This window comes from Anaerostipes sp. 992a (assembly GCF_001940245.1).
In the GTDB taxonomy this organism is placed as follows: Bacteria; Bacillota; Clostridia; order Lachnospirales; family Lachnospiraceae; genus Fimousia.
Map to the genome: position 1 here is coordinate 692,059 of NZ_MJIG01000004.1, position 56,709 is coordinate 748,767.

Below are 56,709 nucleotides of genomic sequence, written 5' to 3' on the forward strand. Positions count from 1 at the left end.
CCACAAGCTTCTGCCTGTTCCTCCGCCTGTGCTTCCTGGCTATCCTTTTCTTCTTTTGCCTTTATCTGTGCTTTTAAAGCTTCCAGCTGCTCTGGTGTCATCTGATCCACCATCTCCATCAATTCTTCTGGTGTAGAAGCCTTCCAGGACACATTCACGTTCTCCTTCACTGTCTTCTTAATGTTATGCTTTAATTCCTGATTCAATACTTTGCCCTGCTCTACTGTAAGCTCGCCTTTTTTCACCATCTCATCCAGAATTTCTTTGGATTTTTCCGTAGTTGCGGCAACTGTACCAATTCCTGCTAATAAAAACTTCTTCATGTTTTCTCCGAATTTTTCCATAACAAAATCTCCTTTCCAATCCTGATCCGTTCCTATATTCTACTACTTCTATTGTAACAAAAACACAAGGGAATAACCAGTTTTTCATATGGATTCCTCATATTTACATTAAAAATCTCAGCCAATTAAAAGCCTTTAATAACCGTACTCTCTTCTCACGCTTTGGGGAAATCTTCTGCCTTTCCATTCCCTCTGGCATTTCCACCCTATATTTATCCAGCACTTTCCCTGCCTGCTCCTCATAGGAGTCCATATAGTCATTCAACTGCGCTGTAACTTCTCTGCTATGGACGACCAACATGATCTCTGTATCCAGATATGCACTTCTCATGTCCATATTGAAGGATCCGACAATGGCCAGATCATCATCGATGGTAACACTCTTTCCATGATAGGAGACCCCTCCTTCATATTCATATATCTGTATTCCTGTCTGAATCAACTCTTCTTTGTGAATCGCATAATCCGATGCCCCAAATGGATTCCCATTGTTGGCAACCGAATTGGTCATCATAGACACTTTGGCTGTTCCGTTACAGATCTGCCGGAATCCATCATACATATACGAATTGCAGATCACATATGGCGTATGAATTCTGACTTCGCTTCTGGCCCCCTCCATTAACTGTATCAATGAATAAAATATTTCCGGCTTCTTTCCATAGACATGTGAAGGATTGACGAGAATGGAAATCTGATTCACCGGATAGGTTATATCCTCATAGGAATAAGCTTCTTCCAGCTTTGGATATCTTTTGCAAAAGCCCTGATATCTTTCTTCCAGCTCTTTTTTCGCCTTTCTTACCTCTTTCCGCTCTCCATCTTGATCACGAAATCTCACGCATTCTTTTTGTTGCCACACTTTCTCAAAATACTGGTACAACTCATAAATAGAGGTATTTTTATTCTCCGGCTCCATCTCATATACAAGTACATCCCTGTCATAATTCTGATATCCTTTTCCTCCCAGAAAATAATCATACGTATTACGTCCTCCAAGCATATAAAACTTGTGATCGATCATAAGATATTTGTCATGCATCCTTCCCATTGTTTTCCATGGAAGTAACGGATTCGGCAAATTATATGCCCGAAATTCTACATGATCCGAACTGGAAAGTGCAGAAAAATAGTCATCTCTCATATGGGTAATTGCAGAAAAACCGTCTACGATAATCCTCACCTGAACCCCTCTTTGTGCTGCATGTAAAAGCGCCGCCTGCACATCCTTCCCACTTTCATCCGATTTAAAATCAAAGGTGGATAAAATGATCTCCTGTTCAGCTTCTTCTATCAGTCTCAGCCGATGCTCCAAAGCTTCTTTATTATCCTCGATGATAACTGCACGTTCGCTAGATTCTTCTTTTCCATAAAATTTCTCTGTCTGAAAGGACTGTTTGTAGGCATCGGATACCTCTGGATGCCTTCCATAAGAAATAAAAATACCAACTGCTTCATATAATACTAATAAAATTACCAATCCGATGAAAATCCAGATTTTTTCTCTCATTCTTTTCATAAGCTCCCCCATATATTAACATCCATTTCTTATTTCTCATTATACACGATAAAAGGAAAAGCTTTCTAACATTACTCTTAGCTTTTCTGAATTTTTTATAAAGACTCCTTTCTTGTAATTGAATAATTTGTAAAATCTTTTATAATGAACAATGGAGGTAACGACAATGAATCCATATATAAGCATTATTGTACCTGTCTACAATGCACAGGAATATATAAACCGCTGTATTGACAGCATTTTAAATCAGGAATATCAAAACTTTGAAGTCCTTTTAATCGATGATGGAAGTACCGACCGTTCACCAGAGATTCTGGATACTTATGCACACAATGATTCCCGTGTCCAGGTCTTTCATCGTGCCAATTCCGGTGTCTCAGCCAGTCGAAATTATGCCCTTTCTATTGCGAAAGGTGCTTATGTCCAATTTTTAGACAGCGATGACTGGATAACACCCGATGCTACGAAATTGTTTGTACGAACTGTCGAAGAAACTTCCTGCGATATGGTCATTGCTGATTTCTACCGTGTCACTGGAAATCGTCTTTCGCAAAAGGGAGATATTGAGACAGATGAGGTTATGGACCGACAGGAATTCGCATCCCATATGATCGAAAATCCGGCAGATTTTTATTATGGAGTTTTATGGAATAAGTTTTACAGACGGTCGATCATTGAAGAACACCATATTCGCATGGATACGTCCATCAGCTGGTGTGAAGACTTTCTCTTCAATCTGGAATATATCCGCCACGCCCATACCTTCTGTGCACTTCAGGCTCCAGTCTATTATTATGTAAAACGAAAAGGAAGCCTTGTCAGCCAGAATTTTGGCATTTCCAGTACGATCAAAATGAAGATCAATGTATTTGACTATTATAATCAGTTTTATAAAGATGTATACGAAGAAGAAGATTATGAAGAAATCCGCCTGCAGGTATACCGTTTTCTCGTAAGCAGTGCCAAGGATGGTACGGTCCCACCAATGCTTCTCCCCGGAAGTACAAAACTTGGCCAGGAACGAAAAGCCCTTCCTATCCCAACTGCCCTTACAGTAGAGGGAGAAATTATGGAAAACTATCGCTTTCGTAAGCTGTTGGAATATTATCTGGAAACTGCGGCTACCACTAACCACCTGACCTTCGAAGAGATGTATCTGATCTTCCTGATTCACCGCTCTGGAACAATCAGCAACGTAAAGGAATTGTCAGATTTATCAGGGATTCCTCAATTCAGAGTCTCCAAGGCCCTTCAGAGACTGGAAAAGAAAAAATTAATTGAGATAAGAGCTAAAAAACGCAATATGTTAAATTTGACTTTATTATCTGATGCAGATGCCATCTTAAATGATCTGGAGACTGCACATACTGATTTTAATGCAACCCGTTTCAAAGATTTTACAAAAGAAGAACAGGAACTCTATCTTTCACTTTCCAATCGAATGGATGAGAACATTCAGGAAGCTCTGTGGAAATTATATTAACCATAAAAATATAAGTTTCCTGGATTATGGGATAGAAAGTGAGAACGAAACCATCTCAGTAAAGCAATCCGCGTAGGAGCTTGATCACTGACTGAAATGATTTCGTTCTCATGCATTGTCACATCTGCTTTTTCACAACTGCATATTCATTGCCATCTCTCCAGTAGGGACATTGATATTCTTTATCCGACATCAAACGGCTATACTCATCTTCATCCATACTTACATCACAAACATAACATTCGTACTCTTCATCATACATATAATAGGTGCAGCTTTCACAGCTCCCATATCTTCTTTTTGCTTTCCTCATCTCTTTCTTCCTTTTTCTTCCTTTTTGGGATACTATTTTTATCCAAGAATCATTCCTTTAGAATCCTGTCCATGTCCAATTTCCATAGTTCTTCCTATAGGAATTTCTCTATGCTCCAATACTTTCCACACCATCTGCTCGATGGCATTTGGACCTTCTTCCCGATCCAATTGACTGAAGGTTCCCAGAATCATACCTGAAATCTCATCAAAGATTCCCATCTGTTCCATTTGATCAAGAAACGCCTGTATTCTCTCTCGTCCTCCACTTTGGCTTTCTAATAACAGAACCTTTTGTCTGAAATCCGGCCAAAATGGCGTTCCTGCAAGCTTTAACAGACATCGGATATTACCACCTAAAACTTTTTCTCCCCTTGGAAAATCTCCTTTTAGCATGGTAACTTCCGGCTGACACAGGCTTTTGTTCTTTTCCTTTAAATAATCGATAAATGCCTGACTCTGTCGCTCTCGATCACTTCCTGCCACATTCAGAATCTGATACAGCATTCCCTGATTCCCTGTTTTGGCATAAATACCGTTGATGAGTGCTGTCAGGTCACTATAACCAGCCAATGGCTTAGGGTTTTTTCGTATCTTATCATAATCCAGATATGAAAGAACTCCATTGCATAAATCTCCTCCAGAAATATCAAAAATCATCTGAACCTGACGATCCATATAACACTCCATTAAGGCCGCACCTCGTTCTTCTGGTTCGGAAGGTCCTGTGATCAAATAGCTTTTTTTTACTATAATTCCCTGTTTTTCTAAAATCCAAATCAGTTGCTCAAGTTCTCTTTGCTTTTTCTCTGATAATGGATTGGAGCATGCTACCAATGCAATTTTTGAAATCATTTCCTTTTCCTCAATTCTTTTCACAGTAAAAGCTCCTTCTATTCCAATAAGAAATAAAAGAAGCTTGTTCCTACGTTCTTCATCCTATACATAACGCACAAGGGTTCCGACAAACATTACCGTTCCTATGATAAAGAAGGTTAATCCTTTCTTCAAATCTCCATGATGCATCACTCCTGCCCCCAGACTTCCAACTGCAACCGGCAGAATGATCATCCATGGCTTAATCCGATAATAATGCTTCAACCCATCTGCTCCTAATCTTAATCCAACTCCGTCGGGGAGAAAGATAAACTGACACACCGCTAAAATAAAAATAGTAATGAACATAAGAATCGACCACATCTCATATCTTTTCATAACACCACCTCACTTTCTAACCTTCCTACTCCATATTGACGAACCTGCTCTACCATATGTCCGATATTTCCTTCTCCTGCAAATCGGTTCTGGTCAAAAAAGTCCTCTTTTAACGAGAGCCACTCAAGGGGATGATATTCTGCGTGCAGTAAAACCTCTTCCTGCAAATATCCCACATAGACTTCCACATAGCATTTCTGGTTATAATAAGTAAAATCCATCATATGGCTAAGCTGAATCTGTTCTCTGCTAATCCCGGTTTCTTCATAAAGCTCCCGATAGGCTGCTGTAAATCCATCTTCTCCAGGCTCAATCTTTCCACCCACCAGATTATAAAGCCCTTTATATGGATCCTTGCGCCTTTTGCAGAACAGGATCTGATTGCCATCTCTGTGATACACCATAATGCAATTATATCCCTGCATATTCCATCTCCTTCTATCTTCTCTTATTACTATTCTACCATAAGTTTATATTCCTGCAAGAATCCATCTTTGAAAATTATGTGAATTTTTCCAATTAGTTTTGCATTAGGGTATCTTGAAAAGCTGGACAGGCACCAAAACTGTCCAACTTTTATATTATATAGAATAGGAAAATATAATAGAAGGTGATGATTCTGAATAAGCCAACGTATTATCTCTGGAGAAATGATTTTTCCTCCCAAGAAGAATTTGAAGCTAAACGGGATAGATTTCTTAGAATTGGTTTCCGGGTTGTCACATATCTGGACGGAAAGCCAGATACTGATATTCATACCGGTATAAAATCTCTTGTGAAAAATCACTGGCCCTATTAAAATTTGTACTCTCCTACTTAATGTTCATTTTTTCTGATGCCTCCAGTAATTACACTGATTCCATTACATAAAAAGAAAGGTATCTATTATGAATGCAGGCTATGTCCGTCTCTCCAGAGACGATGATAAAAGAAATTATGTTTCCATAGAAAACCAAAAACTGATCATCAATCAATATGCAGGCGACCATGGTGTTGTCATCGACCGCTGGTATGAGGATGATGGCATTTCCGGCTATATCTTTGACCGACCGGGATTTCAGCAGATGATGGCTGATCTGGATAAAAATATTGATACCGTATATGTCAAAGACTTTTCACGCCTTGGCAGGCATAATGCAAAGGTTCTTTTGCTTCTGGATGAATTTCAGGAGCGTGGAAAGCATCTGATCGTGATTGATGATAATTATGATTCTATGGATTCCAGTGACGATACCATTGGTATTAAGACCTGGTTTAATGAACGATACGTAAAAGACACCAGTAAAAAGATCAAACGTGCACTTGGAGCCCGACAGAAAGAAGGTACTTTGATTACCAGAGCACCATTTGGTTACCGGCGTAATCCGAAAGATAAAACCATTCTGGAGATTGTACCGAAAGAAGCAGACTATATTAAAAAGATTTATGACTTGTATCTTTCTGGTTCTGGATATCGCAAGATTGCTACTTATCTGACGGAACAGAGGGCTCCTACTCCTTCTATGATTCAGCGGGAACGTGAAATCGAAGAAGGTCGTTTGTCCAAAAGAAAAGTTGCTTCCAGATGGTCGGATGCTATGATAAAAGAGATTTTGGATAATGATTTTTATATCGGTACATTTCGTTTGAAAAAACGTGCAAGGAATACAGTTCATGGCAAAGATAAACGTGTGCCAAAGGAAGAACAGTGCATTTTTGAAAATCATCATCCAGCCATTATCGACAAAGCTACTTTTTCACTGGTGCAGGAATTAAAGGAAAAGCGAAACCGGACAAATTATCGTGGAAGCAGAGGACAATGGTTCGGTTCGGAGATTCCCAATCCATTTGGATGTTGTCTGTTCTGCAAGGATTGTGGCAGCCGTCTCACACCGATCAAACGTCAAACATCCAGCAAAGAACGGAAATATTATATCTGTACTACTTACAATACAAAAGGCAGACGGTATTGTTCCAAGGCACATTTGATTGAGGAAAATGATCTGATGGAAGATGTTCTGACCTATATTAAAATGTGCCGAAATGCCTTGTGTGAGGTAATTGCCACCTATGATTTAAAGGATTTCGAAGCAGAAAAAAAATCCATAGAAGAAAAACGACAGGAACTGCATACAGCAATCAACGAACGGAAGAACCATCTGAAAGTGCTTCTTACGCAGAAAGTAAAGGATCTTGCAGTCGCTGCCGGGAATGAAGAACTGATCAATGAGACTTACGATTCTATGCAGAAAGATTTATTTGCTCAGATTCACGGTTTGGAAATGCGAGTAAAGGAACTGGATGAAACAGCTATTGAAACACCGGATGTGAAGGATAAATTGAAAAATCCTCTGGATGTGGTAGATAAGATCATTGCAGGAGAAACGCTTGACCGGAGAGATATTGATCTTCTGATCGACCGAATTGATGTATACGAAAACGGAATGCCAGAAATCACTTTAAAATATGGATTATCCAATTTGATTAATTACAGTCCTGCCGATGAGATGAACCGCAGAGAAAATACGATTATTGCCATCGTTATGAAATTGATTACGGAGGCTGAGCGTAGCTATACCTCTGCAAAATACTTGTCAGAGCATATCACTGATCTGGGATTTAAGAAGACAAAGCAGCGTATTCTTCCATATATTGAACTGATGAAAGAAATGGAAATCCTTGAAGACACAGAAAATTCATTGAAACCATACAAAATCGTAAAAAGCAACGAAGAAATTCTGGCACTTGCCCGTAGATTTCTGCCGGACCTGTCTGCTGAGATTACAGCAAAGCAGTTATCGGATGATTATTTACATGGTTCTTATGGAAACAGGTGGCATGCCACAGATGATCTTTGAATATGTTCTTAAGAAAAATGGCATTGATCCAAAAAAAGATATAAACCTGATCCAAAACATTGACTTTGCAAATACCGCAGGTGCCTTTACCGGCGGAACTGGCGACTTTACGATTGAATTCGAGCCAAATGCTACCTCTCTTGAAAATCAGAAGGAAGGCTATGTGACTGCTTCCCTTGGTGTGGAAAGTGGTTATGTGCCTTATACCACCTATTGTGCAAAGAAGAGTTACCTAAAGAACAATGGCAAAACCATTGAAGGATTCACCAGAGCCATTGCAAAAGGACAGAACTATGTAAATAGCCATACTCCGGAAGAAATCGCAGAGGTGATCGCACCTCAATTTAAAGAAACCAGCAAAGCGGATCTTATAAAAATCATCACCCGTTATGCCGAACAGGATACGTTTAAAGAAACACCAATATTTGACGAAAACGGTTATGAGCTTTTACAGGACATTCTGGAGCAGGCTGGAGAATTAAAAGAAAGAGTTCCTTTCGAAACTCTTGTCGATAACACATATGCAAAAAAATCCATAAAATAATGAAGCATCGCCTGGTTCTACATGGGTGTAATCATAAGAACCAGGCATTTTTTCTATCCCAAAGCCACATCCAGAATCATCATCAGAAGAAATCCTCCCACAATCCCAAGAGCCTCCACCAGATGGTCCGCATCGGAATGGGCCTCCGGAATCAATTCTACCGTAGCTACATAGATCATGGCCCCTGCTGCATAGGAAAGCAGCCATGGCATGACTTTTTCCACATTGGAAACCATGAACAACGTAAAAATCCCAAAGATCGGCTCCACCAGTCCGGATAACGCTCCTAATAGAAAGGATTTCCATACACTACTTCCGTCCTTTCTAAGAGGCAGAGATACTGCTGCCCCCTCCGGTATGTTCTGAATTCCAATTCCAAAGGCAAGGGCAAATGCTGCCGACATGGCAATCTGATGCCTTCCTGCTCCTGCAAAGCTAAGTCCCACTGCCATTCCCTCCGGGACATTATGCAATACCACAGCCGTGATCAATACCGTGGATTGTCTTTTCGACCTATGCCCCTTTTTCATACTGACAGCAGGCAATCGTGTGAGTACACGATCAAAATACAACAGGAACATACCACCCAGGAAAAATCCAGTGCCCACCGGCATCCAGGAAGGCAGTGCCCCTTCTTTGGCCTGTTCAATGGCCGGTGACAAAAGCGACCAGAAGGATGCAGCAATCATAATGCCTGCTGCAAAGGAAAGAAATACCCTTTCCATCCATTCTGTCATTTTTCTCTGAAAAAAGAACACTACAGCAGAACCTAATGTGGTCATAAGAAAAGGAAACAGTATTCCCGCTAAGACTACTAATGTTATTCTCATCATTCACAGCCTTATAAAACTTTCTTATAACCATACTATACAATAGCGCTCTAAAGGTTCCTTTTGTTACATAGATAGATACCAGATCTTTGTTCTGTCAATCCAAAAGCCAATCTCTTCTCCAACCCTTTTTACATCCTTTTGTTCTCTGGAAGTTCTATACCAAAATCTTCCCTGTTCTGTCATAATAACAAAAATCATCTCATCCTTTTCACAGAAAATCTTTTCTACCCATCCTCTTATCTGGGCTTCCTCTCCAGGCAATGCTGGTCGGACTGCCTCTGAAGGAATTCCAACATAAGAATCCCTGCTGCCCGGTATGGAAAATAAATTCTCGCATCCCATGATCTTTGCTGCAGCAACAGTTTTTGGATGTGCAAAAATTTCCTCTCGCTCTCCCACTTCCCGCATGGACCCCTGCTCTAGTATCCCTATCTTATGACAGAAATGATAGATTTCATCCCGGTCATGAGAAACAAAAATCACCGGCTTTTTTATTTCTTCCAGTATTTCCATAATCTGAAGTTCCAGATTCCACTTCAGATTGCGATCGACGGCACTAAAAGGCTCGTCCAGTAAAACCAGCTCTGGTTTTGACGCCATCATCCTGGCCAGCGCACAACGCTGCTTTTGTCCTCCTGACAACATGGATGGATTATGTTTTTCCAATCCACTCAGGTAAAATTGTTCTATATATTGTTGGGTCTGCTTTTTATCCTTTAAAACAATGGCAATATTCTCCCAGACCGTTAAATTAGGAAAAAGGGCATAGTCCTGAAACAAGTATCCGATCTTCCGTTTTTGTGGCCGCAGATTGATTCCTCTTTCAGAATCAAAAAGTGTCCGGCCATTTAGAAGAATTCGCCCCTTATCTGGAGTCTCAATCCCTGCGATGCACTTTAACGTCATGCTTTTTCCGCATCCACTTTCTCCTAACAATCCAAAGATTGCTCCGGCTTCCGCCGTAAAGGAGGTCTGCAAATGAAACTCACCGATCGTCTTTTCAATTTCTACCATGACTTCCATTTTGCTAATTCCCCCCTTTTCGAACAAGATGTGCCTGACATTTATTTACTCCATTCATAGCCAGCATGGCTAAGGCAGAAATCAGAATGATCATTCCCACCAATTGATATGCCTGTTCCCGATTTCCTGTCTGCATAGCTGTATAAATCGCCAATGCTGCTGTTTGTGTCCTGCCGGGAATATTACCTGCGATCATAATAGTTGCTCCAAATTCTCCCATTGCTCTGGCAAAGCTTAAGATAGAAGCCCCTAAAATTCCTGGAAAACAATTGGGAAATACCACCCTCCAGAATATTTTTGTTTCTGATAATCCCAGTGTTCTTCCTACTGCAAGCAGATTTCCATCCAGTTGTTCAAATGCACTTCGCGTCGTTCGATACATCAATGGAAATGATACTACCACTGCAGCTACCACTGCTCCTTGCCAGGTGAAAATCAGTCCCCATCCGTGTGCCATCAGAACCCTGCCTGCCAGAGAATTCTTCCCAAAAAACACAAGCAGAAAGAAACCCGTTACGGTAGGAGGTAATACCATAGGAAGGGTAAATATTGCATCCAATATCCCTTTTCCGTATTTCATGTTGGCGGTTTTCCATGCTGCATAAATACCAAGAAAAAAGGTAATGCATGTAGCTGCCACTGCCGTTTTTAATGATAATAGAATCGGTGTGAAATCCATATTTCCCTCCTCGATGTGTAAAGCTATTCTGAATAAATGTAAGTAAATTTATATTTTTCAAAGGCTTTTTTCGCCTCATCTGTTTTCAGGAAATCTAAAAATTCTTGTGCTTCTTCCTCATGCTCCGTTGCTTTCACTACACCTGCCGGATAAATAGCCGGCTCACAGCTGTCTGCCGGGGCTGCACATACAACCTCCACCCGATCTTCAATGGCAGCATCCGTTGCATACACAATTCCACAGTCTACATTCTTCGTTGCTACCCAGTCTAAGACCTGACGCACATTGGTTCCCAGATTTGCCTTTTCCTTAATCTTTTTCCACAAGCCCATGTTTTTATAAATGGTTTCCGTATACTGCCCTACCGGAACATCTGAATTGCCGATTGCTACCATTTCCACTTTATCTGTAGCAACATCTTCAAAGGTCTGAATATCCAGGTCAGATCCTTCTGGTTTGATCAGGACTACTTCATTCTCCAGTAATCGTATAATACTATCCTCCTCCATAAGTCCCTGTTCCTTTAATGCATTCATCTGCTGGGTAGCTGCAGAAAGAAACACATCCGCAGGCGCACCTTCTTCAATCTGTGTCTGTAGTGTTCCAGAAGAATCATACGTAAAAGTAAGCCTTACATCTGGATGTTCCTTTTCGTAGGATTTTCCAAGCTCATTTAAAACATCTGTCATGCTGGCTGCTGCCAGAATATGAATCTCTGTCTTATTTTCTGTCTTCGTATCACTTTCCTTGCTTCCTCCACAGGCTGTCAATGCAAATCCCATTAGCAGCACACATAATAAAGCAATCAACTTTTTTAATCTCTTCATTCCATATTCTCCTTTGTTACATGAGTTTTCATCTTCTACAACAAGATAAATTCATCTCCTGTTTTTATTCTGCCGCCATGCAAAACTTTGCAAAATACGCCTTCCCGGGGCATAATACAATCTCCCATTTTCTGAAAAATCTGGCATCCATGATGGCATTCTTTCCCAATCTGAGTCAACTCCAGGATAACATCGCCACATTGAAATCTGGTTCCCACCGGCACGTTCTTAAAATCATAGCCGGATATGACCAGATTTTCTCCAAACGCACCAAACTCCACTTCGGCCCCTCTAGCTCTGAATTCTTCGATTTTCTCATAGGATAACAGGCTTACCTGACGGTGCCATTTTCCCGCATGTGCATCCTTCTCCAATCCAAAATCTTCTATAACCTTTACCTGATCAATGGGATACTTTTGGGTTCCTTTCTTTTCACTGATGCAGATTGCTTTTACGATCCCCATAGATGGTTCTCCTTTCATTCCTCTTTCAATCCTATCTGCGATTTCTTTTTCTGATTTTAATTCTTCCTGTGGATAGTTACAAACATATTTGGGATAGCCGCTATGTTTCATTCCCTCTAAGAGTATGATATCCGCTTCCGGAAATGCCTGAAACAGCATCTTCTCATTGACATCTTCCCATTCCTTAGTAATTAAGATCCGATTCTTTGAAAAAACCGCCGTTCCATAAGCACCGGCTTTTTGATGCCTCCAGCTATCGGTACCAGGTACATCGCTTTCAAAGTCATGTCCATCATGCTTGACCACTGCTACCCGATATCCCCGTCTCTTAAGCTCTGGAAGGAGTCTGGTAATCATCGTCGTCTTTCCGCTGTTCTTATAGCCGGAAATGGCAAATACATATGGCTGTTTTCTTAAATTATATGGATCCATACCTTTTCCTCCTTTTTGGCGCCTTCCATATTCTCTGGTATCTCAATGAGACAATTACTAGAAAGGAGGGAAGACAACACGCCAGAAGCCTGATTGCCAAGAACTGCCCATACTTTTCCCTCTTCCTCCCAGCCTCGTAAAAACCTTCGGACACCCCTTCGTTTTCCATAATGATTCTGTAGAACCGCTTCTTTTCTCTGCAATTCCCAGGTAGAATCTCCAGTCAGCTTCTCAAGTACACTTCTCACCAAAAGCTCATAATTGGCAGCTGCACCATAAGGATTTCCCGACAGGCTAATGATCAATGTATGATCACATACCATAGCCAGCGTAGGGGCTCCAGGTTTTATATCAACCTGCCAGAATAACTTCTCCGCGGACAACAGTTTCATAACCTGATGCATGATATCTTTTTCTCCTACAGATACTCCACCTGTAGTAATAATAAGGTCTGCCTGAGGTATGGCTGTTTTGATACGGGCTGCCATTTCCTCCGGTCGATCCATGCAGTGCTCATACAATACCGGTGGATGATTCTTCTCCTTTAAACGACCACAAATATAGTGAAGGTTGGAATCATAAATTTTCCCCGGCTGCAAATCCATCCCTGGCTGCATTACCTCATCTCCAGTGGAAATCACCGCAACTCTTGGCTTTCGATACACCCAAACCTGGTCAATACCCATGCTTGCCAGAACGGCCACTGCTGCTCCATCCAGCTTTCTGCCTTTTGAGATCAATCGATCTCCTCTTCGGTAGTCTTCTCCCTGATCACAATAGTTTTCATAGGGCGCTGATTCCTGATATATAGTTACATACTCTCTTCCATAATCAGTATCCTCCTGACGGATGACCGTATCAGCTCCTGCTGGTATGGGTGCTCCTGTCATAATTCTGACCGCCTGACCTACTCCTACTTTTCCTTCAAATACTTGCCCGGCATAGATTTTTCCGATTACCTGAAAAACCTTTGGTTCCTTTTGACTGGCACCAGTCGTATCCTGCCCTTTTACCGCATATCCATCCAGAGGAGATCTCGGAAATGGCGGCTGGTCAAATATAGCAACTCCATCCTGAGCTAAAATACGTCCAATGGAGTCCATGATGGGAACACATTCCATTTCTTTTATGGGATGTATGTTCTTTCGCAAAATTTCTCTTGCTTCTTCCAATTTTACCATTCCTATACTCCTTTTCCAAATCCACAGGTTGGATAATGGCATACATCACAGCCCAGACAAAGTCCTCCATGTCCCATTACTGCCAACTCTTCTCGGGTAATCGTGATATCCGCAAGAATTCTTGGAAGCACCAGATCAAAAATAGTCGCTTTGGCATACATAACACAGCCTGGTAGTCCCAATACAGGCGTTCCATCGGCAAAATATCCAAGCAAAAACATGGCCCCCGGAAGCACCGGTGCACCATAAGAGATGATCTTAGCTCCACTTTTTCTAATGGCTCCCGGTGTCCGATCATCCGGATCTACGCTCATACCTCCAGTACACAAAATCATCTGGACTCCCTTTGCCTTTAAATCAAGAATCGCCTCTGTAATCTTTTCCTGATCATCGCCCACAATATGATGTCCTGTGACCTCCACGTCATACTGCTCCATTTTCTGACGGATCACTGGCGTAAAGGTATCCTGGATTCGTCCATAGAATACTTCATTTCCAGTTGTTACGATTCCTACTGTCTTTCGGACAAAGGGGTGGATGGTCAGCAGTGGATTCTCCTTTCCTGCGATTGCCTTTACCTGTTGCATTTTTTCTTTTTCAATGACCAATGGAATGATCCTGGTACCTGCAAGCTTATCTCCCGCCCTTACTGCCGTATTGGTATGTCTGGTAGCAATCATCATATGCTCCAGGGAATTAATTCTGCAAAGGCGTTCCACATCAATCTGAAGCAGACCATCTACTGCAGCACTGATTTCGATCTTTCCTTCCTTCGGGTTGGAGCGTTTCATGCCAGGCCCTTCACAGGCATCTGCCAGAATAACGGCTGCCTCATCCTCATGGTACATGGCTGCATCCTTTTCCCATACATATAAATGATCCTTGCCAATGGATAACAGTACCGGAATATCCTCTTCCTTTACAATATGTCCTTTACGGAAGGCTGTATCCTTAATCTTATCTTTTATAATGATGGTAATATCATGACAGATCACATGCCCCACCGCATTCTTCGTTTCAATCAGTTTCATCTGCTCCTCCTTCTATCTCTACCGCGGATAAGTCCGCCTCTAAGTTACTCAATCCTTAAGGAACTTGTTTCATTTTTTGCGTAAAAAAATATAATAAAAAAGCCATATTTCCTCTGAAATACAGCCTTTTAAGTACTACAACAAGACCGCCTGCGGCAGTCTCTTAAGGCTCCTTTTCAAAAAGGGAAGGCTGGTCTGTTTCCATCCCAACCCCGGCCAGTCCTTCCAGATATATATATGGAAGCTGACGGCTCATAATCATAGGCGTTGCCCTTAGATTACTTCGCTCGGAGTCAATGATTCTATTTTTGCTCTTTATCAAAGATCTATTTGATTTCCATAAATGCAGATTCGCTTAAGCTCTCCATCCTTAATGCGATATGCCGTACCGTGAAGAACACTTTTTCCTTCCTCCACCAGGATATAGCTTCCGTCTACCAATGCATAAAATTCATTTCCAAAGCTATCCCCATAGGTAATATCCTCAAATAGACGTTTGCCATCTAGTATATTATACTTCACATTCTGATAATGTGGCAACACATTAATTTTCGTAAGTCCTAATCCCTGGAAAAATCGAACATAATCAGGATCTACGGATTCTCCCTCCTCCTCTGGCTGTGCATATACCCATGTGGCACAATTCATGGTTCCTGCACTGATTCCGATTACAATTCCAGTAAACTCCTGGATCAGTTCCCTTAATCCAAGACGATCAAAAAACTCCATCTGGGTCGGTACATGTCCACCTGCCAGAATTATCACGTCACTTTCTTTTAAGAAGGCGGCAATCTCTCCTGCATTACGATCATCACAGATTACCATATCCGAAAGTGTCAGTCCATGATAAGAAAATGCCCCAAAAAAAGTATCTGCCATCTCATCGTTCATTCCGTAGTTGGTTGGATCTGCACTGATGATCAGGCATCTGCTATCCGGTTTCCAATGCTTCTTTAACTGCTCAACAAATCCATTGTCCTCATTTAAAATGCACGGAAGCTCAACCCCTTCTGGCATATCATTGGTACATGGACTGCTGGTTAAAAATAGTATCATACTTTCCTCCTTAACTTCGAGCACAGTTTTTGGCTTTCCCAGTCAATATCTCCACTCCGTGCTCCAATTCTGGAAATATGAATTCCAGACATTCCTCAACAGCCTTTGGACTTCCTGGCAGATTCACGATCAGAGTCTGCTTTCGAATTCCTGCTGCAGCACGACTGAGCATAGCCCTCTTTGTAAACTGCATGCTATAAGCTCTCATGGCCTCCGGAATTCCCGGGACCACCCGTTCGGATACGGAAAGGGTAGCCTCCGGCATACAATCCCGTATAGAAAATCCAGTACCTCCTGTGGTCAGAATCAAATCTGCCAGATGCTCATCACAAATCTTCCTCAATTCCTCTTCCAGCACTTCTCTTGTATCTGGAAGCAGATTCGTATATACAATCTGAGCACCAAAGGACTTTGCAATTTCCTGTACACGTGGTCCACTTAAATCTTCTCTCTCTCCGGCATAGCCAGAATCGCTGGATGTAATAACTGCAACTCTCATCCTGCTCACCCTCCAATCTGTGACATACTTTTCGTCTCGATCTCTTTTGTTTCAAAATGATGCTCTTTCGGTTTATGACGAACGGCATTCTGAATCACTGCTGCCAGTTCCAGCTTTCTTCCCTGGCGAATCAGCGTCTTTAAATCCACCATATCAGCGGACTGCAGGCATAATCTCAGCTTTCCATCCGCAGTCAGACGAATCCGATTGCAATTCTCGCAGAATTTATGGCTGACTGCACTGATGAATCCAATTTTTCCCTGGAACCCATCCAGCTGATAATAGTCTGATGGTCCAAATCCCAATGGTCTTTCTTCTTTACACTCTTTCATCTTTCCAAAGACTTCTTCCAGGACCTCTTTCACCTGTTCCTGGGTCCTTCTCTGTTCTTCTCCTCCGAAAACCGTTGGCATATATTCTATAAAACGCACATGGACGGATTTCGTTCTAGCTATCTGGGCCATGGAAACCGCTGTCTCTTTCCAGTCTTCTCCATTTAAGACACAATTTATCTTTACCGTCACCTGTGGATAGGTGCATATGGCTTCTAAGCCTTTGAGCACCTGATCGATGTTTCCACCTCTGGTTATGGCTGCATAAGCATCCTTATTCAGCGTGTCGATACTGATATTCACTCCATCAACGCCTGCCTGAACAAGCCTCTCTGCCATCTCTTCTAATAAAATTCCATTGGTCGTAAGAGTGACTGTTTCAATTCCCGGTACCTGCTTCAGCTTTTCTATCAGCCGCCAGCATTCCTTTCGCACCAGCGGCTCTCCTCCTGTAATTTTTACATGCTTTAATCCGATCTTTGCCATCATCCGACAGATTATCTCAATCTCTTCATACGTTAAGATCTCATCATGGCTCATACAGGTAATTCCTTCTTCCGGCATGCAGTAGGTACATCGAAGATTACATCTGTCTGTAATCGATATTCTTAAATAATCAATCTTTCTTCCGTAATTATCCTTCATTATGCATCCCTTCTATAAGTCCCGCTTTTTCCACCGGTTTTTTCTTCCAGTCTTACATCGGTAATCACCATGGATTTATCAATGGCCTTACACATATCATATATGGTAAGCAATGCCACGGACACTCCCGTCAATGCTTCCATCTCTACTCCTGTCTTCCCTTCCAGCTTCGCCATACATTGAGCCTTGATCTCACTGGCAGCTTCATCAATCTCAAAGTCAATGGAACATTTCTGAATAAAAAGTGGATGACACATGGGAATCAGATGGGATGTCTGCTTTACTGCCATAATTCCTGCCACTCTTGCAACACCAAGCACATCGCCTTTTTCCACAGTTCCTTTCGTAACTGCTTCCATCACCTGCCGATTTACCTTTATCCTGCCTGAGGCAATGGCCACACGTCTGGTCACATTCTTTTCTGACACATCTACCATGATAGCATTCCCTTTTTGATCAAAATGACTTAACTTCTCTTCCATCCCAATCTCCTCTTAATCTCTCATATTCTTTTGGCGTATTGATATTGTATACTGCCTTGTTATTTTCTAATTGTATCACAGATGGTTTTGTTCGGGCAATGAAATCCATCATTCGATAATTTTTCTCCTGGATCATCTCCTTTAGGACCGGAAGAACCTCCTTTGGATAAATTCCCAGTAATGGGTGGATCTGCTGCCCCGTTTGTACAACGGTTACCTTCTTCTCTGCCCTGTATACTGCCAGGATTCGTTCTACTGTCTCCTGATTCAATAAGGGCATATCACACGCAGTAACAAATAGTGCCTCTTCCTTACAAGCCATCAAGCCAGAATAAATACCTCCCATAGGCCCCAGATCAGGATACTGATCAACAATCATGGGCATACCAAGTCCTTTGTATGGTCCTTCGTTCTCCACAGATAAATAAATATTAGAAAATCCCTGCAGTGCATTCAGGATATGCTGCAAGAAGGAATTTCCTCCATATTCTAAGAACAGCTTTTTCTTTCCATTCATTCTTCTGTTTTTCCCGCCTGTTAATATGTATCCTGCGATCATTTTCTATTTCCTTTCTATTTAGCACTACATACATATTTTAGAATCATTGTTTGATTCTCTGTGAAAAAGAATCCTGCTCTGCAGGATTCTACGCTTGCGGCGGATCGCTCTTGCGACATCCTCCTATCCGCCGCAGTGCGATCCTCACGGAGTGTTTTTATGGAATAGGAAAAGAAATTTCCTATTCCATAAAAAATTCCGTGACACTCGTCACGGAATCATTTCCATTATTCATTTTATTCTTCATCACCATTCATCCTTTTTGCACATAAATATTATGATTTCTTATAGAATCATGTAAAATACTCTTTAAATATGTAAAGAAGGCGATATTCTCACCATACTGCTCCCACAATTTCCATCCATGGGCATTCTTGATCTCATCGCAGATTTCATAAAAGTCCCCTGAGAAATAGTACATATTGAGTCGCGCTGCATAAACAGACATCTCTAACTTGACCACATCTGGAATTTCATCTGCACCTTCCAATTCCTTAGAAACCTGGCGAATAAAATTATTGTAATAAAACCTTCGATAATCTGCCCTCATTTTCTGAGACATCATAATCTGTTGTGTCTGATAGATGATATGATTTCCATCTTCTATCGTAAGTATTCCATATTGATGTGGATAAGTACACGGTGAGGACGTAGCAATGTCCATAATTCCATTCTGCTGCTCCATATGCTGCATATGCATATGACCACTTAAAAATAAAGACGTCTCATACTTCTTTAACAGCATGGCAACCCTTTCATGATTGCGCATGGTAAAGCTTTCCCGAAAAATCAGGTTGTGATATGCAAGATTGTAATGCCCTGCAACCAACGGATAAGCTCCATATTTCCTTGCTTTTTTCAGATTTTCTTCCAGCCAGCCAAACGTCTCTTCCCTTAATTCTCCATATCTTAATGGCTTCTCTTCGACCCTGGCACAATTATCCAGACAAAATAACCATATATTAGTAGATAAGGGAACCACATAACTCAGACTTGCCGAATCTATGGAAAATGCCTGTGCATAGCCAAATTCATAATATAGCTCCTTAAATTGCACCTCATTGATCGATGGAACTTCATAGGTATCATCGCCTCGATATCCTTTTGCATTTGGATGACCGATATCATGATTTCCAGGAAGTACAAAGACAGGAACACCATTCTGCTTTACCATCTTTAGTTTTTCAATCAATTCCTTATGACTCACCAATTCCCCGTTGAGTGCCAGATCTCCTGTCAAAATCAATGCATCCAGTTGTTGCTGCTGCACCTCGAAAAGCATCTCATCAATTAACTTTTCCCCATTCTTTGTCTGTTTTCCATCACTGTTATAATACATTCTGCTGAAAGCCTTTCCATCATCATAAAGACTTTTCGATAGCAGATGAAGATCTGAACTGACTGCCAGTTTGATATATTCCTGATTACAAATTACTTCCATAATTCCTCCAACCTTCGATTCAAAGGATGTACCCGCTGCGTCATATTCAGTATTATAACATATTTTATAGAAAGAATCTATGCATTAGCTATCTTGTCTTTCACCATCTGTATGTTTTATCTGATGGCAATAGCCACCACAATTCTTGCATTCTCCACCACAGTGAATGGATTTGCCTGCTTTTTTATCTCGAATCATACTTCGTATGATCAATGCGACAATAACAATAAGGATTGCTCCTACTACGATCGTTCCCACTATAATCCTCCTTTCCACCTCCAAAAATATCAGATTCATTATAATCCTATTGTTGTTTTTATGTAAAGGTCTGATCTTTTGCTTTCTTTATATGGTCTGAATAGCAGATATACAAATCCGATGCATAATGCAATTGCAACGACCGTAAAAATTCCAAATCCACCACCGGTTACCAGAGTTCCTATCTGATATACACACAGTGATACCACATAAGCTAACAGGCACTGATAACCGATAGCATATAAGAACCATTTTGTGCTGTTCATTTCACGCTTAATGGCCCCCATTGCTGCAAAACAAGGTGCACATAATAAGTTAAATATAAGGAAGGAATATGCTGCAAGCTGACTCATGCTTCCGGCAAGTGTTCTCCAGATTTCTACTCCATCTTCTGCAACCTCTTCCACGCCGTACAGGATACCGAAGGTACCTACCACATTTTCTTTTGCAACTAATCCTGTAATGGCTGCCACAGCAGATTTCCAGTTGCCCCATCCAAGAGGCGCAAAGACCCACGCAAATATATTTCCAATACGAGCCAGGATACTATGGTCTAATTCCATTGTCTCTAACATTCGGAATTGTCCATCTACCCATCCAAAATAAGACGTGAACCACACTAAGATCGTGGAAAGAAGAATGATCGTACCTGCCTTTTTGATAAAGGACCATCCACGTTCCCACATACTTCTTAATACGCTTCCCGGCGTTGGCATATGATATGCAGGTAATTCCATGACAAATGGGGTCGGATCACCAGCGAACATCCTTGTTTTCTTTAAAATAATACCAGAACAGATAATTGCTGCGATTCCAACAAAATAAGCACTTGGTGCCACCCAGGAAGCTCCACCAAACAAGGCACCTGCAATCAGTGCAATGATTGGAAGCTTCGCTCCACAAGGAATAAAGGTTGTTGTCATAATCGTCATTCTTCTGTCTCGTTCATTTTCAATGGTTCTGGAAGCCATAACTCCCGGAACTCCACATCCAGTACCAATCAGGATCGGAATAAAAGATTTTCCAGACAATCCAAATCTACGGAAAATTCGGTCCATGATAAAAGCGACACGGGCCATATAACCACAGCCTTCTAAAAATCCCAAGAAGATAAATAATACCAGCATCTGAGGAACAAATCCCAACACTGCTCCAACTCCGGCCACAATGCCATCCAGAATCAGTGCCTGCAGCCACGCTGCGCACCCAATGCTTGTTAACACTCCTTCAACAGCCGGAGGAATAATTTCTCCAAATAATACATCATTGGTCCAGTCTGTAACGATGGTTCCTACTGTAGTTACAGAAATATAATATACCAACCACATCACAGCTGCAAAAATTGGAAGCGCTAAAATACGATTTGTTACAATTTTATCTATTTTGTCTGAAACAGTTAATTTTTCTCCTGTGTGTTTTTTCTTATAGCATTCACCGATAATAGATGAGATATAGATATATCGTTCATTTGTAATAATACTTTCTGTATCATCGTCCATGGCTGCTTCGATTTCCGCAATCTCAGCAGATGCATCCGGCACCTGGCTTAACTGCTCTTCAATCTTATCATCCTTTTCCAAAAGCTTCACTGCGAAGAATCGTTTTTGTTCCTCTGCCACTTCATAGCCTAACTTCATCTCAATAGAAGAAAGCACTTTTTCTACTTTTTCGTCAAAAGCATGCACCTGCTTCATTGCTTCTTTGGCAGTTGCAAGCTTCACTGCAAGATCTGCTGCTTCCTTGACTCCCTCTGCTTTTAATGCAGAAATCTCCACCACTTTACATCCAAGCTTCTTGGCCAATTTATCAATGTAAATCTGATCGCCATTCTTTCTTACGATGTCCATCATATTTACTGCCATCACAACCGGAATTCCCAATTCCATCAGCTGTGTAGTCAAATACAGATTTCGTTCAATATTGGTCCCATCTATAATATTTAAAATTGCATCTGGTCTTTCATTGATCAAATAATTTCTTGCTACTACTTCTTCTAATGTATAAGGTGATAAAGAATAAATACCTGGTAGATCGGTGATGGTAACATCCTTATTTCCTTTTAGTTTTCCTTCTTTCTTTTCTACAGTCACTCCTGGCCAGTTTCCAACATACTGATTTGCACCAGTTAATGCATTGAATAACGTTGTCTTTCCACTGTTCGGATTTCCTGCTAAAGCAATTGTAATTGCCATTTTCCTATCCTCCTTAAAAATATCTAATTATTTTTTCATCTTTCTTATGCAAATGGATTATTCAACTGCAATCATTGCAGCATCCGCTTTTCGAACAGATAACTCATATCCTCTGACCGTAATCTCCATCGGATCCCCCAGAGGTGCTACCTTTCTGACATAAATATCTACACCTTTTGTAATTCCCATGTCCATAATACGTCTTTTTACAGGCCCCTCTCCTGTAAGCTTTACTACCTTCACAGTCTGACCACATGGAATTTCTCGTAAAGTTTTCATATTGATTCCTCCTATATTATTTTACCATTATTTTGGCCGCCATCTCTTTTCCAATGGCAACTCTGGAATTTTTAATGTTTATGATTACATTCCCGTCAATCCTGGACACGACCGTAGCCTCTGCGCCTACTACAAATCCCAGATTTTCCAGAAATCTTCTCGTCTTTTCATTTCCTCCAACCCGAATGACCGTATTGGATTCTCCTGCATTTACCATAGCTAAAGGCATCATACATTCCCTTCTTTCGTCTTATTATGTACAACGGTTATCTTATAATTCGACCTGATACATGGAATTCCTTGTAATGATTCCATACTCCTCCAGTGTCCGCATCATACGGTATACCGTTGCAATTCCAATGGATGGATCCTTTTTCGATGCAAGATAATAGATCTCTTTGCAGGAAGCACAATCATGCTCTAAGATAATATCAATCAAGATTCTCCTTTGGTTGGTAATCCTTAATCCATGGCTTCTTAACTTCTCTATTACTACTTCGTTACTGCACATTCTACTCCTTGCCTCTCTTTCATAACACCTCTGTTTTTAAATTTTGAAATCAATTATCACTTTCAAATTTCATATCTAATGATAACGACTCTCATTTGTATTGTCAAGTTTTTTATTGATAACAATTATCATTAATCGCTTCTCTTTTATACTCTACTTCACTAATCCACTAATGAATTATCACACCGACTTGCACAGCACGCATTAAAAAAGCTATAATAAAGGATAGAAATTTAATATTTGGGAGGACAAAATTTTGAAAAAAGAACGCGATAATTTTTCGTCTAAGCTTGGATTTGTTCTGGCTACTGCTGGTTCTGCCGTAGGACTGGGGAACCTCTGGCGTTTTCCATATTTGGCAGCAAAATATGGGGGAGGTATTTTTCTTCTTACCTATTTGATTCTTGCAGTTACTTTTGGTTTTACACTGATGATCACTGAAGTTGCTCTAGGAAGAAGAACCAGATTAAGCGGTACCCGTGCTTTTGCATCTTTAGACAGACGTTTTGGCTTCGTTGGGTATTTGACTTTTATCATTCCACTGATTATTTTCCCTTACTATTGTGTAATCGGAGGATGGGTAACCAAATATCTGACTGCATTTGTATCCGGTAATATGAAAGCAGCAACTGGAGCAACTTATTTTACGGATTTTATATCCGCTAATACTTCTCCAATCTTCTTCATGCTGTTTTTCCTTGCAATTACTTGTATTGTCATTATTATGGGAGTTCAAAAAGGCGTAGAAAAGGTAAGTACCATCTTAATGCCTCTTTTGATCATAATGATCATATTTATCTGTATTTTCACTATGTTACAGCCTGGTGCTTGCGAAGGAATCTTATATTACCTGAAACCTAATTTTGCCGACTTCTCTGCCAGCACTGTATTGGCAGCTTTGGGGCAGCTCTTCTATTCCATGTCACTGGCGATGGGGATTATGATCACCTACGGCTCATATATGAAAAAGAATGATGACCTTGAAAGTTCTGTAACACAGGTAGAGTTATTCGATACTGCCATTGCATTTCTTGCAGGACTTATGATCGTACCTGCTGTATATGTATTCTCTGGTGGGGATCAATCTGCAATGAACAGCGGCCCTGGCCTTATGTTCATCACTCTTCCTTCTGTATTCCAGAGTATGAAGTTTGGATCTTTTATTGGTGCATTTTTCTTTATTTTAGTATTTTTTGCAGCATTGACCTCTTCTATCTCCCTAATGGAGACACTGGTTTCTATGATCGATGACCGCTTCCATACCGGAAGAAGAAAAACTACAATCGGAGTTTTTCTTTTTGCAATCATCTTCGGAATTCCTTCTTCTTTAGGATTTGGAGCATGGAGCCATATTACGATCATGGGTTATAGTATTCTGGATTTCTGGGATTTCATCAGTAACAGCGTATTAATGCCAATTTCTGCACTGTTGACCTGTATTTTTGTAGGCTTTATTGTAAAACCGAGATTTATTATTGAAGAAGTGGAATCCTCTGGAAACTTTAAGCGTAAAGCGTTATTTACTATTATGATTCGCTATATTGCACCGATTTGCATTGTTTTGATCTTACTTTGTGGACTTGGTATTTTAACAATTTAACTTTTTTTATATCAAAGAACGAGACTATTACACAAATTTCACTTTGTGTAGCAGTCTCGTTTTTCTATATATTCTAACAAATACGGGTTTCTTTGACTATGGGATAATGTGTGAGAACGAAATCATTCCGATCAGCAATCAGGCTACGGAGCTTCCAAATCTGATACATGTTTTCCTTTTTTCTACACCATGACAGACGAAAATCTTATCCCTCGTCCAGGGACAAATGGCTATGTAAGCAAGCTTCCAGCCATTTGTCCTTATGGACGACCAAAAGCATCGCTTTTGCCAAAGATTTTCTGCCTGAGAAAACATGTAAGCTCCTTCGCAGATTGCTTTACCGGAATGGTTTCGTTCTTTGTAGTGTATTGATTTCTCCCATATTCGTGTGGAGAAACGGAACATGGAAAAGAAGAAAACTTCTCCGAAAGCGACATATGCGGAATGTTAGAACAACCTGTTGGCTGGATTCTATCACCAGAACTGCTTCAGGCATCGAAGATGACTGTTTTCCATAGGACAGTTGGTAGGGAAGTTTACTTACCTTTCCAACTGTTATGGAAAAAAGGAAGGCAGTTCGTCTTGTGCCATGCCAAGCCCGACTAGCGGAGCGGATTAGGGTTTGGCTCGGGGTAAATCCAGACAGCTTTGGTTGTTCTTACGTTCTGGCATCCTGGGCGCAGGAGGAGAAATTTTCTTCTTCATTTAGTCCACAAAACCCGTATTTAATGGATTACAAATATTCACAAAAAACACAGGAGCTGTGCTCAAGAAGTGAAATTGTTTTCCTTCTTTTTGCAACAGCTCCTTTTCTATACTGCTCTTATTTTACAAAAGCTTCTACCTTTTCTGCAATTCCTTTTGCATCCAGACCAAATTCTGCAATCAGGTCTAATGCAGGTCCAGAATGTCCGAATACGTCATTTACCCCTACCTTAAGTACTGGTGTTGGGCATTTTTCACTTAATACATCACAGACTGCACTTCCAAGTCCACCGATGACAGAATGTTCTTCTACGGTTACCACTTTTCCGGTCTCTTTTGCTGCTGCGATGACTAATTCTTCATCCAATGGCTTGATGGTTGCCATGTTGATGACTTTTGCGCTGATCCCTTTTTCTGCGAGCATCTCTGCCGCTTCCATGGAATTTCCTACCATCAGCCCAGTTGCGATGATCGTCACATCGGTTCCTTCTGTTACTACCTGTCCTTTTCCGATCTCAAATTTGTATGTTTCTTCATCGAAAATGACTGGTGCTGCCAGTCTTCCAAATCTTAAATATACTGGTCCGTCATATTCATAAGCAGCTCTGACTGCCGCTTTTGCTTCTACATCATCTGCAGGGCTGATGACTACCATTCCTGGAATCGTCCTCATAAGTGCGATGTCTTCGTTACACTGATGAGTCGCACCATCTTCTCCTACAGAGATACCTGCATGGGTTGCTCCGATCTTTACGTTCAGATGAGGATATCCTACGGAGTTTCTTACCTGCTCAAAGGCTCTTCCTGCTGCGAACATGGCAAAGGAGCTTACGAATGGCACCATGCCTGCTGCTGCAAGTCCTGCACCGATCCCTACCATGTTGGCTTCTGCGATACCACAGTCGATGTGGCGGTCTGGAAATGCCTTCTTAAAGATTCCTGTCTTTGTTGCTGCTGCAAGATCTGCATCCAGCACTACCAGGTCCTCATGTTCTTTTCCTAATTCTACTAACGCATTACCATAACTTTCTCTGGTTGCGATTTTCTTTACGTCTGCCATCTCTGATCCTCCTACTGTTCTAAGTCTTTCATTGCAACTTCAAACTGTTCGTCGTTCGGAGCGCTTCCATGCCAGGATGCCTGGTTTTCCATGAAGCTTACGCCTTTTCCTTTTACAGTCTTAGCGATGATTGCAGTTGGTTTTCCTTTACATTCCTTTGCTTTTGCGAATGCATCTGCGATCTGGTCAAAATCATGTCCATCAATCTCGATCACATGAAAGTTAAATGCTGCAAACTTCTCAGGGATTGGATATGGAGAACATACATCTGCAACATTTCCATCGATCTGTAATCCGTTGTTGTCAACGATGACTACCAGGTTATCCAAATTCTTATGTCCAGCCATCATAGCTGCTTCCCATACCTGTCCTTCCTGGATCTCTCCATCTCCCAATAATGTGTATACACGGTAATCTTTGCCCTGAAGCTTAGCAGCAAGTGCCATTCCTACTGCAGTAGAGATGCCCTGTCCCAAAGATCCGCTGGACATATCCACACCTGGGATCTTCTTCATATCTGGATGTCCCTGAAGGTAAGAACCGATCTTACGCAATGTGATCAGATCTTCTTTTGGGAAAAATCCTCTTTCTGCCAGTGTAGAATAATAAGCAGGTGCTACATGTCCTTTAGACAATACAAAACGGTCTCTTTCTGGATTCTTAGGATCTGCAGGATCTACATTCATCTCCTCAAAATAAAGATAAGTAAAGATATCTGCTGCTGATAAAGATCCACCTGGATGACCGGATTTTGCACTATGTACTGCTCTGATAATATTTTTTCTAATTTCATTTGCTGTTACAGCGAGTGTTGCCATAGTTAACTCTCCTTTTCTTGTTTTGATAGTCCTATTATAATATGTCATATACCAGATAGCAATGATTACATGGTTTACTTTTGACACTTATACGTTTGCATTATATCATATGTTCAGAAATTATGTGTACTCTTTTTCAATCCTTTTAATACTTCCAGAAGATCTTCCATAGTTGCATCCTCGTCTTCACCGGAAATATAAAAAGACAATGTATCCCCTTCCTTGGCATATAAACTCATGATCGCCAACACATCACTTCCATCTATAATCTGATCCTTATACTCAATCTGAACCATACTATTATGCTTAAAAAAACACCCCGCGATTGCCGTCGCCGGATAAGCATGAATTCCTGAAGGATCCTCAATTACATAATCATACATTCTCATTTTTCTCGTTCCTTTCTACTTTCATCCCATTTTCCCTTGTAACCGTTCCAAAAGCATCTTTAAATCCTCGTATGCTTCTTCTTCCTGTTCTCCTCTTAAAGAAAACAAAATTATCTCATCCCGAGGTACCTGCAGCTTCTGGATGCTAACCAGATCCTTTCCTTTTACCACCTTTTTCCCCCATTCAACGAAAGAATCACAATGATATTTCTTGAGACATTCTGCCACCATGCAGGAGGGTCTGACATGTAAGCCATTCGGATCCATTACCCGAAAATACAATTGTTTCACTTTCTATCTCCTTCTCCCTTTTCATTTACCCAATACTTTATTCTCTCCTACTTTCCTTATTTTGTCAATATATGTGCTAAAAAAAGGAGCTGTGTTAAAAATGCTTTCACATTTCTCACAACAACTCCCATCATTGATATTCTCTTATTCTTCAATTGGATGTAAATTCTTTAAAGAAATATCCAGAATCGGTGCAGAATGAGTCAATGCTCCACTTGATACATAATCCACACCAATTTCTCGAATCGCAGCCAGCTTTTCCTTCGTTACATTACCAGAGCATTCTGTCTCTGCTCTTCCATCAATATAAGCAACTGCTTCTTTCATCTGCTCATTGCTCATATTATCCAGCATAATAATATCCGCACCCGCTTCCACAGCTTCCTTTACCTGTTCCATAGTCTCCGTCTCAACCTCAATCTTACGAACAAATGGGGCATAAGCCTTAGCAAGCGCCACTGCTTCTTTAATTCCACCTGCTGCTCCGATGTGATTATCCTTTAACATAACCCCATCGGAAAGATTGTATCGATGATTATTTCCTCCACCTACGGTTACAGCATATTTTTCAAACGGTCGCATATTCGGTGTTGTCTTTCTTGTATCCAAAAGCTTGGTCTTAGAACCAACCAGTTCATCTGCCAATGACTTCGTCAAGGTTGCAATTCCACTCATTCTCTGAAGATAATTAAGGGCAACTCGTTCTCCAGAAAGAAGCACCCGGATGTCTCCTCGTACGACCCCCATCTTCTGTCCATTTTTCACTGCATCTCCATCCTTAAATTCTGTCTCAAATACAGTATCAGAATCTAATAATGTAAACACTCTCTGAAACACATCCAGACCGCATATAATCCCATCTTCTTTACAGATCAATTCTACCTCTCCCTGTTTGGATTCAGGCATAACGGCATTGGTAGACACATCCTCACTGGTAATATCTTCCTTCAGTGCACGTAAGATATAATCATCCAGCTGAAGCTTCATTGTGACACCACTTATCATAAAATTCCCCATCCCTTCTCTTGATTTCTTCTAAAACAATATTACAATATTCCTTCTGGATCTGCTCCTTAGAGGAATATTGTGACAAATCGACATCTACTTCTTTTAAACTTCCTTTTTGCTCACTGATCTTCTTTGCTGCTCTCTCTGCAAATACAAGTGCCTCCAAAAGGGAATTGCTTGCCAGACGATTCTTGCCATGGACTCCATTACAGCTTGTCTCACCAACTGCATACAAATACGGCATGGATGTAGCACTATCCTTATCTACCTTGATTCCTCCCATGAAATAATGCTGAGACGGTGTTACCGGAATCAGATCCTTCGTCATATCATATCCTTCTTCCATGCATCTTTCATAAATATTCGGAAAATGTGTCAACAGTTCCTTCTTATCTAAATGCTTCACTGACATATATACATGGTCGGACTGGTCTTTTTTCATCTGTTGGCGGATTGCCTCTGTTACCACATCCCGAGGCAGCAGCTCATCTACAAATCGCTCTCCATCCTTATTTAAAAGAATGGCTCCTTCTCCTCGCACAGACTCAGAAATCAGGAATCGTCTTCCCGGTTTCTTAGAATAAAGCGTTGTCGGATGAATCTGTATATAATTAATATTCTCCAATGCAATCTTATGGCGTAAGGCAATTGCCAGACTATCTGCCGTTAAATGACGGAAATTTGTGGAATGTTCGAATAATCCCCCAACCCCGCCAGTTGCCAGTACAATATTATTGGCAAAATAAGGATGAATGGTTCCATCCTCTTCACACACCACAATTCCTCTGCAAATTCCATTTTCTTCGATAATATCAAGCATCATGGTATGCTCTATGATTCTAACATTCTCTCTTTCCTTTACCCGCTCATACAGCTTACTGGTAATTTCTTCCCCTGTAATATCCTTATGATGCATGATACGGAACTTAGAATGTCCTCCTTCTCGTGTATAGGCGATTTCTTCGCCATTTTTGTCAAAATCTACTCCATACTGAACCAATTCTTCAATAATTACCGGTGAGGATTTGATCATAATCTCCACAGATTCTGGATTATTCTCATAATGTCCAGCCTTCATGGTATCTTCATAATAGCTTTGGTAATCTTCTTTTCCTTTTAATGTAGAGATTCCTCCCTGTGCCAGGTAAGAATCACTCAGTGTTGCATCCTCTTTCGTAATCATAAGCACACTCATGCTCTTTGGCAGGTGAAGTGCACAGAACAACCCGGATGCACCGGTTCCTACTATGATCACATCTGCTGTTCTTTTCATTTTTATCCCTTCTATTGTGCAATTCTCAGCATTTCATCTAATGCATGCTTTGCTTTTCGACTTAATTCTTCCTCTAATTCTACCTGATTACGGTCGTATTTGATCGCATCCAGAACATTTTCCAGTGTTACTTTCTTCATATCAATGCACACCTGCTTTGGACCGATGCCATAAAACTTCTTGTCTGGATTTCTCTTCTTTAATTCATACATAACGCCCAGCTCTGTGCAGATAATAAATTCTTTTTTATCACTTTTGGTTGCATAATCAATGATACCAGATGTACTTCCAATATAGTCTCCCATAGCGATCACATCCATCGTGCATTCCGGATGAACCAGAACTTCTGCATCCTCATGCTCTTTCTTCGCCTTTTTCACCTCTTCAGCGGTCATCGCTTTATGTACTGGACAATATCCATCATTAAAGATAAAGTTCTTCTCTGGCACCTGGCTTGCAATGTATCTTCCTAAATTCTCATCTGGAATAAAAAATATATTTTTCTGTGGAAGCGCTTTGATGATCTTTAAGGCATTGGCCGATGTAACGCAGACATCAGAATATGATTTAATCTCTGCAGTTGAGTTAATGTAACATGCAACCGCCAGGTCTTCATATTCTGCCCGCACCTGCTTGATTTTTTCAATATCAACCATATGTGCCATGGCACAATCCGCCAGTCCATCCGGCATTACGACTGTTTTTTCCGGATTTAAGATCTTTGCACTTTCTCCCATAAATTTTACTCCAGCGAAGCAAATCATGGATTTCTTTTCCTTCATTGCTGCTTTTGCTAAAAAATAAGAATCTCCTACATAATCTGCAATTGCCTGTACATCATCATCTACATAATAATGTGCCAGGATCACAGCATCTTTTTTTTCCTTCCATTCCCTGATTTCATCTATTAACTGCTGCTTTTCCACACTAATCTCTCCTTTTAAATCTTATCTTTACTAATATACCATTTTTGTTTATCGTTATCAAGTCTATTGTCTTGTCAGTAAATTATTTACAAATAAATTTTTATACATATTAAGAAATATTTGAATAAAATATAAAAAAAAGCATTCAGTTATGGTATAATAAAGACAATAATATTGGGAAAAATATACGATATGGAGGAAAAATATGAAGGAACCAACACTTGTAATTCTGGCTGCTGGTATGGGAAGCCGCTATGGAGGATTAAAACAGATCGATCCTATGGACGAATACGGGAACGCAATTATTGATTATTCTATCTATGACGCAAAACGAGCAGGATTTCAAAAAATTGTATTTTTGATCAAGGAACAAATTGCAGATATTTTTAAGAATACAATTGGAAAGCGTGTAGAGCCTCACATCGATGTTGCTTATGCCTATCAGGAAATCGATAATCTTCCAGAGGGCTATCAACCACCAGAAGGAAGAGAAAAGCCATGGGGAACTGCCCATGCAATCTATTGTTGCAAAGATGTGGTAAATGGACCTTTTGCTGTTATCAATGCAGATGACTATTATGGTGTGGATGCCTATAAAGTTATGTATGATTATCTGACAAAGGAGCATGGTGATGATAAATATCACTATGCCATGGTAGGTTATCAGCTTCAGAATACTGTTACTGATAATGGACATGTATCCAGAGGCATCTGTGTTACGGATGAAAACCACTACTTAAAATCCATTACAGAAAGAACACATATTGAAAAACGTGAGAAAACTGCTGTTTATACAGAGGATGATGGCGAAACCTGGATGCCAATTGCCTATGATACCTTAGTGTCTATGAATTTCTTTGGATTCCAGCACAATCTATTCGATGAAATCAGCGCTGGATTTCCCGCATTCTTAGACGACGCTTTGGCAAACAATCCACTCAAAGGAGAATATTTTATTCCATCCGTTGTCAGCCATTTGATCGACACCGAAAAGGCAGATGTAAAGGTATTAAGTTCCACTGCTAAATGGTATGGTGTAACTTACAAAGAAGACAAAGATTATGTGGTTAAAGCATTAAAAGCATTTAGAGAAGAAGGGATTTATCCAGATTCTTTATGGGGGTAATCAGCTATGGGGGGACAATCTTCATTATTACAAGCTCGTCAGATACCAAGCATCGACTGTCGTCTGTTGTACATAAGGCGTGCCGTTTATCCTTCCAGACCAGTCCGTGAACTGCAGGAGCATTCTTATACGGAGCTTTATTATATTACAAGGGGGAGCGGTGAATTTTTCATTGATAAGACTCTCTGCCCTTTACAAACCCATGACTTTGTGATTATCAATCCAAATGTCAAGCATCAGCTCTTGTCTTATGAGGAAAACGATCTAGAAGCCATTGTGATCGGTATGGATGGCATCTTCTTTACACCCAATGAATTTACCGATATGAATTCCAGCCTATATATGAAAAAAAGCCTGAAGGATAATTATTCTAATATTTCCTTTTACTTTAAATCTATTCTTCGCGAGGTAAAAAAGATGGATTATAACTATGAAATGGTATGCCAGAACCTGTTAGAAGTACTGGTAACCAATATCATCCGTTTGACTCAGTGTACCATTACTTCTACCTCATCGGCTCGTACCAATAAGGAATGTACATTTATCAAACGCTACATCGACCATCACTTTGCGGAAAGTATTTCTCTGGATTATCTGGCAAAGATGACACATATGAACAAATACTATATGGTTCATGCATTTAATAAATACATTGGCTATTCACCCATTAATTATCTGATTGAAAAACGGATTTCAGAAAGTAAGCGTCTGCTGGAAACGACCAACGATTCCATTGCTCAGATTGCTTCAAAAGTGGGATTTTCTTCTCAATCCTATTTTTCACAGGTATTTAAGAAGAGTACACAGATGACGCCAAATGAATATCGAAAATCCAAGAGGCTGCAATAAATGTGGGTTTCTTTGACTATGGGATAGTGAGTGAGAACGAAATCATTCCGATCAGCAATCAGGCTACGGAGCTTCCAAATCTGATACATGTTTTCTTTTGTTCTACACCATGACAGACGAAAATCTTATCCCTCGTCCAGGGACAAATGGCTATGTAAGCAAGCTTCCAGCCATTTGTCCTTATGGACGACCAAAAGCATCGCTTTTGCCAAAGATTTTCTGCCTGAGAAAACATGTAAGCTCCTCCGCAGATTGCTTTACCGGAATGGTTTCGTTCTTTGTAGTATATTGGCTTCTCCCATATTCATATGGAGAAACGGAATGTGAAAAAGAAAAAAACTTTTTCATAAATCATATCCCCGTTTTCCCAACTTATATAGATGCAATACTATAAAAAATAGTAGAATTTTTCTCTCTGCCGCAAGATGATTTTAGGTCGGTTGAGGGATTAGAAAACGCCGGAAACCCGCATAAACTCTATGTTTTTGCGCGTTCTCGGCGTTTCTTTTATCGCCTGTGTTAGTGGTGCTTTTTCGGTAAATGGTGCCCAAATGGTGCCCAAATCCCACGCGGGGCTATAAAACGGTATAAGAAGCGGTAAAGAGATACAGCGGTTAAAGCTCTAAATCGCTGCTCTTTTTCTTTGCCGCGCTCTTTGCTTTCTTCGGCTCGGCTTTCTCTGCCTTTGCCGGGTCTGCCTGTTTGACCGCCCCATGATAAGCGTCTAAGACTTCTTTTTTGCGTTCAAGCCGCACGTCCACATAACGGGCGGTAACAGCTTCAAAGTTCATAGACAGCCCAAGCGATACGCCGATACCCGCAAGTGTATGTCCTAACACTTCGCCTACGGTGTAGAAGTCGCCTGTCAGTTGGTGCATATTTGTAGCTGCTGTATGGCGCAAATCGTGAAAGCGGATATGCGGCATATCCAAATCTTCAAGCAGCTTTCCAAACTGGGAAGATACCCACGACGCGGAGATAGGGGAACCGTCCGGCTTCGCTACAACAAGGTCATTGTCATAGTAAGGCTTTCCGTCCTTTTCTGCCTGTTCGCGCTGCGCTTCCTGCATAGCAAACTGTTTGAGAAAGAACGGGCGGGCAAGCTCTGTGATAGGCAGCTTTCGCCCGTTGGATTTCGGCGGTGCCATTTCCTCAATGACTTTTGTTTTTGGCGGTACCTTAAAGGGTAGCTGCTCGGAAACGTCAAAGGTGTTGTTTTCCAAATCCACATTGCGCCAACGCAAGCCCAGGATTTCAGAACGGCGCATACCGTAAAGCCCGCCTAAGATAACGGGCATTTCCCAAACGGTACCCTCGACGCGCTGCATAAGGGCTTTTACCTGTTCCGGCGTGTACGGGTCGGGGGTCTTGTCGCTCTTTCCAAACTTCGTAAGCGTGTCCTTTGCTGCGTTTGTTTCGATATAGCGGTATTTCCGGGCATGGCTCAACGCCACGCTCAAAACACGCTTTGCCCCGGCTGCGGTGGACGGTTTCAAGCCTTTGTCAATAATCTGCTGAAACATTTTGTCTACCATAGCGGGGGTAAGCTGATTAAGGGCAACGCCGCCGATATATGGCGTGATGTAGTTTGCAATCGTTCTTTTGTACCCGTCGTAAGTAGAGGGGCGCAAGTTCACTCTTGCATAGCTTTCTACCCATTCATTCAGATAGCTTGCAACGGTCTGTTTCCGCTGTGAAGCGATAGACGCAATCTGTCCCGGATTATGGAGCTTTGCTTTCATCTCTGCTTCATGCTGCGTTGCTTCCTTTTTTGTTGGAAAGCCCTTTTTTGAATAGGTTTTCTTTTCCCCATTCGGGGCGGTGTACTTTATATTCACGTCGTAAACTGTACCCGGCCGCCCGGTCAGTACGCCGTTGCTGTCGCGTTTATTCTTAACCTGCCTTGTTGATATAGCCATAGCTTAACCTCCCTGTCGTGCCGGGGGCTTCGCTGTCGTCTTTGCCCTGTGGTACCAGTCCCAGATTGCAGCGTCAGCTATCAAACGACGGTTTCCATTTTGTATATATTCAAGCTCGCCACTATCCATAAGCTCGCGCAGTTTATTTTCCCCGATACCGCTAATCTTGCTCATTTGCTCAACGGTCTTTAACATAGGGAATACAGGGATAGCGGGGCTTGCTGTTTCCTTTTTTGCCATAGGAAAATACCCCCTTTCATAAATGGCTAAAAAGTCAAGTTACAAAAAGTGGGCTTTAACCGGGCGGCTGTTAGCACAACCTCGCGGGAATTGCACCCCTGCTCATTTAAGGCAGCTTTACCCATTGCCTGCGACGCTCTGAACGCTCGGACTGTGGCTGTAAAGGCTTATCTCCCCTCAATGCGTGTTGTCGCCCGCAAGCTGCTAACTTGCTTCCCGTCGCGGTGTTTCTCGCTCGGCTTTTCCCGATAGAGGAATAGCGTCATGGCGCACCCTCCGTATGGCTCGGCGCAAAAAGGACGTACCCGGTTTGCCCTATACTGCGTCGCCGTTATCTTGCGTCGCTTTCTTTGTCAAGGAACATACGGGGCTGCTGCGGATTGATACGAAACGGAAAAGGGGTTAAGACGTTTCGGTATCGGTGCAGTTATTCAACCCTAAATGTGAGGATTGCCCTCATTAGTCTTGCTTGCAGCCGTTGGCGAATATCCTCGTCAACGCCAAAATAGACGTTTCCGCGCTCGTCGCAGAGCTTCCGCATGGAAAGGCTCGCTATGTAACCACTAAAATGCTGCAAGACAATTTTCATAGCGTCCGGGTCGCCCTTTGTCGCTGCCACAATGACAGGATAGGGAACAAGGGCAACGTCCGGGAAGTCAGATTGTTTACCATTCGTCCCATTCATCAGCGTGTTCCTCCAAATATTTCTTCAAGATTTCAAAAGAGCTTGTCCGTCTGTACTGTATCGTGCTGCGCGACGTATTGAATAACTTTCCAATCTCCACGTCGGTCATGCCCTCGAAATAGTACAGCATGATAGCTTTCCTTTTTTCTTCCGGCAAAGTGCGGATTGCTTCAAGCAGCAGCTTCGGCGTGATTTTCTTTCCTGCCTGCTGATAGCTCGGCTCGGCTTCTTCGTCTTGAAAATACTTATCAAGCGTATAAAGCTGTCGTTCCTCATGCAAGGCAAGGTCGGAAAACGACACTTCCTTTGCTCTGCGACGCCGGATTTCCTCGTGGGCGTTGCAGGCTTCGTTGTGCAGCACCCGTTTACAGAAACTTTGAAAGATACATTGCTTCTGAAATTCCACGCGATTAGGTTCCATGTTCTCACCTCCTTTCGTGTTGAAAGGTGGCGGTACCTCCCCTTTTCGCGGGATAATACAGGCGATTTTTTCAAACGCCGAATGAAAGCGAAACTTTTTTGAAAAAACCTCCCGAAAATGCAAAATGCGCCTGTCTGCAAGATGCAGACAAGCGCAAAGGAATTGTAAGCGGTATTTAGATGATTTGACAGTTCATATATGAGGGTAGAAGTGTTCCCGGCGGCGGTCGGGCTTTTTTTGATAAGCTAAAAGATATGGCGATATAGAAAAAGGACATGGCGATACCTCCTTGATACCGCCGTATCCTCAAAAAAGGGCGACTTTAATACACCCCCCGTTATCTTATTTTTCAAAATCACAACCACCGGCTCAGCCGGTGGTTTGTACTTGCCCTATAAGGGCAAATTACCGGCACTAGAGTCTAAAGACTCATCGAATGGTTCGCCAACTGCAACATCATTTACCTATGGAGCCCTAAAGGGCTCATTTTATTTATTTGCTTTTACTGGCTCACCCGTAAACGGGTCAATATACTCTTTTAGTGTCATTTGATCATATTCTAAATCCTCTTTTAACTGATTTTGAATATACTCTTGTATTTTCTTTGCATTCTTCCCTACAGTATCTACATAATATCCTCGACACCAGAAATGTCTATTTCCATATTTATACTTTAAATTTGCATGTCGTTCGAATATCATGAGTGTACTTTTTCCCTTTAAATACCCTACAAAACTTGAAACACTTATACTTGGCGGAATCCTCACCAGCATATGTACATGATCTGGACAGATTTCTGCCTCCACTATTTCTACACCTTTTCTTTTGCATAGCATACTCAGAATATTAGCTATATCTTGTTTTAACTTTCCGTATGCCACTTTTCTTCTATATTTTGGTGCAAAAACAATATGATACTTACAATTCCATTTTGTATGTGATAAACTACTAATATCCATTTGGATAACCTCCTTTGATTTTATGTGGTTGGCGAACCAACATAATTATATCATTGGAGGTTTTTTACTGTAAGCTGAAGCAATGCTGACTCACCGGCTGAGCCGGTGGTTTCTTTGTTCCTCAAAGTTTCGTTTCTCTGCCTGAGAAACTCCACAATGATGAACAGGCTTAAAGCCTAACAAAGAAAACGGCGGTTTTGAGTAAATATTTCAAAACCGCCGTTTTATCTGCCTACATTCGGCAGTTTTGTTGTTTTACATAGCATTAAATCGCTATTTGAATTATTGATAATAAGGCGTAAATTTGATATTAAATTTATTTTTCGGAAACGATTTTTTGTAACAGTTTTTGCACGTTTTCTGTTTTCAGCACTTTCCCCGTAGATACTACTTTGTTGTTGACAACAAGAGCAGGTACACTCATAACGCCATATTCCATAACCTTTTTCAAGTCCGTAATATATTCTACTTCTACGGAAATCCCCATTGCTTTAACGGCGGATTGTGTGTTCTCATAAAGAGCATGACAACACCCTGAACCTAATACCTTGATACAGCAAATTCTGCCTTGTATGTCTTGACAACAGTTATTCAAATTTTCCGGTTCAACTGTTTCAGACACGGAACAGTTACCATTGCAAGTACAAACAGGAGCGTTTATTTCTTTTTCTTTCTTCTTTCCAAAACCAAATAATGTCATAATAATTACCTCCAAAAAATTTTATATTCGCTTATATTAACAAGTAAGAAATTGCATTGAAAAAATAGCCTACAAGAATAATTCCTATGGTACAAATTGCAATGAAAACACCAAGCAATTTAGGCTTTACGGCTTTTCGTAACATAATCATAGAGGGCAGCGACAGCGTGGTTACACTCATCATAAAAGACAGGACGACACCAAGTTGAGCGCCTTTTGCAAGCAAGGCTTCTGCAATCGGAATTGTGCCGAAAATATCCGCATACATGGGAACGCCCGCAATCGTCGCAAGGATTACGCCAAAGGGATTACCCGTACCAAGCACTTTGACAATAAAATCTTCGGGTATCCAATCATGGATAAATGCACCGATACCTACGCCAATCAGTACATAGGGGGCAACCTTTTTTGCTGTTGCTAAAACCTGCTCCCATGCGTATTTGATACGGTCTTTGAAGTGTAGTTCTTCCTGCGGAACATCAAGACTGTTTCCACCCCTTATAAAATCCTCAACGTAGCTTTCAAGATGTAGTTTTTCAATCAATGTACCACCTGCAACGGCTATCACAAGCCCAAGCACGACATAAGCAACGGCTATCTTCCACCCAAATATACTCATTAGCAGAACAAGCGAACCGAGGTCAACCATTGGAGAAGAAATCAGGAAAGAAAAAGTAACTCCAAGCGGCAGACCTGCACTTGTAAAACCGATAAACAGAGGAATGGAAGAACAAGAACAAAAAGGCGTTACCGTACCAAGGAGCGCAGAAATTATATTTGCGCCGATACCATGAAACCTTCCAAGAATTTTCTTTGTCCGTTCCGGCGGGAAATAGCTTTGAATATATGAAATAATTAAAATCAGAACCCCTAACAACACCATGATTTTGATTGTGTCGTAAACAAAAAATTGAATACTACCACCGATTTTGCTCGTTGCGTCTAATCCGCAAGCGTTAATTAAATTACCTATTAGACGATTAAGCCATGCCATACCTAAAACTTCATTTTGAAAGAAGTTCCAACCTGTTTTTAGCATATCCATAAATAGCCTCCTTGAAATAGAAATATTGAAATTTGTCTATATGTTGATGTTTTGATAAGTCGTGCGGAAAAGTAAGTAAACTTACCTATCACAACACGACTTATTTTCAAATGCTGCACTTGTAATCATAAGCGCTTGTAGACAATCTATTGCATACTGCACGCCATTCTCTGAAATAGAGTAGTGCATCCATTTCCCCTCTTTGCGTCCTATCACTATACCAGAATCACAAAGTATTTTCATGTGGTGGGAAAGCGTTGGTTGCGTAATGTGCATATCATCTAATAGTACACAAGCACACTTCTCTCCTGTAAGCAATAGTTTCAAAATTTTAACACGGTTTTCATCACAAAATGCTTTGAAAATCGTTGGTATTTTTTTTTCATCAAGTTCCATAATCTCACCTCCTGTTGACGTGCTTCTATAAACTATTATATACACAAATTGAAATTTGTCAATATGTTTTTATCCGGCAATAATATGAATTATTTTGGCTAATAGTAGGTACTGTGTAAGCATATCCAAGCAAAGAAAGGAACAGTAAAATGTAGTTGGGTGAATTATTATGGCAAAAAGACCAGTACCTTTGTATGACTTTGCAGCTTTCGGGCAAGCCATAAAAGCAGCGCGGACAGGCAGAAATGAAAGCCGCAAGAAAGTAAGCGACGAAATGAACATTTCCCCTCGCTACCTTGCGAATATTGAAAACAAAGGGCAACAGCCAAGCCTGCAAATCTTTTATGAGCTTGTAACCCGTTATGACATATCCGTAGACCAATTCTTTTTCCCGGATAAGACAGCGGAAAAATCGACGCAAAGGCGGCAGCTCGACACGCTGCTTGACAGCATGAGCGATAAGGGCATACGGATTGTTACCGCAACAGCGAAAGAAATTGCAGAAGTCGAAAACGAAAACTGAATAGGCTTAGGAAGCGTTGTAATCTTTTTGAGATTGCAGCGTTTTTCTTTTGCGTAAGTTTGGCAAAACGGGGCTTTCCGTTGTAGTAGGGAATAAGGAAAAACTTTCATAGCAAGCATAGGAAGCGGGTACCCACTTCCGTATTTTCGCCCTCCTGCGCTGCGGCGCGTCGGTTGAAAATTGCTTGTTGGGAAGTGTCCCAAACCCTCGGAACGGAAAGGAGCGAAAGCATGGACGGGCGCAAAAGGACGGTACAAATCAAATTCAGAGTAACGGAAGCAGAACGGGATTTAATTCTTGAAAAAATGAAGCTCATACCCACCCGGAACATGGCGGCATATCTTAGGAAGATTGCCATTGACGGGTACATCATTCAAGTAGACCATAGCGACATTAAGGCAATGACAGCGGAAATACAGAAAATCGGTGTCAACGTCAATCAGATTGCAAAGCGTGTCAACGCGACGGGCAGCGTCTACCAAGAGGACATAGAGGAAATAAAGGGGGTGCTTGCGGAGATATGGCGGTTACAAAGATTAAGCCTGTTAAAAGCACGTTGAGCAAAGCCCTTGACTATATCCAAAATCCAGATAAGACGGACGGGAAAATGCTTGTGTCCTCTTTCGGCTGCGCCTATGAAACGGCAGACATTGAGTTTGAATATACCCTGTCGCAAGCTCTCCAAAAGGGCAACAATTTAGCCTTTCATTTGATACAGTCCTTTGAGCCGGGGGAAGTGGATTATGAAACCGCCCACAAAATCGGGCGGCAGCTTGCCGACGCAGTAACCAAAGGGCAGCATGAATATGTCTTGACGACGCACATTGACAAAGGACACGTTCATAACCACATTATTTTCTGCGCGGTCAATTTCGTAGACCACCACAAATACAATTCCAATAAGCGCAGCTATTACGGCATACGGAACATGAGCGACAAGCTGTGCCGGGAAAATGGATTGTCTGTTGTCGTTCCCGGCAAAGGGAGTAAGGGAAAGAGCTATGCAGAGTATCAGGCAGAGAAAACGGGAACCAGTTGGAAAGGCAAGCTGAAAATCGCCGTTGACGCACTCATTCCCCAAGTATCAAGTTTTGAGGAACTACTACAACGGCTGCAAGCAGCGGGCTATGAGATAAAACCGGGGAAATATGTATCGTGCCGCGCTCCGGGGCAGGAACGGTTTACCCGCCTTAAAACCCTCGGCGCAGATTATACAGAGGAAGCCATAAGGGAACGGATAAGCGGCAAACGCGCCCGCGCCGGGAAAGCTCCACGCGCAGATCGGGGCGGCGTCAGTCTGCTTATTGATATTGAGAACAGTATCAAAGCAGCGCAGAGCAAAGGTTATGAACAATGGGCGAAAATCCATAATCTGAAACAGGCAGCTAAGACCATGAATTTCTTGACGGAACATAAGATTGAACAGTATGCGGATTTAACGGCAAGGATAGCGGAAATCCAGACAGAGAGCGAACAGGCCGCAGACGCATTGAAGAACGTCGAAAAGCGTCTTACGGATATGGCGGTCTTTATCAAGAATATTTCCACCTACCAAAAGACAAAACCTGTTTATGACGCATACCGTAAGGCAAAGAATAAAGAGAAATACCGCGCCGCACATGAGCGCGATATTATCCTCCATGAAGCCGCTGCAAGGGCTATGAAAGCGGCGGGCGTTACCAAGTTCCCCAACCTCGCTGCGCTGCAATCAGAGTATGAAGCCCTCCAAGCGCAGAAAGAAGCCCTTTACGCCGACTATGGCAAGCTCAAAAAGCAAGTCCGGGAATACGACGTTATCAAGCAGAACATTGACAGTATTTTAAGACAGGACAGAGAGCCGGAACGGGGCAAGGAAACAGAGCGCGGATAAATTATGTTTTGCACAATCATAAGATATTTCTGATATTGATTTATTAGTTCATATAGTGTATACTGTGAGTACATACAAATAAGATTTAGAAAACGAATTGAGAGAGGTGGTAAACGATGATTAAAGTATTATATCCGTCATGTGATTTTATGCGCAAATCGAGTTGCCGCCACTTTCAGTTTTAGAGGCAAAGAATTAAAACCGTAAGTATAGCGCATAATCCAGAGAAATTATTATTGGATTATGCGCTTTATTTTTTGGGAACAAATTTATGGACAGTTAAAGAAAGGACGTATTACTATGAAAAAAATTATAAGTATTCTTTTGGCACTCTCTATGCTTTTCTCGTTAAATACAGTAGCTTTTGCAGCAGAAAGCGGTACAACAGATGAACTGCAAATTGTTGAAGAAAATGGAACAAGAACAGTTTCTCTTAATGATGGTGAATTGACATATATTGTTACATATGATACAGTAAACAATACAATTTGTGTTGCTCAAAAAGATAATAATACTGGTCTTGTTGAGTATGGCACTGTAGAATCTACGGAGATAACTGAAAATTCACTCGTAAGTGCTCGTTCAAAAATTCATCAAGATACTTTTTGTAATTACGAGTATGATATTTATACTGGAAGTCCAAATGAATGGAATTTAGAACGCCCTAAAGAAACTGGCTCTGGACAAAATTATTTTATGGTGTACGAAAATTCCTCGAATAGCAGTCAGTTAGATAGCTGGTTTAATGCTGTCAACTCATTAAATGACAAGGAATGGCAAGCAGTTTCAAGCTACGGTGTCGCTTTAGTCACAAGTGCCGCAGCAGGCTTTATTTCTGGTATGGCAGTTGCAAGTGGTGGAATTTTAACACCGGGAGCGATTACAGCAATCGTAGCAGCGACAGGCGCTACAGGTACAGCGGCAGTATTGCTTACCCAAGTTGGTACACAATGTAATGTTTGTTTAAGAGCATATTGGAATGTGTATAATGCTACAGATAATATGCATTTCTAAATACAGGAGGGAAATAATGAAGTACATGGTAAAAGGAATTGTTTGGATAGTACTTATTACCATTGGTTTGCTTTTGGGTCCACCATTGCTTATAGGATTTGTTTGGTGGAAAGTCCTTATTTTTGGTATTGCTTGTTATCTAATTGGACATGGCGCATATAAACTGTTTAGAGTGATTGACAAACACTATAATACTTAACTCCTATAACAACAAAAAGCCGGGACGCAGACAGTCGGTAAAGACTATCTGCGCCCCGGTTTTCTTATGGGTGCTGTTTTGAAATGTTACGCAATAGAACGCCATTTTAAGGGGAAAAGGTATCAAGTATCGCCTAAGTGGTTTTCACGCTCGGAAAACCATATAAATCCAGGCTGTTTTTGCCCTTACTGCGTAACAAGAGTACGCTTTTTTCTCATGCGCTCGGCTGCCTGTCTACGGGTAATGCGTTTCCGGCAGTCCGGGCAGTATTTGACGCTGTTCGACTTTGAAGCAAAGAACGCGCCGCACTCGGTACAACGCTTTTTATCCTCGGTCTTGAAAAGCTCCGCGTAGAGCAGCTTATCAATGGGAAGTACAGCAGTCAGAAACCATTTGCAAAGAAGCGAATAGGAAATAAGCTGCGGGCAGACACATTCCTCTCCGTCGTCAAGCAAAATGCAGTTTCCGCTATCGCAGTTGCAGCATTCCCGTTTTACAAGGCTGTTGACTTTCCGGCTTTGGGGCGGCGAAAGCCGCTTTAGCCCGGTCATACTTCATCAGCGGCGAAAATAGCAAGCTCCGCATACTCGTTTTCCGTCAGCCCGTCCACTTTGGAAAGGGTGCGCTTTGCCAATTCCCGCATATCTCCGTCCATATACGGCATGGCGGCGTTGATGTTTTCCATAACCTCACGCTTGCCGCCCTCGCTGTAAATGCTCATAAGGTTTGTTTCCTCAACGGTAAATCTATTCATGCTCATACCTCCATTTCATGATTTTTCGATTTTGCCGCCGCCTTTTTCGGGGTGGTCTTTGCTTTGTCTGCTTCAAGCTGCGCCCGAAGAGAGGGGCGGGGCTTCTTTATGCTCCTGTCCCTGTTCTCGTCTTTGCTTATCAGCGCATACACGCCATGCTTGCCCTCCATAGCGGAGAACGAAAGGCTCTTATACGGCAGCATGGAAAACAGGCGATCCATGTCCTTATCCGTTGCAAGCCGGAGAAAATACGGGGAAAGCTCTGCGGAAAAATGGCTTTTGTCCGGGCTGTTCGGCTTATCGAATTTCTTCATTTCCTCCACCACGCGGTGGGCTTCCGTTTCAATCCGGCAGTCATGCAACGCGGCGATATGCTCCTTGAAGTCCCCCGGCCTGTGCTGCTTGCGGCTGTGCTGCTGCTCCCGCAACAAGGCTTTCAGTGCTTCCAGGTCGTTGGGCTGTGCTTCAAAGCGTTCAAACTTCCCAAGCTGCGGGTCTGGGTTCCCGTCAAAATACTGTCCGGCGGGCTGTGAGCGTTCCCCATGCTCATAAATCAAAGTATAGTTGTCGGCGAGTATGGATTTTTCGGCTACATCCCGGAAATGCTGCGGGTAGTCAAGTTCATAGAGGTTGCCTTTGAGCTTTCCGCGCTCTGTGCCTGTCAGTTCCACCGCATAGGCAAGGATTTTGTCACGGGTCTGTTCGCCGTAGAATCTCCATGTATTGTGCTGCCTTGTGTCCTTTAGGAAAACGTCGCGTTCCCGGACGCAGCAAGTCCCGGACGGGCGGGAGAACCACAAGAGCCGTTTATCCTCGGCGACGGGTCTTGCCGCCGCTTCCAGTAAAATCCGTTTATCTATATCAAAGTCGCTCTGATAAAAAGCGGTGTTTTGCTTCATAATCGCTTCAAGGGAAGCGATAACGTCCACATCTTCAAATTTTTTCAATTTCTCCAATCGTTCAGCTCCTTTCCAAGTCCTGTGACTTCTGCTTTGCGGGTTTCTTCTGTGCCTTTTCCTTATCTGCCAGAAGCTGCGCCCGGATAGAGGGCTTCTTTTCCGGCTTTGCCTTGCCACGCTCCTTATCGGCTTTGACCGCGTTAGCCAGGTCAACAAGGGAAATAGTTTCTCCTGCTTTAACCTTTGCTTCCAGTTCGTCAACCGTCGGGGTGTTATTTATCTGTCCGTCAATCATGTTGTAATTCTGTTCTGTGGTCTGCTCGGCTGTTTTTAAGTAGTTTTCCGGCGGCTCTGCGGCAATGGCAAACGCCCGCGTTCCATTCCCCATGATGAAATATTTTCCGTCATCGGATTGATGATGAAAGCCATATCCGGCGGCTTCCATTTGTTCGTGGCTCATATCGGTTACATAGAAAGTACCTCGCGGCGTTTTGATTGTTTCGCCTGTTTCCAACTCGTCGGGGGTAAGCTGTTTTTGCTCCTGTAAAAACTCCGGCACATTCTTATAGCCGAAGCTGTCTACATAGTGGGCGGTGTCCTGTCCGTTCTGATGAAGCACTACCACGTCGGAAACGGAAAGGCTGTGTCCCTTAAAGTCTTTGGGGTGGTCGATATTGAATTTCTCCCAAATGCTTTCAAGGGTCATATCCGGCGTGAGGGGTGCGGTGTAGATAAGGTCATAGTTCGCCGCTTCCACACTAAGCCCCGCCGCCTGCAGGCGGTCGTAAGGCTCAAAGCGGAAGTCCCGCGTTTCGTCCCCACGCTTTAGCTGATAAATGGAAAAGGTGTCTTTGTCCGGCTCGGCGGCTTTTTCTGCTTCCTGTTCCGGCTGCTCCTGTCCGGCGGTCTGCTCCTTATCCTGCGCCTTTTGCAATTCTGCGATATTAGCGTCAATGGAATTGATAATCTCGGCGGCTGCGCTGCGGATCGTTTCAAGGGAGCTTTTCAGTTCGGCAAGCTCGCGCCCGCTGCTCCACCCGGCGACGTACCCAAAGGAATAGTCCGACGTGTCAAGCCCGTAGTGTTGGCAGACGGTATAAGCGACGCTTTCCGCTTCGACTTCGCGGGTGCGCCTGTCAACGCGGGGCTGCTCGTCCTTTGGGGCGTTAAGGTCAATGTCGTGCAGCTTTGCGTGTGCGATTTCGTGGATAGCGGTCTTTAAGGTTTGGAGCTGGCTCATGCCCTCGTCAATGGCTATGCGCTTGTTCTCCAAGTGGTAGTAGCCATGTGCGCCGCCCTCGATTTTCTCAAAGCCGATAGGAACGGGGGAAGTCTTTTCAAGGGCGGCGAAAAAATCCTTGTAGCGGTCAACGTCACCCGTCAGCTCGTCTACTGCAATGTCGGGCAGTTCGCGCCCCTCGGTCTGGGAAACGTCAAAGACAGATACCACCTTGTAGGCGGGTATCGTGATTTCCTTTTCCTCGGTGACGGGCTTCCCGTCTTTGCCGATAACGGGCTTTTGGGTATGCGGGTCGATTTTCTCCATTTCCTGTTTGATTTTGAACGGCGATGGGGCAATGATTTTGATACCCTTTTGTCCTTTCATCACGTTTCGCCCAAAGTTATTTTTCCAAGCGGAAAAGCCCGCCACAAGGGAAGCGTCCGGCTTCTGCATGGCGATAAGCAGCGTATTGTTGAAACTGTAATTATGAAACTTTGACATGACGCGCAGATATTCCTTGTATCGCTCGCTGTCGAACAGCTCCGCAATGCCCTGTTCCAGTCGGTCGGTTATCTCTTTCAATTTCTCGGCGGGCTTTTCAGAGGTAAGCACAATCGGGATAACCGGGCGCGGCTCCTGCGGCTGCTCTGTGGCCTGTACTGTTTTCACTCCCGGCGCGGCTGCGTCCATTTCCACTTTTGACGGGTCGGGTCTTTCCGGCTGCGGGGGCTGTGGCGTTATCCGGTATTCCTCCGGTACGTCGCGCCCGTCATACCATTCTGTAAAGGTGTTGCGGTTATTGTAGATATATCCCTGTTCGGTAAACATACCTCCGTCGTTAATGGAAGCGTCCCGCCCGTATTCCTCATACATAAAATACTTTTTTGCTTCTTCGGGCAATTCGGGTTCTTCCAGTTCATCAACCAGATAATGCCCGTATTCTTCTTCATTATGGACGGACGGATAGCCCCAGTAGCAGTCAAGGTTCTGTGCAAGGTTGATGATGTCCTGCAAGCTGTCCGTATGGTCGCCGTATTCAATGGCTGCAATAAATTTCTCCCGGTCGTCGTCAAACTGCATTTCCAAGAGCTTCCCTAAATAGTTCAGTTCGTCGGGGTGGGAATACTCGCTTAAATGTTCCGTCAAGCCGGGAACGGAAGATTGATATTCTGTGAAATGCCATTCCTCATAGTTCTTGAAGTCAATCCCGATACGGTCAAAGACTTCTTTCAGATGTTCGGCAGTCGTGGGGAATGTCACCCATTCGCCCGCGGGTCTGCCCTCGGTGTACTTCCCAAGATTGGAAAGATAGCCGCTTAAAATCGGTTCTGCCATTTGTTCGCTCCTTTCCTGTTCAATCATGCGGTGCATAAGCTCGTAATCTTCAATGCTCATACTCCCGTCAAATACATAAGGGTCAAATTCTTCCCCGTCCCGGTAGGGCTTTTCGGAAAAGGGAAGCCCGGCGGCATGAGCAGCAGCCCGCGCCTCATCAATAACCTCCGGGGGAAGCCTGTCGTCGTGCGCCCCGATAAAACCGTCAATATCGTTCCTGCTGTTTTCATAGTGATAGCGCACTCCGGCGGTCAGCTCGTCAAGGCTCACGTCCTCGCCCAACTGCCCGCAGTAGTAGCCGTTCAAGATAACGGCGGCGGGGTCAGCCGTTTTGATTTCCTCTAACCGGCTCCTGTCAAACGGGTCTAAGGTGCCGTCCACTTCAAGATGAAAATGCTCGGCGTTCCAAGAATGCCCCTCTTTCCAGAACGCCACCCATGCGATACCGTCCCTAAGTTCCTCTTGATATTCCTTTACGGTGTCGCGTAAACTTGCCATGTGTAAAACCTCCTTTCGCGTATGGCAGCGCGGACGCTGCGGTAATGGTTACATAGTCCTACTACGGTGCGCTCGCGCATTTTGCCAAAGATTTTTGAAGATTTTTAGAGGGTTTGGGAAACTTCCCAACAAGCAAAATCCCCGTCCGGCGCGTGAAGCGGCAGGACAGGGATTTATGGAAGTGGGTACCCGCTTCCTATGCTTGCTATTCAAGTTATTTCTTCTTCGGTAGCTCAATCTTATAGTTGACATACTTCCCGCCCGTATCGGCTAAAATAACCGTTCCGTCGTAGGTTTTACCTGTTTTGGGAGAGTACAGCCCTTTGACTTTCACTTTGCCGGATTTCAGAAGTGCGGCGGCAATCTTCGGGGAAAAGGCTACTTTCCTGTCCTCAAAAAAACGGTCATTTTTCCACATGACAAAAGCGCAGTTCCGGTTAGAGCAGTAGTAGTTTTTCTTGCCCTCATGGACGGGGGAACCGCAGCGGGGACATTTGCCGATTTCCGGCTTTTCCGTTTTGAAACGCTCCTTGTCGCTGTCGGAAAGGAATGGATAGGATTTCACAAGCTCCCGCGCCATAGCTTCAATGCCGGATAAAAATTCGTTGGGGTCGGCTGCTCCCTTTGCTATCTGCGTCAGATTGTTTTCCCATTCTGCGGTCAGCTTCGGGGAAGTAAGATTGTCCGGCAAAATGCACACAAGGTTATTCCCGTCTTTTGTGGGGATAAGCTGCTTTCCCTTGCGCTCTACAAAACCGCTGCTCACTAACTTTTCAATGACAGCGGCGCGGGTGGCGGGCGTTCCAAGCCCTTTGCGCTCTGCGTCCGGGTCGGTGTCCTCATTCCCGGCGCGTTCCATAGCCGAAAGCAAAGACGCTTCATTGTGGGGCTTCGGGGGCGTTGTGTCGTGTTCCGTTACCTTTGCTGCGGGATTATCAAAGCTCTGTCCCTCGGCAAGCTCCGGCAGCGTTCCGTCTGCGCTGTCCTCGTCGTCTGCTTCGGGCTTGTTTTTCAGCGTTGCCCGGTAGCGGCGTTCAAGGTCTTTCCAACCGCCCGCAAGCACCGTCTTTCCCCTCGCGGTAAAGTCGGCTCCGGCGCAGGAGAAAACCGCCGTAACCGTTTCAAAGATGTGCGGCGCGGCAGTAGCGAACAAAAGACGCGCCCCCGCAAGGGTAAGGATATTCTTTTCGCTTTCCGGCAGCGCGGCAAGGTCGGTCTTTGCAAGCTCCATAGTAGGAATGATTGCATGGTGGTCTGATACCTTTTTGCTGTTCAGCACCCTTGCAATCTCCGGCGAAAAGCTCATGCCCTCCATAAAGGGCAGCGTCCCGCATAACAGGGCGATAACCTTTGCCGCTGTTTCCTCCATGTCGTCGGTCAGATAGCTGCTGTCCGTCCTCGGATAAGTAAGCAGCTTCTTTTCATACAGGGCTTGCGCCAGGTCAAGTGTCTGCTTCGCGGTATAGCCGAAAATACGGTTTGCTTCCCGCTGCAAAGAGGTAAGGTCAAAGGGCTTCGGCGGGGCTGCGCTTTTCTTTTCCCTCACAAGGGAAGTGCAGACAGCCCGCGACGCTTCGCAGGCCGCTTTCAGTTCCTTTGCTTCCTCTGCGGCGCAGATCTTCCCGCTTGCGGCTTCTGCGCCGGATAAATCAAGCCGCACATGGTAATATTTTTCTTTCTTGAAAGTGCTGATAGCAGCGTCCCGGTCTACAAGCATTTTTAAGGTCGGTGTCTGGACGCGCCCTACGTTCAAGGTGCGGTTATACAGGCAGGAGAAAAGGCGGGTGGCGTTAATGCCGATAATCCAGTCAGCCTTTGCGCGGCAGAGGGCAGACGCAAAGAGCGCGTCATAGTCCCGCCCGTCCTTTAAGTTCTCAAAGCCCGCCTTGATTGCGCTTTCTTCCATTGAGGAAATCCACAAGCGGCGCATAGGCTTCTTGCACCCGGCGACTTCATAGACAAAACGGAAAATGAGTTCTCCCTCACGTCCCGCGTCGCAGGCGTTGACGACTTCGGAAATGTCGGTGCGGTGCATAAGCTCCTTTAGGATTTTGAATTGCTTTCCCTTATCTGCGGAAACGGTATACTGCCATTTCTGCGGCAAAATCGGCAAGCTGTCATAGCTCCACTTTTTGTACTGCTCCCCATAGGCGGCAGCGTCGGCAAGCTGTACCAAATGCCCGACGCACCATGAAATGAGGTAGCCGTTTCCCTCGATATATCCGTCCTGTTTCTTCTTTGCCCCAAGCGCGGCGGCGATAGTCTGCGCCACGCTCGGCTTTTCAGCGATAACTAAAATCAATTAAAGTTCCTCCTTTCCGCGTTCCGGCTCCGCGCCCTGTTTCTCCTGTACCTGTTTCAGACAGTAGCCCACACAAGGGGCTTGCCCTTTATAGGGGCAGGAAGCGCAGGCCGGGGATTTGAAAACAGGCGGCGTATTGTCGCGCCGCCCGCATGGTCGTTGTATCATCATCTTTTCAAAGGGATTGTCGGTAAACAGGGTCATGCGTCCTCGTCCTCCGTATCATCTTCGGAAGCGTCCCCGTCTGCGTCGTCCGGCTCCGGCTCGTCCTCGTCGTAGTCCTCAAAATCAAAGTCCTCAAGGTCGGTGCCGCCTTTGACGCTCTGCTTCGGTTTCATAAACTTAAAGTAATAGAACGCGCCCCCGCCGCCAAGAAGTGCCACGACAAGGAAAAGCACAAGCCCACCGGTATTGCTTTTTTCCTGCGACTGTTCGGTAGGTTCTTCCGGCTCCGGCTCGGCTTCTTTGCCGCTGCAAGCGGTCATGTTGGTAGAGCATACCGGGCAGGACGTATTGATTTTCCCGGTTTCGCATTTTTCCGTACAGGTGCAGACAGCGGGGGTCTGCGCTTCGCTGTTTTCCCCGTCCTCCAAGAGCGCGAAAAGGTCTGCGTCGTCCACTTGATTTAAGAAATGGACGGTGTTTTCGCCCTCGTCGTCCCGGTCAATGAGGATATAAAAATAGTTCCCGGCTTTGGTCGTAACTGTGATAAGCTGCTTATTGCCGCCGAAATCGTCAACAAGGGTCGCGTTCCCCTCCGGCGTAAGGGGTGCGGTTTCTTCGGGTTCCTCATAGATAACGCCGCTGTCGTTGGTCGCGTCAGCGGCGGGCTGCTCCGGCGTTTGTGCAAAAGCAGTAACGGAAAAGCCGCCCATGAGCATAAGGGCGGCGCAAAATGCAGTCAGCGTTCTAAGGATTTTCTTATTCATTCTCGGTGTCCTCCTGTTCTTCGTCATAGTCTGTGGTTTCTTCGGGAACGGCGGCAGCCATGCCGGGAATCCCGCCGCCGGACAGCATAGCGTTAAGCTCTGCGGGGGTTAAGCGCATGGAGCGCACAAGCTGTACGATTTCAAGGTTTTCCGCTTCAGTTTTCTGCGCTTCCAGTCCTTTCAGCTTGTTCTGATACTCTGTGATTTTCTCGCGGGTTTTCTGGATTTCCCGGTCGATACGTTCAATCTTACTCATTGCCATAATGTCAATACTCCTTTCATTTTTGCGGTTAGTTCCAGTTCATCAGCCCGTACCCTTTGATACAGGCATAGTCTAAGGGATAGCTTTTGATTTTGCAGGCGTCGCCGGAATTGCCCTCGACGGTATAGACGCGGCTTCCGTCTGTGCCGATAACAAGCCCTACATGGTCTGCACTTCCGTCTAAGTCCCAGTCGAAAAAGATAGCGTCGCCGGGTGCGATATTCTCATAGCCCCGCGCTCCCCATTGCCCGCGTGAAGTAAACCACGGAATACCCTGTGATTGACAGGCGGCAAAACGCGGCTCGGATAAGCCCATTTGCCCGTAGCACCACGACACAAAGCAGGCGCACCACTCCACGCGGCTGTTAAAGCCGTACCAGCTCCAATAGGGCTGCCCGCCCACGTTGCCGACTTGCCGCTTCGCTATATCTACAATCGCGGTATTTCCGGGGCGCGTCCCGTTTACAAACTGTACGCCGCTTAAATCCTCGGACGCGGAAACGTCGGGAGAACCGCCGCCGAAAATCAAGGGCTTGTTGCCGCTTGTTTCCAGATACACCTGGTACATTTCAAGCTGTTCTGCGGTCAAAAGCTCCGATACAAAGCTGTTAATCGGTCTGTTTGTCAGCTTGACATTGAGAATGTAATAGTTATAGGGTACTTCAACAGTATAGGTATCGCTGTGGCTGTTCCCGTCCTCGTCCGTCCATGTGTCGGTGCGGGTTTCGGTGCGGTAGCGCACTTCGATTTCTTCCGTCAGTGTCAAGGTGTACTGCTTATCAAAGACGCGGTTTAGCTCTGCCTGTGCGCTCTGGGGCGTGTAGTTCTGCAAAAGGGCGGTAAGGTAAGAAGCCAGTTCATGCGGGTTATGCCCGATATTGTCAAGGTCGTAGCGGTATTCATCATAGCCGGGATTGTCGCGCTCGATATTGTCAATCCGCTGCTGAAGCTCGGTTTCCTTTGCGGCGTAGTTGTTTTCCGTTGCCACAAGGTCGCTGTCCTCCGACGTGTAGGACGTCCCAAGAACGCCGTTCATCATGCCGGAAAACATAGCCCCGCAGGAAGAAAGTCCCGCTGATACCATGATGAATAAGAGCAGCGCGGCAACGGCGATACCAACGCCCGCCGGGTGCCGCCCCACAAAAGCAACCGCTTTCTTTGTTTCCTCGGCGGTTTTCTTCGCTGCCTTGCGGGTATTCTCGGCGGCTTTCTTTGCGGTAGCTGCGCCGCCCGTCTTTGCTGCCTTAGCATACTGCCGCTTGATTTGCTGCTTCTGCATGAAACGGGATAGGGGGTTACTTGTAAGCTGCGGGTTCTCATGCAGCGTCTTGTGGTACAGGTAATTGACGTTTGCTTTCTCCGCTGCTTTTTCAGCCTTTGCCGCCGCCCGGTAGGGTTTCAGCTTGTGGCTGCGGTAGCCCTCCCGGATTTTCCGCGTCCCGTACTTTGCGCCCTTCTCCGCTAATTCCTCGGATTTATGCGCTCCCTCCACGCCGGAATTATCCTTTTCAACGGAATGTATCTTGTTGTGGACGAAAATACCCGCTTCCTGCGCGGGGCGGGATAGCGGGTTAGGGTGGGCTTTGCCGCCATTTATCGGCTTTTCCTGCTCGGTAAAGCGTAAGCGGGTCTTTGCCTTTCCTGTGGCTTCGTCAAAGGTGCGTTCCCCTACAAGTTTCTTTTCTTTGGGGATAGCTGCCTTTGCCGCGTCCAGACGGTCGGCGGCTTTATCGGATTTTTTGATATACGTTTCAAGCTCCGGCGTATTTAATTCTTCCTCGGTAAACTGCAAGCGGGAAGATTTCTCTTTTACCGTAGCGTCGCGCTGTGCTTTCTGCGCTGCCTTTTTACTCGCTTTCCGGGTCTGGGCTGCGCTAACGCGCTCCATGACGCGCTCGGCGGTAGCGGTGTCCTGCCTGTGGGGAAGCTCTGGCGCAAGAGGAAGCGGGGAAGCGTCAGGAGAAACAGGGGGTAGCTCTGCCACGTTCTGCGCCGCCGCTTCCTGTGCGGCCTGCGGCGCGGGCTGCTCCTGCGGTTTTGAAAAATCCGCTTCCTGTTCCCGGCGGCTTACACGCTCGGCGGTTTCTTTGGTTTCGTTGACCTCGATAAGTCCGTCGCGGGTCATTTTCTGCGTGATTTTATCACGCGGCTTATATTGTTTTATGGCTGCACACCTCCAATCCGCGCCCTTGCAAGGGCGCAATACTCAATATTCAGTTCGATACCGATATAGTGTCGGTCAAGGCTTTTTGCGACTGCCGCCGTTGTGCCGCTGCCTAAAAAGGGGTCTATGACAACGCCGCCTTTCGGACAGCCAGCCTTGATACAGGTTTCCGCTAACTTCGGAGGATAGGCGGCGAAATGCCCGCCGCTGTATGGTACCGTGTTGATAAGCCACACGTCCCGCTTGTTCCGCATGGTCGGTATAAGTGCTTCGTCATAGTAGCCGCCGCTTCTTGTGCGGTTGATACCCTGTACTTTCCCTTGTCCGGGTACTTCATCAGCATACTTGTGCCCCGCGCCCCGCCCGGTGCGGTAACGCGCCGCTGTTGTGGCAGCGATAGGCTCCGCAATGGCGGCAGCGTCATAAAAATATTTCTTTGACTTTGTAAGCAAAAAGATATGTTCATAGCAGCGGCTCGGTCGGTCTTTGCAGCTTTCCGGCATAGGGTTTTCTTTCTGCCAGATAATATCACTCCGTAAATACCACCCGTCAGCGCGTAGGGCAAAGGCTAAAAGCCACGGAATACCGATTAAATCCTTTTGCTTGCAGCCGGGAGCGCGGGCATTTTTCGCAGTCTGCTGTCCGTTTCTGCCTTTCGGGTTCTTTGGGTCGGCATAGTAACCTTTGTTCCCGGTGCCGCAATAGGTGTCTGCGATATTCAGCCAAAAGGTACCGTCGGAACGCAAGACGCGCTTTAGCTCATGGAATACGGCAACAAGCCTTTCTATGTATTCCTCCGGCGTGTCCTCCCGCCCAATTTGTGCGTCAAGCCCGTAGTCCCTAAGTGCATAGTAGGGCGGGCTTGTTACGCAGCAATTCACGCTTTCGTCGGGCAGTTCCCTAAGAGCAAAGAGCGCGTCCCGGTTGATGATAATGTCCGTCTTTAATTCCTCTGTCATGCTTCGCCCACTTCCTCCGGCTTCGTCGTCATTACCCGGTAAAGCTCGGTATCTTTCGGGAAGCGGTCTACAAAGGGCAGTACCACGTTTCCGTAGAAGATAAGTCCCTCGCCCGCTTCGGTGTGGGTAACGTACTTCATCTGCTGCGGGGAAATGTTAAGCTGCTTTGCAAGGATAGCCCGGTCGCCTGCCGCTTGATTGAGCATGAGGACAAAATCAGAGTTTTCAAAGATATTTTCCACTTCGCGGCTGCTAAGTAAGTCTTTAACGTTCTGCGTAATGGCTGTGGGTATGCCGCCCCACTTTCTGAAACGCTTCCAAATCTCCACGCTGTAAGCGGCGGTCTGTTCCTCTTTCAGAAGCAAGTGAAATTCGTCCATATAGTAGCGTGTGGATTTCTTTTCTGCCCGGTTGACCGTTACCCTGTTCCATACCTGGTCCTGCACAATGAGCATACCCAACTTTTTAAGCTGCTTTCCAAGCTGTTTAATATCAAAGCAGACAAGGCGGTTTGAAAGCTCTACATTCGTCCTGTGGTTAAAGACGTTAAGGCTTCCCGATACATAAAGCTCCAACGCCGACGCGATCCGCGCCGCTTCCGGCTCCGGCTGCCGTAAAAGCTCGTCGTAGAGGTCGCCCAAAATCGGCATATTTGCCGGGTCGGGGTTTGCTAAAAACGGGCGGTACACGTTTCTTACAGCGCGGTCAATGACCGTCTTATCAATCGGCTGCAAGCCCTCCTTGCCGCCAATGACAAGCTCACACAAGGACAGGATAAAATCGGATTTCAGCGCAAGGGGGCTGTCGTCCTCGCTGTAATTCAAGTTAATGTCCATAGGGTTGACGTACTGGGGCTTTCCGTCAATGCCCTTGCCCGTAGGCGACAAACGGATAACTTGACCGTTCAGACGCTGCACAAGGGAGAAATACTCGGCTTCCGGGTCGCAGATGATAATATCGTCGTCCGTAATGAGGAAAGCATTTGTCATTTCCCGTTTCGCTGCAAAGGATTTCCCGCTTCCCGGCGTTCCCAAGATAAGCCCATTCGGATTTTTAAGCTGCTTGCGGTCGCAGAGTATCATGTTGTTTGAAAGAGCGTTCAGTCCGTAATAGAGGGCTGCGCCTGTCTGGAAAAGCTCCTGCGTGATAAAGGGGATAAAAATAGCGGTGCTGCTTGTCGTCAGCCCTCTTTGAATAGGGATAAGGTTTTCCCCAAGAGGGATAGAGGACATAAGCCCCGCTTCCTGCTGATAGTCAAGGCGCGTCAAAGCGCAGTTATATTTCTGTGCAATGCCCGCCGCTGCGAAAATGTCATTTTCCAGTTTCCGCTTCGTGTCCGCCATGTTTACCACAAGGAACGTAAGAAGAAACATACGCTCGTTTCGGCTCTGCAAATCCTGTAAGAGATTTTTCGCTTCGCTGCCGAAAGTGGCAAGGTCAGAGGGAATAATATCCATGTCATAGCCGCTGCGTACTGCTTTTTTCTGTTCCTCAATCTTCATCTTGTCAAGGTCTGTGATTTTCCGCTTGATAGTCTTGATTGCTTCGGTCTGGTCGATACTGCGGATATGCAGATTGACGATAACGCCCGTTTCCAAGTCCAGAATGTCGGCAAGCATACGGTCATTCAGTTCCGGCGCAAGGATTTCAAGGAATGATACCGCGCCTATTTTTCTACCCATGCGGAAATAGCGTCCCTCGCCAAAATGGAAAGAGGACGGGGCGATAAAGTCCTTTGTACTAAGCCCGGACGGGGCAAGCCATGAAAAATCAAAGGAAAACGGCTTGCCCTCCGGGTGGAATACGCCATGCAGCACGTTCAGCCGTTCATAGCCCGTCATAGGTCGGGCAGACGCGCCAAGTACCTTAAAATTGTTCAGCACGTCGGTTTCAATACGGGAAAGGCGGGCTTTTGCCGCCGCCGGATTGTCTGCTTCGATACTGAATGTGATGTACTTGTGCTTCACAAGCCCGTTGTTGCCTTTGGAAAGCTGATTTTTCAGCATATCCGAATACTCGGTGCGGATAGAGTTGAAAGCGTCGTCCTGCGCGGGAATATTGATAGCTTTCTCTGCCTGCTCCCGCTGCGTCCCTTGATTGATGAAAGAAAGCTGCACCGAAACGGAAGCGTCAAAGTAGTTGAGAAAATCGCACCAGTTTTCAAAAATGGCGGTCTTGTCGTCTGCCTGTGCAAGCTGATAGTTAATATCTTCAAAGGCAATGGATTTACTGTATTTCTTTTCCGATACCTTGCATATCCCGTCCGGGTACATGGTAAGGTAGGGGATTGTCTGCTGCGCGGTGTGGGCTTTCCCGTCGCCCTTTGCCTGCCGGATAACCTCGGCAATCTGCTTTTTCTCGGCGCGGGAGAGCTTGCGGGGCGGGTTAGCC

63 protein-coding genes, 1 pseudogene and 1 riboswitch (3 of these 65 running past the window's edge) are annotated in these 56,709 nt (G+C 44.0%); of the genes and pseudogenes, 12 read left to right on the forward strand and 52 right to left on the reverse strand.

What is annotated here, in order from left to right; genetic code table 11:
• A protein-coding gene (locus BHF69_RS07645; RefSeq protein WP_075670429.1) for a phasin family protein crosses the window boundary here: on the reverse strand, positions 1-344 show its 5' portion. 16 nt of this gene lie to the left of the window's left edge; only the first 344 of its 360 coding nucleotides appear in the window; its start codon is at positions 342-344; its stop codon lies off the left edge, out of view.
• Positions 345-447: 103 nt separating this feature from the next.
• Positions 448-1,863: a phospholipase D-like domain-containing protein gene (locus BHF69_RS07650; protein ID WP_075671779.1), complete on the reverse strand. Its 1,416-nt coding sequence runs from the start codon at positions 1,861-1,863 to the stop codon at positions 448-450.
• Positions 1,864-2,029: 166 nt separating this feature from the next.
• Here BHF69_RS07650 and BHF69_RS07655 point away from each other — a divergent pair, with 166 nt between their 5' ends.
• Entirely contained in the window at positions 2,030-3,346 is a 1,317-nt protein-coding gene (locus BHF69_RS07655; RefSeq protein ID WP_075670430.1) for a glycosyltransferase, read from the forward strand.
• A 118-nt stretch (positions 3,347-3,464) separates the two neighbouring features.
• On the opposite strand, the gene BHF69_RS07660 is transcribed toward BHF69_RS07655, so the two are convergent.
• From BHF69_RS07660 to BHF69_RS07675, 4 genes are read right to left on the reverse strand one after another with little or no spacing between them, the layout of a single operon-like run.
• Positions 3,465-3,659, reverse strand: a complete 195-nt coding sequence (locus BHF69_RS07660; RefSeq protein WP_075670431.1) for a DUF6472 family protein — start codon at positions 3,657-3,659, stop codon at positions 3,465-3,467.
• A 38-nt stretch (positions 3,660-3,697) separates the two neighbouring features.
• A complete protein-coding gene (locus BHF69_RS07665) occupies positions 3,698-4,537 on the reverse strand; it encodes an LD-carboxypeptidase (RefSeq protein ID WP_083651158.1) in 840 nt (279 codons plus the stop codon).
• A gap of 60 nt (positions 4,538-4,597) precedes the next feature.
• A complete protein-coding gene (locus tag BHF69_RS07670; RefSeq protein WP_075670432.1) occupies positions 4,598-4,873 on the reverse strand; it encodes a hypothetical protein in 276 nt (91 codons plus the stop codon).
• Complete coding sequence (locus tag BHF69_RS07675) at positions 4,870-5,298, reverse strand: NUDIX hydrolase (protein WP_075670433.1); 429 nt, start codon at positions 5,296-5,298, stop codon at positions 4,870-4,872. The genes BHF69_RS07670 and BHF69_RS07675 overlap by 4 nt, the downstream gene beginning before the upstream one ends.
• 462 nt (positions 5,299-5,760) lie before the next feature.
• Between BHF69_RS07675 and BHF69_RS07685 the strand changes: the two genes are divergently transcribed.
• Positions 5,761-7,710, forward strand: coding sequence for a recombinase family protein (locus BHF69_RS07685; protein WP_075670435.1), 1,950 nt, complete (start codon positions 5,761-5,763; stop codon positions 7,708-7,710).
• A complete protein-coding gene (locus BHF69_RS07690) occupies positions 7,700-8,254 on the forward strand; it encodes an ABC transporter substrate-binding protein (RefSeq protein ID WP_242946131.1) in 555 nt (184 codons plus the stop codon). The genes BHF69_RS07685 and BHF69_RS07690 overlap by 11 nt, the downstream gene beginning before the upstream one ends.
• A 53-nt stretch (positions 8,255-8,307) precedes the next feature.
• Here BHF69_RS07690 and BHF69_RS07695 read toward each other — a convergent pair whose 3' ends face one another.
• From BHF69_RS07695 to BHF69_RS07785, 19 genes and pseudogenes are all read right to left on the reverse strand, one after another.
• Positions 8,308-9,087 carry a ZIP family metal transporter gene (locus BHF69_RS07695; protein ID WP_242946132.1) on the reverse strand — a complete coding sequence of 260 codons (780 nt, stop codon included), beginning with the start codon at positions 9,085-9,087 and terminating at the stop codon, positions 8,308-8,310.
• Between the two features lie 63 nt (positions 9,088-9,150).
• Positions 9,151-10,110, reverse strand: coding sequence for a sulfate/molybdate ABC transporter ATP-binding protein (locus tag BHF69_RS07700; protein ID WP_075670437.1), 960 nt, complete (start codon positions 10,108-10,110; stop codon positions 9,151-9,153).
• A 4-nt stretch (positions 10,111-10,114) separates the two neighbouring features.
• Positions 10,115-10,789 (reverse strand): molybdate ABC transporter permease subunit, encoded by a 675-nt coding sequence (gene modB, locus BHF69_RS07705; RefSeq protein ID WP_075670438.1) that lies wholly within the window; start codon positions 10,787-10,789, stop codon positions 10,115-10,117.
• Positions 10,790-10,812: 23 nt separating this feature from the next.
• A complete protein-coding gene (gene modA / locus BHF69_RS07710) occupies positions 10,813-11,616 on the reverse strand; it encodes a molybdate ABC transporter substrate-binding protein (protein WP_075670439.1) in 804 nt (267 codons plus the stop codon).
• A gap of 35 nt (positions 11,617-11,651) precedes the next feature.
• The gene (locus tag BHF69_RS14745) at positions 11,652-12,080 is read right to left on the reverse strand and encodes an MOSC domain-containing protein (RefSeq protein WP_075671783.1); all 429 of its coding nucleotides are present in this window, start codon (positions 12,078-12,080) and stop codon (positions 11,652-11,654) included.
• Positions 12,081-12,152: 72 nt separating this feature from the next.
• Positions 12,153-12,512: pseudogene (gene mobB, locus BHF69_RS14750) on the reverse strand (molybdopterin-guanine dinucleotide biosynthesis protein B); the annotation flags it as partial.
• Entirely contained in the window at positions 12,494-13,693 is a 1,200-nt protein-coding gene (locus BHF69_RS07725; protein WP_075670440.1) for a molybdopterin molybdotransferase MoeA, read from the reverse strand. The gene BHF69_RS07725 and the pseudogene mobB, both read right to left, overlap by 19 nt.
• A gap of 2 nt (positions 13,694-13,695) precedes the next feature.
• Entirely contained in the window at positions 13,696-14,724 is a 1,029-nt protein-coding gene (locus tag BHF69_RS07730) for a molybdopterin-binding protein (RefSeq protein WP_075670441.1), read from the reverse strand.
• Between the two features lie 152 nt (positions 14,725-14,876).
• Positions 14,877-15,029: riboswitch (molybdenum cofactor riboswitch) on the reverse strand.
• Positions 15,030-15,042: 13 nt separating this feature from the next.
• On the reverse strand, positions 15,043-15,780 hold the full coding sequence (locus BHF69_RS07735; protein ID WP_075670442.1) for a Type 1 glutamine amidotransferase-like domain-containing protein: 738 nt from the start codon (positions 15,778-15,780) through the stop codon (positions 15,043-15,045).
• Between the two features lie 10 nt (positions 15,781-15,790).
• Positions 15,791-16,279, reverse strand: a complete 489-nt coding sequence (locus tag BHF69_RS07740) for a MogA/MoaB family molybdenum cofactor biosynthesis protein (RefSeq protein ID WP_075670443.1) — start codon at positions 16,277-16,279, stop codon at positions 15,791-15,793.
• Positions 16,280-16,284: 5 nt separating this feature from the next.
• Positions 16,285-17,256: a GTP 3',8-cyclase MoaA gene (gene moaA, locus BHF69_RS07745; protein WP_075670444.1), complete on the reverse strand. Its 972-nt coding sequence runs from the start codon at positions 17,254-17,256 to the stop codon at positions 16,285-16,287.
• Complete coding sequence (moaC, locus tag BHF69_RS07750) at positions 17,256-17,738, reverse strand: cyclic pyranopterin monophosphate synthase MoaC (RefSeq protein ID WP_075670445.1); 483 nt, start codon at positions 17,736-17,738, stop codon at positions 17,256-17,258. The genes moaA and moaC overlap by 1 nt, the downstream gene beginning before the upstream one ends.
• The gene (mobA, locus tag BHF69_RS07755) at positions 17,713-18,297 is read right to left on the reverse strand and encodes a molybdenum cofactor guanylyltransferase (RefSeq protein ID WP_075670447.1); all 585 of its coding nucleotides are present in this window, start codon (positions 18,295-18,297) and stop codon (positions 17,713-17,715) included. Before mobA ends, moaC begins: the two co-directional genes overlap by 26 nt.
• Positions 18,298-18,550: 253 nt before the next feature.
• Complete coding sequence (locus BHF69_RS07760; RefSeq protein WP_075670449.1) at positions 18,551-19,738, reverse strand: metallophosphoesterase; 1,188 nt, start codon at positions 19,736-19,738, stop codon at positions 18,551-18,553.
• 84 nt (positions 19,739-19,822) lie between these two features.
• Positions 19,823-19,996, reverse strand: coding sequence for a FeoB-associated Cys-rich membrane protein (locus BHF69_RS07765; protein ID WP_075670451.1), 174 nt, complete (start codon positions 19,994-19,996; stop codon positions 19,823-19,825).
• Between the two features lie 38 nt (positions 19,997-20,034).
• Entirely contained in the window at positions 20,035-22,188 is a 2,154-nt protein-coding gene (gene feoB / locus BHF69_RS07770) for a ferrous iron transport protein B (RefSeq protein ID WP_075670453.1), read from the reverse strand.
• A gap of 57 nt (positions 22,189-22,245) precedes the next feature.
• Positions 22,246-22,467, reverse strand: a complete 222-nt coding sequence (locus BHF69_RS07775) for a FeoA family protein (RefSeq protein ID WP_075670455.1) — start codon at positions 22,465-22,467, stop codon at positions 22,246-22,248.
• A 16-nt stretch (positions 22,468-22,483) separates the two neighbouring features.
• Complete coding sequence (locus BHF69_RS07780) at positions 22,484-22,699, reverse strand: FeoA family protein (protein WP_075670457.1); 216 nt, start codon at positions 22,697-22,699, stop codon at positions 22,484-22,486.
• A 39-nt stretch (positions 22,700-22,738) separates the two neighbouring features.
• Positions 22,739-22,978 (reverse strand): Fur family transcriptional regulator, encoded by a 240-nt coding sequence (locus BHF69_RS07785; protein ID WP_075670459.1) that lies wholly within the window; start codon positions 22,976-22,978, stop codon positions 22,739-22,741.
• Between the two features lie 256 nt (positions 22,979-23,234).
• On the opposite strand from BHF69_RS07785, the gene BHF69_RS07790 reads away from it, so the two are divergent.
• Together BHF69_RS07790 and BHF69_RS14155 are read left to right on the forward strand one after the other, a co-directional pair.
• Complete coding sequence (locus BHF69_RS07790; protein WP_075670461.1) at positions 23,235-24,578, forward strand: sodium-dependent transporter; 1,344 nt, start codon at positions 23,235-23,237, stop codon at positions 24,576-24,578.
• A gap of 444 nt (positions 24,579-25,022) precedes the next feature.
• On the forward strand, positions 25,023-25,184 hold the full coding sequence (locus BHF69_RS14155) for a hypothetical protein (RefSeq protein WP_158022539.1): 162 nt from the start codon (positions 25,023-25,025) through the stop codon (positions 25,182-25,184).
• A gap of 217 nt (positions 25,185-25,401) precedes the next feature.
• Here BHF69_RS14155 and BHF69_RS07795 read toward each other — a convergent pair whose 3' ends face one another.
• From BHF69_RS07795 to nadA, 7 genes are all read right to left on the reverse strand, one after another.
• Positions 25,402-26,343, reverse strand: a complete 942-nt coding sequence (locus BHF69_RS07795) for a transketolase family protein (protein ID WP_075670463.1) — start codon at positions 26,341-26,343, stop codon at positions 25,402-25,404.
• An 11-nt stretch (positions 26,344-26,354) separates the two neighbouring features.
• Positions 26,355-27,161 carry a transketolase gene (locus BHF69_RS07800; RefSeq protein WP_075670465.1) on the reverse strand — a complete coding sequence of 269 codons (807 nt, stop codon included), beginning with the start codon at positions 27,159-27,161 and terminating at the stop codon, positions 26,355-26,357.
• A 113-nt stretch (positions 27,162-27,274) separates the two neighbouring features.
• Positions 27,275-27,550 (reverse strand): HPr family phosphocarrier protein, encoded by a 276-nt coding sequence (locus BHF69_RS07805; protein WP_075670467.1) that lies wholly within the window; start codon positions 27,548-27,550, stop codon positions 27,275-27,277.
• Between the two features lie 21 nt (positions 27,551-27,571).
• On the reverse strand, positions 27,572-27,841 hold the full coding sequence (locus BHF69_RS07810; protein WP_075670469.1) for an HPr family phosphocarrier protein: 270 nt from the start codon (positions 27,839-27,841) through the stop codon (positions 27,572-27,574).
• A gap of 144 nt (positions 27,842-27,985) precedes the next feature.
• Complete coding sequence (nadC, locus tag BHF69_RS07815) at positions 27,986-28,846, reverse strand: carboxylating nicotinate-nucleotide diphosphorylase (protein ID WP_330393085.1); 861 nt, start codon at positions 28,844-28,846, stop codon at positions 27,986-27,988.
• Entirely contained in the window at positions 28,809-30,122 is a 1,314-nt protein-coding gene (locus BHF69_RS07820) for an L-aspartate oxidase (RefSeq protein ID WP_075670471.1), read from the reverse strand. Before BHF69_RS07820 ends, nadC begins: the two co-directional genes overlap by 38 nt.
• A gap of 11 nt (positions 30,123-30,133) precedes the next feature.
• The gene (gene nadA / locus BHF69_RS07825; protein ID WP_075670473.1) at positions 30,134-31,048 is read right to left on the reverse strand and encodes a quinolinate synthase NadA; all 915 of its coding nucleotides are present in this window, start codon (positions 31,046-31,048) and stop codon (positions 30,134-30,136) included.
• Between the two features lie 205 nt (positions 31,049-31,253).
• Here nadA and BHF69_RS07830 point away from each other — a divergent pair, with 205 nt between their 5' ends.
• Together BHF69_RS07830 and BHF69_RS07835 are read left to right on the forward strand one after the other, a co-directional pair.
• Positions 31,254-32,174 carry a nucleotidyltransferase family protein gene (locus BHF69_RS07830; protein WP_075670475.1) on the forward strand — a complete coding sequence of 307 codons (921 nt, stop codon included), beginning with the start codon at positions 31,254-31,256 and terminating at the stop codon, positions 32,172-32,174.
• 6 nt (positions 32,175-32,180) lie between these two features.
• Positions 32,181-33,023, forward strand: a complete 843-nt coding sequence (locus BHF69_RS07835) for an AraC family transcriptional regulator (protein WP_075670477.1) — start codon at positions 32,181-32,183, stop codon at positions 33,021-33,023.
• A gap of 614 nt (positions 33,024-33,637) precedes the next feature.
• Here BHF69_RS07835 and BHF69_RS07840 read toward each other — a convergent pair.
• The 8 genes from BHF69_RS07840 to BHF69_RS07875 all read right to left on the reverse strand — a co-directional run bounded on the left by BHF69_RS07840 (position 33,638) and on the right by BHF69_RS07875 (position 39,388).
• The gene (locus BHF69_RS07840; RefSeq protein ID WP_033120014.1) at positions 33,638-34,942 is read right to left on the reverse strand and encodes a tyrosine-type recombinase/integrase; all 1,305 of its coding nucleotides are present in this window, start codon (positions 34,940-34,942) and stop codon (positions 33,638-33,640) included.
• Positions 34,943-34,945: 3 nt separating this feature from the next.
• Complete coding sequence (locus tag BHF69_RS07845) at positions 34,946-35,182, reverse strand: helix-turn-helix domain-containing protein (RefSeq protein WP_033120015.1); 237 nt, start codon at positions 35,180-35,182, stop codon at positions 34,946-34,948.
• 427 nt (positions 35,183-35,609) lie between these two features.
• On the reverse strand, positions 35,610-35,867 hold the full coding sequence (locus BHF69_RS07850; RefSeq protein WP_033120016.1) for a helix-turn-helix domain-containing protein: 258 nt from the start codon (positions 35,865-35,867) through the stop codon (positions 35,610-35,612).
• Positions 35,848-36,288, reverse strand: coding sequence for an RNA polymerase sigma factor (locus BHF69_RS07855; protein WP_033120017.1), 441 nt, complete (start codon positions 36,286-36,288; stop codon positions 35,848-35,850). The genes BHF69_RS07850 and BHF69_RS07855 overlap by 20 nt, the downstream gene beginning before the upstream one ends.
• Before the next feature lie 488 nt (positions 36,289-36,776).
• Positions 36,777-37,247: an IS200/IS605 family transposase gene (gene tnpA / locus BHF69_RS07860; protein WP_075669051.1), complete on the reverse strand. Its 471-nt coding sequence runs from the start codon at positions 37,245-37,247 to the stop codon at positions 36,777-36,779.
• Positions 37,248-37,563: 316 nt separating this feature from the next.
• Entirely contained in the window at positions 37,564-37,947 is a 384-nt protein-coding gene (locus BHF69_RS07865) for a thioredoxin family protein (protein WP_070470188.1), read from the reverse strand.
• A gap of 31 nt (positions 37,948-37,978) precedes the next feature.
• Entirely contained in the window at positions 37,979-38,992 is a 1,014-nt protein-coding gene (locus BHF69_RS07870) for a permease (RefSeq protein WP_075670479.1), read from the reverse strand.
• Positions 38,993-39,073: 81 nt separating this feature from the next.
• The gene (locus BHF69_RS07875; RefSeq protein ID WP_070470194.1) at positions 39,074-39,388 is read right to left on the reverse strand and encodes an ArsR/SmtB family transcription factor; all 315 of its coding nucleotides are present in this window, start codon (positions 39,386-39,388) and stop codon (positions 39,074-39,076) included.
• Between the two features lie 169 nt (positions 39,389-39,557).
• Here BHF69_RS07875 and BHF69_RS07880 point away from each other — a divergent pair, with 169 nt between their 5' ends.
• The 5 genes from BHF69_RS07880 to BHF69_RS07900 all read left to right on the forward strand — a co-directional run bounded on the left by BHF69_RS07880 (position 39,558) and on the right by BHF69_RS07900 (position 42,994).
• On the forward strand, positions 39,558-39,911 hold the full coding sequence (locus BHF69_RS07880; RefSeq protein WP_070470197.1) for a helix-turn-helix transcriptional regulator: 354 nt from the start codon (positions 39,558-39,560) through the stop codon (positions 39,909-39,911).
• Positions 39,912-40,141: 230 nt separating this feature from the next.
• On the forward strand, positions 40,142-40,471 hold the full coding sequence (locus tag BHF69_RS07885; protein ID WP_033120022.1) for a plasmid mobilization protein: 330 nt from the start codon (positions 40,142-40,144) through the stop codon (positions 40,469-40,471).
• On the forward strand, positions 40,432-41,781 hold the full coding sequence (locus tag BHF69_RS07890) for a relaxase/mobilization nuclease domain-containing protein (protein WP_070470199.1): 1,350 nt from the start codon (positions 40,432-40,434) through the stop codon (positions 41,779-41,781). Before BHF69_RS07885 ends, BHF69_RS07890 begins: the two co-directional genes overlap by 40 nt.
• 300 nt (positions 41,782-42,081) lie before the next feature.
• Positions 42,082-42,795, forward strand: a complete 714-nt coding sequence (locus tag BHF69_RS07895) for a geobacillin-26 family protein (RefSeq protein ID WP_070470201.1) — start codon at positions 42,082-42,084, stop codon at positions 42,793-42,795.
• A 16-nt stretch (positions 42,796-42,811) separates the two neighbouring features.
• The gene (locus BHF69_RS07900; protein ID WP_033120024.1) at positions 42,812-42,994 is read left to right on the forward strand and encodes a hypothetical protein; all 183 of its coding nucleotides are present in this window, start codon (positions 42,812-42,814) and stop codon (positions 42,992-42,994) included.
• Between the two features lie 185 nt (positions 42,995-43,179).
• On the opposite strand, the gene BHF69_RS07905 is transcribed toward BHF69_RS07900, so the two are convergent.
• Positions 43,180-43,545 carry a cysteine-rich VLP domain-containing protein gene (locus BHF69_RS07905; RefSeq protein ID WP_033120025.1) on the reverse strand — a complete coding sequence of 122 codons (366 nt, stop codon included), beginning with the start codon at positions 43,543-43,545 and terminating at the stop codon, positions 43,180-43,182.
• A complete protein-coding gene (locus BHF69_RS07910) occupies positions 43,542-43,754 on the reverse strand; it encodes a transposon-transfer assisting family protein (RefSeq protein ID WP_441034660.1) in 213 nt (70 codons plus the stop codon). Before BHF69_RS07910 ends, BHF69_RS07905 begins: the two co-directional genes overlap by 4 nt.
• Positions 43,751-44,647: a hypothetical protein gene (locus BHF69_RS07915; RefSeq protein WP_414600698.1), complete on the reverse strand. Its 897-nt coding sequence runs from the start codon at positions 44,645-44,647 to the stop codon at positions 43,751-43,753. Before BHF69_RS07915 ends, BHF69_RS07910 begins: the two co-directional genes overlap by 4 nt.
• Before the next feature lie 61 nt (positions 44,648-44,708).
• The gene (locus BHF69_RS07920) at positions 44,709-47,702 is read right to left on the reverse strand and encodes an antirestriction protein ArdA (RefSeq protein WP_070470211.1); all 2,994 of its coding nucleotides are present in this window, start codon (positions 47,700-47,702) and stop codon (positions 44,709-44,711) included.
• Positions 47,703-47,916: 214 nt separating this feature from the next.
• Entirely contained in the window at positions 47,917-50,004 is a 2,088-nt protein-coding gene (locus BHF69_RS07925) for a DNA topoisomerase 3 (protein ID WP_070470214.1), read from the reverse strand.
• Positions 50,005-50,208, reverse strand: coding sequence for a hypothetical protein (locus BHF69_RS07930; RefSeq protein WP_070470217.1), 204 nt, complete (start codon positions 50,206-50,208; stop codon positions 50,005-50,007). It lies immediately after the preceding gene.
• Positions 50,205-50,933 carry a DUF4366 domain-containing protein gene (locus BHF69_RS07935; protein WP_070470222.1) on the reverse strand — a complete coding sequence of 243 codons (729 nt, stop codon included), beginning with the start codon at positions 50,931-50,933 and terminating at the stop codon, positions 50,205-50,207. Before BHF69_RS07935 ends, BHF69_RS07930 begins: the two co-directional genes overlap by 4 nt.
• Positions 50,926-51,195 (reverse strand): DUF4315 family protein, encoded by a 270-nt coding sequence (locus BHF69_RS07940; protein WP_070470223.1) that lies wholly within the window; start codon positions 51,193-51,195, stop codon positions 50,926-50,928. The genes BHF69_RS07935 and BHF69_RS07940 overlap by 8 nt, the downstream gene beginning before the upstream one ends.
• A 28-nt stretch (positions 51,196-51,223) precedes the next feature.
• Complete coding sequence (locus BHF69_RS07945; RefSeq protein ID WP_075670481.1) at positions 51,224-53,320, reverse strand: CD1108 family mobile element protein; 2,097 nt, start codon at positions 53,318-53,320, stop codon at positions 51,224-51,226.
• A gap of 35 nt (positions 53,321-53,355) precedes the next feature.
• Positions 53,356-54,318, reverse strand: coding sequence for a DNA-methyltransferase (locus BHF69_RS07950; protein ID WP_070470229.1), 963 nt, complete (start codon positions 54,316-54,318; stop codon positions 53,356-53,358).
• Positions 54,315-56,709, reverse strand: partial view of a VirB4-like conjugal transfer ATPase, CD1110 family gene (locus BHF69_RS07955; protein ID WP_075670483.1) — the 3' portion only. 47 nt of this gene lie beyond the right edge of the window; only the last 2,395 of its 2,442 coding nucleotides appear in the window; the start codon falls outside the window, past its right edge — the gene reads right to left on this strand; it ends in the stop codon at positions 54,315-54,317. Before BHF69_RS07955 ends, BHF69_RS07950 begins: the two co-directional genes overlap by 4 nt.
• Positions 56,704-56,709, reverse strand: partial view of a PrgI family protein gene (locus tag BHF69_RS07960; RefSeq protein ID WP_070470232.1) — the end only. The gene runs 399 nt beyond the window's last position; 6 of the gene's 405 nt are visible here — the last part of the coding sequence; its start codon lies beyond the right edge, outside the window — the gene reads right to left on this strand; the stop codon is at positions 56,704-56,706. The genes BHF69_RS07955 and BHF69_RS07960 overlap by 53 nt, the downstream gene beginning before the upstream one ends.

Excerpts from the sequence above, each read along its gene's own strand:
- BHF69_RS07650 (WP_075671779.1), bottom strand. The coding sequence starts at position 1,863 with ATGAAAAGAATGAGAGAAAAAATCTGGATTTTCATCGGATTGGTAATT.
- BHF69_RS07655 (WP_075670430.1), top strand. The coding sequence starts at position 2,030 with ATGAATCCATATATAAGCATTATTGTACCTGTCTACAATGCACAGGAA.
- BHF69_RS07660 (WP_075670431.1), bottom strand. The coding sequence starts at position 3,659 with ATGAGGAAAGCAAAAAGAAGATATGGGAGCTGTGAAAGCTGCACCTAT.
- BHF69_RS07670 (WP_075670432.1), bottom strand. The coding sequence starts at position 4,873 with ATGAAAAGATATGAGATGTGGTCGATTCTTATGTTCATTACTATTTTT.
- BHF69_RS07675 (WP_075670433.1), bottom strand. The coding sequence starts at position 5,298 with ATGCAGGGATATAATTGCATTATGGTGTATCACAGAGATGGCAATCAG.
- BHF69_RS07685 (WP_075670435.1), top strand. The coding sequence starts at position 5,761 with ATGAATGCAGGCTATGTCCGTCTCTCCAGAGACGATGATAAAAGAAAT.
- BHF69_RS07690 (WP_242946131.1), top strand. The coding sequence starts at position 7,700 with ATGATCTTTGAATATGTTCTTAAGAAAAATGGCATTGATCCAAAAAAA.
- BHF69_RS07695 (WP_242946132.1), bottom strand. The coding sequence starts at position 9,087 with ATGATGAGAATAACATTAGTAGTCTTAGCGGGAATACTGTTTCCTTTT.
- BHF69_RS07700 (WP_075670437.1), bottom strand. The coding sequence starts at position 10,110 with ATGGAAGTCATGGTAGAAATTGAAAAGACGATCGGTGAGTTTCATTTG.
- modB (WP_075670438.1), bottom strand. The coding sequence starts at position 10,789 with ATGGATTTCACACCGATTCTATTATCATTAAAAACGGCAGTGGCAGCT.
- modA (WP_075670439.1), bottom strand. The coding sequence starts at position 11,616 with ATGAAGAGATTAAAAAAGTTGATTGCTTTATTATGTGTGCTGCTAATG.
- BHF69_RS14745 (WP_075671783.1), bottom strand. The coding sequence starts at position 12,080 with ATGGGGATCGTAAAAGCAATCTGCATCAGTGAAAAGAAAGGAACCCAA.
- BHF69_RS07725 (WP_075670440.1), bottom strand. The coding sequence starts at position 13,693 with ATGGTAAAATTGGAAGAAGCAAGAGAAATTTTGCGAAAGAACATACAT.
- BHF69_RS07730 (WP_075670441.1), bottom strand. The coding sequence starts at position 14,724 with ATGAAACTGATTGAAACGAAGAATGCGGTGGGGCATGTGATCTGTCAT.
- BHF69_RS07735 (WP_075670442.1), bottom strand. The coding sequence starts at position 15,780 with ATGATACTATTTTTAACCAGCAGTCCATGTACCAATGATATGCCAGAA.
- BHF69_RS07740 (WP_075670443.1), bottom strand. The coding sequence starts at position 16,279 with ATGAGAGTTGCAGTTATTACATCCAGCGATTCTGGCTATGCCGGAGAG.
- moaA (WP_075670444.1), bottom strand. The coding sequence starts at position 17,256 with ATGAAGGATAATTACGGAAGAAAGATTGATTATTTAAGAATATCGATT.
- moaC (WP_075670445.1), bottom strand. The coding sequence starts at position 17,738 with ATGGAAGAGAAGTTAAGTCATTTTGATCAAAAAGGGAATGCTATCATG.
- mobA (WP_075670447.1), bottom strand. The coding sequence starts at position 18,297 with ATGATCGCAGGATACATATTAACAGGCGGGAAAAACAGAAGAATGAAT.
- BHF69_RS07760 (WP_075670449.1), bottom strand. The coding sequence starts at position 19,738 with ATGGAAGTAATTTGTAATCAGGAATATATCAAACTGGCAGTCAGTTCA.
- feoB (WP_075670453.1), bottom strand. The coding sequence starts at position 22,188 with ATGGCAATTACAATTGCTTTAGCAGGAAATCCGAACAGTGGAAAGACA.
- BHF69_RS07775 (WP_075670455.1), bottom strand. The coding sequence starts at position 22,467 with ATGAAAACTTTACGAGAAATTCCATGTGGTCAGACTGTGAAGGTAGTA.
- BHF69_RS07780 (WP_075670457.1), bottom strand. The coding sequence starts at position 22,699 with ATGATGCCTTTAGCTATGGTAAATGCAGGAGAATCCAATACGGTCATT.
- BHF69_RS07785 (WP_075670459.1), bottom strand. The coding sequence starts at position 22,978 with ATGTGCAGTAACGAAGTAGTAATAGAGAAGTTAAGAAGCCATGGATTA.
- BHF69_RS14155 (WP_158022539.1), top strand. The coding sequence starts at position 25,023 with ATGTTAGAACAACCTGTTGGCTGGATTCTATCACCAGAACTGCTTCAG.
- BHF69_RS07795 (WP_075670463.1), bottom strand. The coding sequence starts at position 26,343 with ATGGCAGACGTAAAGAAAATCGCAACCAGAGAAAGTTATGGTAATGCG.
- BHF69_RS07800 (WP_075670465.1), bottom strand. The coding sequence starts at position 27,161 with ATGGCAACACTCGCTGTAACAGCAAATGAAATTAGAAAAAATATTATC.
- BHF69_RS07805 (WP_075670467.1), bottom strand. The coding sequence starts at position 27,550 with ATGAGAATGTATGATTATGTAATTGAGGATCCTTCAGGAATTCATGCT.
- nadC (WP_330393085.1), bottom strand. The coding sequence starts at position 28,846 with ATGATAAGTGGTGTCACAATGAAGCTTCAGCTGGATGATTATATCTTA.
- BHF69_RS07820 (WP_075670471.1), bottom strand. The coding sequence starts at position 30,122 with ATGAAAAGAACAGCAGATGTGATCATAGTAGGAACCGGTGCATCCGGG.
- BHF69_RS07830 (WP_075670475.1), top strand. The coding sequence starts at position 31,254 with ATGAAGGAACCAACACTTGTAATTCTGGCTGCTGGTATGGGAAGCCGC.
- BHF69_RS07835 (WP_075670477.1), top strand. The coding sequence starts at position 32,181 with ATGGGGGGACAATCTTCATTATTACAAGCTCGTCAGATACCAAGCATC.
- BHF69_RS07840 (WP_033120014.1), bottom strand. The coding sequence starts at position 34,942 with ATGGCTATATCAACAAGGCAGGTTAAGAATAAACGCGACAGCAACGGC.
- BHF69_RS07845 (WP_033120015.1), bottom strand. The coding sequence starts at position 35,182 with ATGGCAAAAAAGGAAACAGCAAGCCCCGCTATCCCTGTATTCCCTATG.
- BHF69_RS07850 (WP_033120016.1), bottom strand. The coding sequence starts at position 35,867 with ATGAATGGGACGAATGGTAAACAATCTGACTTCCCGGACGTTGCCCTT.
- BHF69_RS07855 (WP_033120017.1), bottom strand. The coding sequence starts at position 36,288 with ATGGAACCTAATCGCGTGGAATTTCAGAAGCAATGTATCTTTCAAAGT.
- tnpA (WP_075669051.1), bottom strand. The coding sequence starts at position 37,247 with ATGGATATTAGTAGTTTATCACATACAAAATGGAATTGTAAGTATCAT.
- BHF69_RS07865 (WP_070470188.1), bottom strand. The coding sequence starts at position 37,947 with ATGACATTATTTGGTTTTGGAAAGAAGAAAGAAAAAGAAATAAACGCT.
- BHF69_RS07870 (WP_075670479.1), bottom strand. The coding sequence starts at position 38,992 with ATGGATATGCTAAAAACAGGTTGGAACTTCTTTCAAAATGAAGTTTTA.
- BHF69_RS07875 (WP_070470194.1), bottom strand. The coding sequence starts at position 39,388 with ATGGAACTTGATGAAAAAAAAATACCAACGATTTTCAAAGCATTTTGT.
- BHF69_RS07880 (WP_070470197.1), top strand. The coding sequence starts at position 39,558 with ATGGCAAAAAGACCAGTACCTTTGTATGACTTTGCAGCTTTCGGGCAA.
- BHF69_RS07885 (WP_033120022.1), top strand. The coding sequence starts at position 40,142 with ATGGACGGGCGCAAAAGGACGGTACAAATCAAATTCAGAGTAACGGAA.
- BHF69_RS07890 (WP_070470199.1), top strand. The coding sequence starts at position 40,432 with ATGGCGGTTACAAAGATTAAGCCTGTTAAAAGCACGTTGAGCAAAGCC.
- BHF69_RS07895 (WP_070470201.1), top strand. The coding sequence starts at position 42,082 with ATGAAAAAAATTATAAGTATTCTTTTGGCACTCTCTATGCTTTTCTCG.
- BHF69_RS07900 (WP_033120024.1), top strand. The coding sequence starts at position 42,812 with ATGAAGTACATGGTAAAAGGAATTGTTTGGATAGTACTTATTACCATT.
- BHF69_RS07905 (WP_033120025.1), bottom strand. The coding sequence starts at position 43,545 with ATGACCGGGCTAAAGCGGCTTTCGCCGCCCCAAAGCCGGAAAGTCAAC.
- BHF69_RS07910 (WP_441034660.1), bottom strand. The coding sequence starts at position 43,754 with ATGAGCATGAATAGATTTACCGTTGAGGAAACAAACCTTATGAGCATT.
- BHF69_RS07915 (WP_414600698.1), bottom strand. The coding sequence starts at position 44,647 with ATGAAGCAAAACACCGCTTTTTATCAGAGCGACTTTGATATAGATAAA.
- BHF69_RS07920 (WP_070470211.1), bottom strand. The coding sequence starts at position 47,702 with ATGGCAAGTTTACGCGACACCGTAAAGGAATATCAAGAGGAACTTAGG.
- BHF69_RS07930 (WP_070470217.1), bottom strand. The coding sequence starts at position 50,208 with ATGACCCTGTTTACCGACAATCCCTTTGAAAAGATGATGATACAACGA.
- BHF69_RS07935 (WP_070470222.1), bottom strand. The coding sequence starts at position 50,933 with ATGAATAAGAAAATCCTTAGAACGCTGACTGCATTTTGCGCCGCCCTT.
- BHF69_RS07940 (WP_070470223.1), bottom strand. The coding sequence starts at position 51,195 with ATGGCAATGAGTAAGATTGAACGTATCGACCGGGAAATCCAGAAAACC.
- BHF69_RS07945 (WP_075670481.1), bottom strand. The coding sequence starts at position 53,320 with ATGACCCGCGACGGACTTATCGAGGTCAACGAAACCAAAGAAACCGCC.
- BHF69_RS07950 (WP_070470229.1), bottom strand. The coding sequence starts at position 54,318 with ATGACAGAGGAATTAAAGACGGACATTATCATCAACCGGGACGCGCTC.